This window comes from Simplicispira hankyongi, assembly GCF_003570885.1.
Classification (GTDB): Bacteria; Pseudomonadota; Gammaproteobacteria; order Burkholderiales; family Burkholderiaceae_C; genus Simplicispira; species Simplicispira hankyongi.
This window is the reverse complement of record NZ_QXJC01000010.1, coordinates 56,801-112,599: the sequence shown is the minus strand read 5'-3', so window position 1 is coordinate 112,599 and position 55,799 is coordinate 56,801. Positions and strand designations below refer to the sequence as shown.

Here is a 55,799-nt window from a genome sequence, read left to right as displayed (position 1 = left end):
AGGTTGCGCCGGCGCATGGCGGCGAACCGTTCCTCCAAGGCGGTCACGCACACCAGCTCGTAGCCATGGCGCGCCAGCAGCTAGCACGCCTGCAAGGCCCCCGGCATGGCGGGCATCGCGCCCCAGAACCTCTCGTCGAACTGCGTGCGCAGCGCCTGCAGCTCCTGCCCTGACAGGCGCGGCACGCCCCAGCGCTCCATCGGCCAGTAGGCCTGGGGATCACGCTCCATCGGTTCGATTCCCGTGTGCCGGGCCCAGGCCCGTCCATACGCGGCCCCATAGTCCAGCAGCACGCCATCGGCGTCCAGTGCAATGATTCCTGTCATCGCCCCCTCCCGTCTCACAGCTCCACCACGAAATCCGCCCGGAACGCCTGGTTCTCCATGCCCTGGCCCAGGAGCTTGTACCCCCGGGGGTTGGACAGAACCCGCGTCCCACGCACCCCATAGTCCACGCTCTCATGCACATGGCCATGGATCCACAGCCGGGACCGGCCCATCAGCGCCTCCAGGTCGCTGGCGTAGCACGGTGACAGCCTGTGCCCTTCAAACTTGGGAGGGATCGATCGTGGATGTGGCGCATGGTGGGTCACCACCACGGTCTGCTGCGGATCGCCCTGACCGAGCTGCTCCTGCAGCCACAGGCGGCTGGCTTCGTGCCGGCGCGCCGCCAGCGCAGGAAACAGCCGGTGCTTGATCTGCCAGTACATCTCGGACGAAGGAGAGACCTTGATGCGCTTGTAGTCGTTCATGCTGTGCCGAGCGGCGTGCATGGACTCCAGCTTGGTATCGGCGCCGGCCAAGGCAAAGTCTGTCCAGAGGGTGCACCCCAGGAAGCGAACGCCAGCGATCGTCACGCTGTCGTTCTCCAGGTAGTGGATCTCGCGCTCGGCCGCCAGGGTGCGCATGACATCCTGGTGCCGGTCCCAGTGCTGGCCGTAGAACTCGTGGTTGCCATCGACATAGACGATCGCCGTGTCCGGGAACGCCTCCCGGGCCCAGCGCAGCCCATGCGCCCCTTCCGCCACATCCCCGGCCAGAACCACCACATCGATGCCACGCAGCACCTCGGGAGGCAGCTGGTGCTCGAACGGGTGGAGATCCAGGTGCAGGTCGGAGTACACCAGCATTCTCATGGCGAGACCTCCCCTGGCGCGTCGCCGCGCACCCAGCGCCCATCATGGGTCTGTTCCATCAGCAGCCCGGCATCAAACTCCCGGTTCTCGTATTCCCCATCGATCCACCCCAAGGGGTAGCCCCGGGGGTTGCAGACCACCCGGCAGCGGCCCACCCGGTAGAGGTGCGAGGAATGCGTATGGCCATGGATCCACAGCCCGGCCTGGTCGAGCAGCGCCGCGGGCAGCTGCGAAGCAAACGCCGGGGTGCAGGGATCGTTCCTGTACCGGGCCGCCGTCGACCTCTTGCTCGGGCTGTGGTGGGTCACCACCACCGGGCGCTCTCCCTCATCGGACCGCGCCAATTCACGTTCCAGCCAGGCCCGGCTGGCCTGGTGGCGCTCGATGGTGCGCTGGGGCGTGCAGCCTGCGATCCGCCGGTAGTCGGTCATGAACTGGCGTGCCGCGGCCATCGCAGCCTCGACAGTGTGCTGCCCGAAGTACGCGAAGTCGGTCCAGAGGGAGGTCCCCAGGAACCGCACGCCTTCGAGCGTGACGGCATCGTTCTCCAAAAAGTGCACCTGGTGGGCCAAGGCATCCTTGCGGAGGGCGTCGAGCGTGCGGTCCCATTCCCCCCAGTAGAACTCGTGGTTGCCCGCGACCAGGACCACCGGCTTGTCTTCGAAGGTCCGGCGCGCCCAGGGCACCACCTCCCGTCCCTTGTGGATGTCGCCGGCCAGGACCACCACGTCGGCGGCAGCGGCCGCGACCAGGTTCGGGCTGAAGGGAGAGAACTCCACATGCAGGTCGGAGAGAACAAGCAGCTTCATGGGCGACTCCAGGGTGGACGGCGGAGGGGAGCAGTCCTTGAGCGTGCGTTGGTTCAAAGGCATAGCAATCCTTGGGTGACATCCCAGCCGACATTGACGAAGTGGGTCCGCTGCGTGGCGGGCAGTACTTCCCGGTGCAGGTGCCCGTGGTAGTTCAGCAGACGCTCGGCCTTGTGGTCCACGGTCGCGGGGTAGTGCGAGACAAACACCGCCTGGCCACCCACGCCCTGCCAGTGCAGGAAGGGCACCACGGCCTCGAAGAGCGGCGAGCCGTCCGGGGTCTGCTCATCGAGGTACAGGCACCGGCCATTGCGCTTGAGGTCGTGGTTGCCCAGCACCAGGACCTTGCGGCCCGGGATGCTCCGGATCCAGGCCATGGCCTCATCGTGGTCGCCCATGGCCAGGTCGCCGACGATGACGAGCCACTCCCTCGGCTGCACCTTGGCCAGCTGGGCCTGCAGGTGCCGGTTCATCCCGGTCACTTCCGCAAACGGCCGGTTGCAGTAGTCAATGATGTTCCCGTGCCCCACATGCAGGTCCGAGGTCATCCACACCCGCTCGCCACCATCGAGGGCTTCCTGCAGGGACAGGCTGATCCTGCCGATGAGGGCCGGATTGGCCAGGGCGAGCATCGTGCCGTGCACCTGTGGGCGCGCGCGCTCGGTCGCCAGCAGGCGCTTGAAGAGCTCCAGTGCATCGTCGTACGTCATCACCGGCTCCCTCAGTGCAGCCAGCCACCCGAAGGGGGGCCATGGGGGGCGTTGCCCGTGTCCTCCCGGTCCAGATCGGCCATGAGCATGTCGGTCGGGAGATCGCTCTGGATGATGGCGCGCCGCCGGTGGGCCAGCGCCCGCGCGTAGCCCTGCTCCAGCGCCTGGATCTGCTCGCGCGCGGACAGATGGGCCACCGCGCTGACGATGCGCGGCCCCGGAGGGTCGAACAACTCACTGCCCATACGCTGGTGCACGGAAGCGGCCACCACCTGGGCGGCCCGCAAGGCGGCTTCGCCCGTCGGTGCCTCGATGCTGAATTCCCGAAACCGGGAACGCACGGGCGCCGGAACCCTCCAGGGTTCGTTGGCCGTGGCGATCCACACGACATGGCTCGCGTCGACTTCCATGTCCACGCTGATGTCTCGCACCGCCTTGGCCGTCACCGGTTCGAGCAGCACGTGCAATGGGGCGACAGGATCTGCGCGTCCTTCATGCCGGGCCTTGTCGAGCTCATCGAGCAGGACGACAGGCGAGGCCGAGTCGCCCAGGGCCAGCATGTCGAAGACCAGGCCGAGGGAGGTATTGGCCCAATGCTTGTCGCTGCCCAGCAGCGCCGCGTCGGTGACGCCGCCGTCGAAGCCGTGGCGGCGCACAGGGAGGCGCAAGGCCTTGGCCAGTGCGTGCGTGAAATGCGTCTTGCCGATGCCCGGCGGCCCCAGCAGCAATAGCGGAGGGATCGTCATGGACTTCTGGCGGGCCAAGGCCAGGTTCAGACTCTCGCGCACCAGGTCCAGCACCCCCCTGAAATGCGGCATCTGCTGCCGCAGGTGTTCGAGCGAGGCCAGCACCTGGTCGTGCTCGCGCAGCGGGTAGCCCACGGTGCGCAAATGGCCCTTGGTCGCGAGCTTGAGGTAGAGCTCCTTGTTGCTCTTGTGCACTTCTCTGTCAGGCGTGCTGTGGTTGCGCGCGATGAGCTGGAGCGGCGCGTCCCAGGCATACACCGGGACGCAGGGCACGGCCAACGGGCCGCGTGCCTTGAGGACGCGCTCGAAGGCGCGCTGGGGGCGCTTGGCGACGGCCTGGGCGCGCATGCGCAGGAATTCGTGCTCGACTTCCATGTCCAGTTCGCTCAGAGGGCCCTTGGGACGTGCTGGCTCCACATGGGTCAAGGCCTTCTTGGGGGCCACGGCCCCCCGGTCGGTGGAAGTCGTCGCTACTCGACTGGGCATCGGTGCCAACGTGGTGCCAGGGGGAGGCGCAACAGACTTGCTCAGTGCCTCGCTGGCCCGCTGGTTGCGTTCCTGCTCCTCGCTCTCGTCCATGACATCCCGGGGCAACAGGATGCGCCATTGATGCACATGCGTGCCATCGAAGTGGGTCAACTTGCGCAGGGCATAGCTGGCGGGCTCCGGGGGATCGGCTGGGCTGTTGCTGGCGGGCTTGAGAGACATGGCGGGCTCCTGTGAAACGGGGGGAGCCCGGGGGTCATGTCATTGGCTGGTGCCAGGCTCCGCGTGGTTTAGGACAGCGGGCTGGCGGGGGAAGGTGGACTAGATGATCACCACTCGCGCGCGGCACGCCGGGGTAGCTATGGCTACCCGAATGGCAATGCGAATGGAGCGCGGGGTGGAGAACAACATGCGATTCATGATGCAGCACGAATGGTGAGTCGTCAAACAGCACGACATACCCCGGTGAACTGAAGGTGTACCTCTACAGGGACTGGGTGCGGGAGCGAAGGTCCCGCCGCCATGCGTTGAGGTTTTATGTGGCAAACATCTGATTCGTACCAACATCGCGGCGCGAATCAACCGCAGTTGCTCATTTCAGATCAACACAAAGTAGGGCAGCGCCCAACACTGATAAATCGCCAAGTCGGTCCAAGTCGATGCTTTGAACAACAGCTGCGTTGCACAGCGAGTTGCGTCCCAGATCCCCATGCTCACCCCTAAATCGCCATGAACATTTTGTGCGTCAAACTATGTTTATGCAAACAAAATGTCCATCACAGCATAATTTTTAGCAACTTTTTTGCGTATCGCATAAAATTTATGCACTTCACCTGCCATCAATCAATGTGGCCCCATGACTTCGCACGCTCGCCCCACGACGACTCCCAGCAAGTATCGAAACAATGGCCGTCAGCTTGTTGAGCTCGCTGGCTGCCATGGCCAGCGCTGCCCAAGTCAATATGTCGCCACGGATGCAAAGACCTTTGGCGAACTCCTGTTTGTCCTTCGGAGCAGGCAACGAATGACTTTGCGTTGTCTCGCCGAGAAAGCCAATATGGCAGCGTCTCTAGTCAGCGAATTTGAGAACGCACGGCGCCCGCCGCCTGGTGAGTTGGTTGTATCTCGACTGACTCAGGCCCTCGAACTACCCCCAGACGAAGCATTGCTTCTCGCCACACTCGCCTCGCAAGAGCGCGGTGGAATTGGGCTGCGCGTCGCGCGTGCAACACCACGGCACGTGGCGGATCTTCTCCGAGACATCGCCTGCATGGGCCAACAGTTGTCGCCCGCGCAGGTGCGTTCAATTCGTCAATCCTTGGAGGTCGCTATGCCATAGAAAACGGCAGGACCCCTTTTCAGAAGCCCCGCCGTCCGGGTGCTCAGACCGAAGTCTTCGCGAGTCGCAACGCTAGATTATCAGATCTGACGCACGGTTGGTGGAACTGTTCGCGCCTAACAGGCGAACATGAAAGTCAGATCCATGAAAACCATCACTTTTCGCGGTGAGGTCTTGGCTCGCCCACGCCAAGCTCCGCACATCAAATTGGCCCCCGGTTCTGTGCCGAAACGCTATCCGACCAAGCCGCTGCATGCAGCACAGACACTCCAGTCCGATCGCCTCCTCCACGACGTCGAGGTGCAGCAATGAGGACCGAAAAACGTTTCACTCCGAAGGTCCTCGAACGCTTTCTAAGGGAGGGACGAGGCACCGGCAGCTATGCCGACTACATACCCTGGCACAGGGTATCGCGAGGCGATCCATCCAGCAAAGGGCGTTCCCATTTGATCGTCTGGCGCGACCGGCAGCGCGAACTTCTCTCAGACCAAGAATGGGGGGGCCTGAATTTCGCAGGCCTGATTCCGAACTTGGTCGACCTCGCTGAGCAGTTTCCGCTGAACCAGGAAAGTGCCCCACATGACCTCTCTCGTTGGCATGTGGGTGAGGGGCTAAAGCAATTCCCTGGGACACGAGAGATTGCCGAAATACTTGGCATCAAACACCCAGCGCTGGCTGACGGCGACCAAACCCACATATGGACCAGTACCACCGACTTGCTGTTGATCCTCCGAAATCAACACGAAAGGCTGGAACTTCTCGCAGTTTCCTGCAAACCATCGAGCGTCCTCACCGAACGCGCCAAGGAACTACTGCTCCTGGAGAAGACCTACTGGGCGCACCGGGGCGTGGATTGGCTGCTCATCACTCCAGAGCAATACGAAAAGAGTGTGGCCCTTACCCTTCGCCGAACTTCACCATGGGGATTCGACGATCCAGCGTCCGAGAGGGAAATACGGATCGCGTGCCAGACGGCTCGCTCCATGCCCTCGCACCCGTACTCAGATGTGATTCATCAGCTCACAGATAGCTTCGGCGGTGAGACACAACGACACGCAGCGCAGCGAGCGCTGTGGCAAGCAGTATGGCATGGTTTGCTGCCTGTCGATCTCCGTCGGGGATGGAGGCCTTCCCAACCTTTGACCTTGCTCTCTGTAGAAGCGTTTGCTTCTCTGAACCCCATCTTGGCGCGGAGGTCAGCATGCATCTGATGCCCAACCAGCTGTATAGGTTGATTACGGATGCTCACGGGCTCTCCGCAGGAATCTATCGAATCGTCGTGGATGACACTATCGCTGAGTTCATCTACTGTGTGTTGATCAAGCCTGACACACCGCCCGTCAAAGTTCGAGGCGGCCGACCAAAATTTGAGGTACTCAAGCGGACAAAACGCTTTCCCAAACCACCTCTCGTGGGGGCTTTGCACAAAGTGGGGCGACAAGATTTCTTTGCTCTGATTGAGAGCCATGAATTGATCTCTCTCAGCCTGGACCTCCCAGGGCTGTACTACACAAAGATTGATCAACCGAGCGCGGCCAACGCCTTTGACAAACGTTGCCGAATCATGGAGCAGTTCCTCGATAACGAAAAGCTCAAAGAAAGTGTTCTGATCCACGGCAGCCTTGCTGGCCTGGTGCAGGACGCAGTCCAAAAGCACAAGGTGAGTAGATCTCATGTCTACAGGCTCTGGTCTGTACTGTGCATATGTGGGCTTACACAAACCAGTCTTCGGGCACGATGGGACAAGTGTGGAGCACGTGGCAAGCGACGGGATCTTTCGGCCACCGGTACAAGGAAAAAGGCGGGAAGAAAGTCATTCTCACAGCGGCTCTCCAAACTGATATTCGGATGCTGGGGAGAATCCATTCAACCCGGCATGAGCGAGATGTGGCGCGCAAGTATCACCTCAGCCGACAAGCACATCGCCCTCCCCAAGCCTTCGATGCCAGAGCGCTACAAGCGCATCATTGCAAGCAACTTCACTACCGCAATGCGCCTCGACGAGCGCGGCAATATCGTGGCGGTAGAACTGACGAAGGGTCAGTACCCCAACTATCAGCAGGTCAAGCGGGTACTGACGGAGGATGTCGAGGAGATTGAGCGCATACGGGAAAAAACCAGCAAAGGACACTTTGAACGTGCTCTTCGAGGTTTTGTTGGATGCAGTTGGGAAGGATCCGAAGGCCCCGGGCTGATATACGCCATCGACTCCACCATCGGGGATGTCTACTTGAGGTCATCGATCGATCCCACCTGGATCATTGGCCGACCGATCGTGTATGTCATCGTGGATGTTTTCTCGACAGCCGTTGTGGGTTTCTATGTTTGTCTGACGGGCCCCAGCTGGGATACAGCCCAGGTGAGCATCTTCAACACGGTTGCATCTTCCGAGCTCATGAGCGACCTCTGGGGATACGACATGCGACAGTCGTTATTTCCGGCACCTACCCTTCCTGCAAGGCTGCTATGCGACCGTGGGGAATATCTGTCCAAGCGGGCAAAGGCCACGGGTATGGACTTGCGCACGACGCTCAGCTACACCGCGCCCTTCCGGCCCGACTTGAAGGGCGTGGTGGAAGTTATGCATCGCATCATGAAGAACGTTCAGTATCACTTCATCCCTGGTGCCATGGACGCCCGCCGCAAAGAGTACGACTTGCGCCGTTCAAACCCTGCGGCAGCAACCATGTCGGTACGCCAGTACATGCATTTTCTGCACGAGTGCTTCTATGTCTACAACCTGACAGCGGACCGAAGCAAGCGCCTGGACGCCCACATGATCGCGCTGGGGGTGTACCCCAGCCCTGCGGGGATTTGGCACTGGGGACATGCAATGGGAATTGGCTTCTCGCGCGCGCAGTCGCAGGCGGAGTTAATTGCTCAGCTCCTACCTGAGGCCAACGCGCGTGTTACCAGAAACGGCGTCATGTTCCGAACCAATCGGTACAGCGCGCCCATCGTTGAAACTGAGCAATGGACAACTCGCGCCCGATCCGTCCGGGGTAGCTGGGAAATCCCGGCGCAGTACTACCCTGGCTCGGTTTCGCGCGTCTGGACGCCCTACGAACGCGGAAACGGTTTTATCGATCTCACTCTCTCAGACCACTCCCGCGCAGATCCTGCGCTTACTCATGACGAGCTGGTTGATGCTTTTGCGTTCCAGAAGCTCAAGGCAGCAGACGTACAACACCAACGCGTGCAGGAAGCGGTGCTTGGATATCACCGTATGGAACTCATCCGGAAACAAGCCGTTGAAGAAACTCGTGCTGCCCGCCGACGCGCACGTGGACTCACTCCTACGATCCGTGAGGCTCGTGCAATCGAAAATGAGTTTGCAGGTCAACAGATGGTGGGTGAAGTCCGAGGTACGGCGAAGACACTTTCGGAGTCCACATCCAACTATGACGCGATGATGGGGAATCTTTGCCAAGCCATGGATGCGGAGGCCATGCATGACTAAAAGTGCATCCGAAACCGCAGGAGTGCACGACCCTTACGCCGGAAACACACTCATCGCCCAACTCGGACCGATGCGTTCACGCCCGGAGGCGGCCAAAGCTTTGGTGGAGTTTCCACCTCGTCCCCCCAAAGACATGGCCTCTATTCCGCGCCACGTCCGCCTACACATGTTGATGAGTGTGCGCGATCTGCACGTGCCTAGCATGGAAGAGCTGCAGTTGTACGAGACGATAGACATGATGATCCGGCAGAACTACCACCACCTGCACCCGTCATCCTCCCACACATGGAGCCTGATCAGCGGCGAGGAGGCTCGCTACAGACCACCCGTGACCGCACCGACGTATGGGGCGGCAGTCGTTGGCGTTTCCGGATCCGGAAAAACGCAAGCGATTCGTAGGTGTCTCACCACGTTTCCCCAAATCGTCCAGCACACTTCATTCTTCCGGATGGTCAATGGTCTGCAGCAGGTAGTGTGGCTCTCGTTGGATGTACCGGCGGGCGGCAAAGCTACCGATCTCGCAGCAGCGCTGATGGCGGCATGGAAGAAAGCAACGGGCAGCACTCGCTTTGACAAGACGCTGGCCGGTGAATGGCGCAACGGGCCGCAAATGCTGGACGAGTGGCGTCAGGTCGCTTCCAGTCATTTTCTGGGCCTTCTTCACCTGGATGAGATTCAGAACCTGTTCAAGCTCCCCACACTTAAAACTCGAAGAAGGAGCAAACCGGGAGAGCCTCCGCCAGAACTGCGTGTCATCGATGATCAGTCCCTCAAGTGGATTCTCACCGCACTGAACGAATGGCAGATTCCGTTGCTGGTGTCAGGCACGCCGGATGGCTTCGGCGCCCTGACCAAGCGCCTGAGCAATACCGAACGCATCGTCACATCGGGGTATCACTCATTCAAGCACTTCTGGGGAGACCATGATGCCGCTTTCCGGCAGCATTTTCTTCCAAGGCTCGGGCACTACCAGTTCGTCGCTCGGCCCATGCCTATCACGGGCGAGTTGGGTAATCTGATTCTCGAAAAGACCGCTGGCGTGCAGCGTTTGATCATTGCACTCTGGATTGCAGCGCATCGGGTGGCCTTCGAGCGTAGCGACGACGACCTTCGCCTCGATGATTTCAAGGTCGCCGCGGACACGTATCTCTCGCCCGTGGCCCAAGCGGTAGCAGCGCTGCACAGCAATGATCCCCGACGGCTCGCCATGTTCGAGGATCTTTCTCCCGAGGATCACAGCTTCTGGGCTCAGTTCTGGAGCAGTGTTTCACGCAGTTGATTGACGGAAGGTGCGGCCGCAGTCGCCAGGCGCTGATGAGGCAGTAGCCCTTTCGCTTGCCGTGCCCTTGGCCGGATCCTGGTCTTCGGAGTCATCCGAACAAGGGCCATGGCCAGGTTCGGGCCGCACTGACGCATCAGCGTATCGAAGCGCGCTTCTGTCATACCGGAGATTTTCAGGCATGAGATGTAGGAACGCTTATCCAGGTAGTACGCCCGCAAAGCAGCAACAGCGCCGATCTCCGACGTCGCATCACACTCAGGCAGGCTGGGCAAACCGAGATCGCACAAGGTCTTGCGGACCACGTGAACCGGTAGCTCAAGCAGCCGGGCAACCTCGGCATGCGCGCCCTTCGCAGCAGCATAGTACCCAAGGAGCTCATCCATTTCCGGAACACTGTGCTTCGCTGATCGTGGACGCCTGGCAGGTACCACTTTTCCATTGCAAGCGTCAACCAGTGCATTGATGGCCTGGTCGGCGCTTTCAAACAGCACTGACAGCACCAGTATGTATGCAATCACAGACGAAGCCGACTTGCGCAAGTAGAGCGTCCCATCCACTTGGTGGAGATACGCACCCGGAGCTTTTACGACCAGTTCATGGAACACGGTGCTCAGCCACTGCTCAGGAAACAGCTCTTTCATGCGGTCACTGATCAGCGTCCCTTGCTTTGAAGAAGCGTTGGCCTTGAAACTCTGCTCACTTCCCGCATCCCGGAGCAAGGGGGCGATGAGAGCGACGTCCAACGGCGCTGCACGATCATAGAGCGCAGCAGCCAGCTCCAAGAACCGCTCTACATAAGCGTTGCCGATGGCTGGTTTCACCCACTCTTCTGGGATCTGATCTGCAACCTCCATAGCCATGGAAGGGGATGCAATAAATGGATCCGCTGAAGCAACGAAGTACAAAGGCGTCAAATGCTTGGGACACCATATCTGGCCCGGTGTCTGCAGATCCCGACGCCAGTAGCTCGTCCCATGAAAACGAATATCTGCCTCCACGCATTCCTTGCAGAAGAAGGCTACCTGGCCTTTGCGCAAACTGGCGCTGTTGTAAAGCAGCGACCTTCTTTCTTCACCACCATGGACAAGGCTTGGAAAATAGGACGTGATTCCCCTGCGCAACGGCAGGGTCGTGTGGCGTTGCGCAAACTGTTCTGAGTTCATTCCGGCCATGCGGCCAAGCAGCTCATGCGTCGTCACTTCACGGCGCGTCCGCCCTTCCTCGCCCAAGTGCGCTGCAATCGCCTCGACCATGTCCTTCGGGGAACTGTACCGGTTGATCCGCATGATCCGCCCCAAGTAGCCGCGATCCATCTCCTCTGGCAAGGGTGCTGGCTGCACAAGCATATTCATCGGCCACCTCCTGTTCAAGTCAGACGGGTTTGAGGATCGCCAACGACCGAATCACGGCGGCCAAAGCCTTGGCATGCGACGCGGATCCATCCCACGTAGCCTGAAGCGCCCCAATCAACTCGTGATTGCCTCGCACAGCATCGGCACTGATACCGCCCTCCAAGCGCTCCACAAAAAGACACACCTCTTCAAACAAGCGGGAAGCCCTCACGCCCTCTCCGTTGAGGATGCGGCTGACCTGCGATTGGCTGGCCCCCACATGAGCGGCGATGTCGGCTTGAGCAATGCCATGCGCTGCACAGATGCGACGTGCATTGGCTGCTCGTGCCTTAACTTCCAACTCGATCATGCAATAAGCATAACCCATTGCATATCCGCATATCAACCCGTGAATGCAGATAAGACAGTGCTGGCATCAGCGAAAAAGATCCTGGGGAGAGCGATGCGCTGTCAGCGCCGCCTTGATGGCTTCAAGGGTTCGGGGTAAACGGTGCAGTGATGCCTGCTTTGCGCGTAGGTCAGGTATTTGCTGGCACAACTGCCAGAAATGGATGCGCCTCACGTCATCGTTGTCCATGAGGCGCAGAGCGGCTTTGCGCACCAAGTCGCGCAGATGTTCGTCTCTGGCCTGCCAGTCGACAGAAGAATGCCTTGGACGCTGCGCCACAGCGTCTGGTCTGTGTGCATCCAGCCATGCGCGGTCGTTGCGATAGAGCCAGATATAGGTGCGGGGATCCAGCTGGCGCATCCATTTGATGCCGAGACATCCGGAAGACTCCAGAAGTTGAAGCCACAGGGACCGCGAATGGGCTCTCATCTTTTCGCTTCGCGCCTCGGCCCAGTCCGCATGCAACCTGGTGTCACTCAGCAACAGCCGAGTGATGGTCCCGACGGAGACGCCCGCTCGAGAGGCTACCTGCGCCTTTTCCGCACCTTTGCGCAGCTCCCGGAGCGCCTTGGAACGTACTTCTGCCGAAAGTTTCTGGGGCCTACGTGACACAGCGATTCCAGCCCTTGCCGCCCAGACCAGAGCTGTTTGCGGATCAACGCCCACCAAGCTCGCTGCCTTGCGCACCGAATGTCCTTGATCCCGAATCAGTCTGCATAGGTAGTCCATTCGTAAATCAACGACAGGTGCTACCGGCGGAGAACCGTCTTGCGTGCACACCGCACCATTGCCTCCTTCGGACCTCACGAGATCAAATCGGTGGCCATCGCCAAACAGCCAATGAATTAGCAGGATGTGTCTGAGCGGGTGTGTACCAGTGCGAGGTGGTCGCAGCAGGCGACTCAGCTGCGCCCTCATATCCGCGTCGTTTTCGGCGAGCGCCGCGAATTCTGGGATGTGCCTGAGCGGCTCGCAGTAGTTGAGAAAGGCGGGCACGATCTGTGCCATGCGCAGATTGGCAGCACCAGCGATCCAGCTACGCTGATGCAGCTCCGGGCGGTAGACCTCGTGGAGTTTTCCAAACTGCAGTGGTTGCTTTGATCCTGATTGGATGAGGTGCTCAACGAGTTCAGCGAGACTCAAGAGCACCGAATGAGAACTTGCCTCTTCAGGCGCCGCACATGCAGGATTCAATTCGCTCAAGCGAGGCAAAAGCCATTGAAAGCGATCTACTCCATTGGCTTTGAGAGCGGACTGCAAGAGCGGTTGCTGGTGTGTTGTGCATATCCATACGCCGGGAAACTGGTGCTTCAGATGCCAGTACGCCCATCCAGTCTCGCGTAGGTCCTTTTCCATGCAGTGCGGGCATGCTTTGAGGGGATGGTTCGCACGAAAGCGGCTCGTGAGGATACCCAGGCGCAGCTTCAGATGGGCCACACTGGCGCTGGACATGCACGCGACTGCGTTTTCTGTCTCGGATGCAGGAGTGAAGGCAGCGTAGAACTTGAGCAGTGTCCGCTCTTTCGCTATGGAATCGACTTCGCCAAGGAATCGGTTCGTGCGCTGCGCGAAGGCACCCAGACTGTTAGGTAAATCATGATGGGTGCCAGCGCGTGTACTGCCGAAGATCAGTTGGCAGGTTTGCGCAGATGTGACGTGCCCCCAAAGCTGGTGATGACGGCTTACGAGACTGAAGAATGTCTCGTCAGGCAGCCAGGACAGAAGTTGGTATCCGGGAAAAAGCCTGTCCGTTTCTGGCATTACGGTAGGCTATTCCGAACGAGGCCGCAGCACAAGGTGCCTCGCTTAGGGATATTGCAAGTCGTCGCTGCGATCGACTTGCGCCGGTGGCAGAAATGCAGCGTTTGCTGTCACTCGACACGGAGGCGCGTGTTCACGGTTTCGTAGACGAATAGCGGTCGCTCACCGTAGCAGTTGGACGCGCGCCCCCAGACTGGGCTGCTGTCAAACGGCCGAGATTGCGGGCCGGATGGCGCTCGGACTCCGAGCCGATGATCTCGGGTTAATAGCGTTAACGTCAAGCAAACTGAAAGACCCTGTCTAGGGCTGACCTAACTACAGCGTCGAAAGTTGGGCGCCTTGCCCATGGCAAGTCTTCAGCGTCGACAACGCGATAATGCAACAGTTTGGCAAAAAGGAGCGCTTTTGGGCAAACCATATTCGGACGAGCTGGATGGCTTTGCTCGTACCTTTCAGTGGGTCGGTGAGCAGCCGGTTGATCAACTGCGTCGTTTTCTGAGTCGGTGGAGTGGAGATCATGTGGCCGTGGTCGGCTCTGGTGGCTCGTACTCAGCGGCGTTCGTCGTCGCCCTGTTCCGTGAGCTTGTCCATCATTCCCCCACTTCGGCGGTCACCCCGCTCGAGTTCGAGGCCATGCTGCGTCGGCTCTCGCCGCACGCACTGCTACTGTCGGCTGAGGGCAAGAACCGAGATGTGCTCGCGGCAGCCCACGCTGCGCAGGCCGCCGACCTCAGCAGTGCCGCGCTGGTCCTCACGACATCGAACCCGCTGCTCGAGTTCGCCGCCGCGCATACATCGCTGCGAGCCTTTGCCTTCCAGATGGACTGGGGCAAGGACGGCTACCTAGCGACGAACTCACTGCTGGCCACCAGCATGTTGGCCTACCGCGCGTTTTTCGGCCACAACGATTTCATGGCGCAGCTCGGGCCTCTGTTCCACCCGGGGCGGCTTGCCGCACGCCGCGATCATTTCCGCTCGTGGACAGGGCTCGAGCGCGCGTGCCGGTCTGGCGTGCTGGTCCTGTTCTCGGCCCAGGCCAAGCCGTTCGCGATGGACTTGGAGTCGAAATTTGCCGAGGCTGCGCTCGCCCATGTGCAGCTAGCGGACCTGCGCCAGTTCGCCCACGGCCGGCATCTGCAGCTCGCAGCGCATTCCCCAATGGCGGTGGTCCTGGTGACGTCGGCCGAGGAAGCCCCGCTCGCCGCTGCCACGGCTCAACTGCTGCCGCCCACCGTGCAGCAATGGACGATCGAGCTTGATGGTCTGCGCGAGCAAGACACGGCAATCGCGGGCCTGATCGATGCCATGTTCGTGACCGATGCCTTTGCGCAGGCGGCCGGCTTTGATCCTGGCCAGCCGGAGGTGCCGGAATTCGGGCGTGCCATTCACGCCATCGATTCGGCATCCGTGTTGCAATCCTTGCCCAAGGTGCAGAGCCGGCTGGAGCTCGCGGCGCGCCGCAAGGAGGCTCCACAAGGTCGGCGCGAACGGGCGGCGAAGCCCAGTGTCGTGGCGGCTGCAGCCGACTATGCCGACACCCTGACCCGGGCCGAGGTCAAAGCGATCGTCTGCGACTTCGACGGCACCTTGTGCCGGGCCGAAAACCGTTTTGATCCGATGGCCGTCGAGCATGCAGAACAGGTGTCTTCGCTGCTCCGCCAGGGCATGGTGCTGGCCATCGCGACGGGTCGAGGGAACTCTCTGTATGACGACTTGCGCAATAGATTTGCCCCCGAGCTGCACAGCGCCATCACCGTGGGCTACTACAGCGGGTCGCTGATTGCCCGGCTGGACGAACCTTTCGAGCAGCCGCCGGCCAACGCCGCCTTCCAGGATCTGTGGGATTGGCTCCAGAAGTCGGTATACCACCAGCACTGCAAGCCTTTGTCGGATCTGGCCCGCGGCGGTCAGCTTAGCATCCGCCTGGATAGCGCCCATGAATGCTCCCGCTTGCTCGTGGCCGTCCAGCACTGGCTGGAGCGCAACGGCTTGCGCGGCTGGCGCGCCTTCAGCTCCGGACACTCCATCGATATCCTGGACGCGGACACATCGAAAAGAAAGATCGTTGCCCACGTCGCTTCCCAGTGCCAGATCGACCCGAACACCGAGATCCTGCGCTTGGGCGACGCCGGTCATGAGGGAGGCAACGATTACGAGCTGTTGAGCGAAGGCCTGAGCCTGAGCTGTGAGCGCGTGTCGGTCGACCTGGCCACGTGCTGGAATTTTGGTGCGTCGGGCAGCAACCAGGTCGATGTGACCAGTACCTACCTGCGCGGTCTCTCACGCCACGGTAGCGCGTTCCGGCTACTGCCGGCGGCCCTGTTCGGCACGTAGCCTTCGATCCTGAACACCCCATGAAGCACGAGACGGCCTTTAAATTCATCGGCGAACAGCTCAACTGGACGGATGCAGATTTCGCGAAGGAGTTCCGCGAGCTGCAACTGATGATCGACCACAAGTACGACGGCTACCAGGGCTTCCAGCCGGGCACGCGGTTTCACGTCAACCTGCTGAACTGGCTCAGCCAGTTCTCGACTATGGCGGAAAAGAAGACCGCTTACCAGTTCGTCAAGGACCGGCTGGCCTATGTGAGCCAGCGCGAGATGCACCACCTTGTAAGCTTGATGATGCCCACCATCGAGCGCAACGCGCATCACCGTGTTGCAAAGGAAATGCAGATCCCGCTGTACAAGACGTACATCGACCAGGCCGCCATCGACCGCGTCGCGCAGTTGCTCCGTCGCACGCTCTATGTCGGCTTGAGCGATGGCGCGCGCATCGACGTCTTCCGGCGCTACAACGAAGGCAAGGTCTCCAACGAGCAAGTGGTCGCATTCAGCGAGATCACTACTGCCAAGTGGGAGGATTTGCAGAAGGAACTTCGGAAGAGCCTCAAGGCATTGGGATTGAGCCAAGAGGCCGTGGAGGCTAGCGCGACGTTCGAGGCAATCTGCTTGGTCGATGACTTCTCGGGATCTGGCTCATCACTTCTTCGCAACGATCTAGAGAAGGGGTGGGGCGGCAAGATTAAGAAGTTCTGCGAGTCCAGCGTGGATCGCTTCGGCAAATTTTTGGCCAAGGATTGCATGCTGCATGTCCATCATCACCTTGCATCAGCGAAAGCGCGCGCGCAGATCGTGCAGGATCTGAAGGACTTCGCCCCCGAGTTCACTCTGTTCCAGTACGACACATCGTTCTCATACGTGCTGCCGCCGGAGGTGGTGATCGACGACCAATGCGAGGACGCGGGGCTCACTGCCTTGATCAAGGCGCACTACGACGCTGATATCGAAGACGAGCACACCAAGAAGGACATTTGGTACGGCTACAAGCAGTGTGGCTTGCCCCTCGTTCTTGAGCACAACACGCCTAACAACTCGATCGCGCTCCTTTGGGCCGATTCAAAATCAGAAGCAACGCCGCGCATGAAGCCGCTGTTCGCACGCCGCAAGAGGCACTCAAGTCATGGATAACCCATTCAAGAAGCGCCGGACGGAACTGATCACCGACCGGCGAACGCTGCTCTCGCTCGTCAGCTCCGTCCCCATCGAGGAGTTTTTCGAGCCCGAGAAGAAGCAACTGCTGGAAAAGCTCACGCTGGTGGTGGGCACGCCCGGTTGCGGCAAGACGACGATCGCCCAGGTCGTTGAATTTGAGTCGCTCTACAACCTGTGCTTGGAGACAGCCAGCCCGATCAACCGGGATCTCGTGGATGTGCTCACGGGCCACGAGCTGATCAAGGACGGCTTGCCGGCCATCCTGGGGCACCGCTTGGCGATGTCGACCAATTTCCGCGACATCTGGGAGCTGCCTTATTCGGAGCAGACGCGGCTGGCATTGCTGCGCGCCTTCCTGCAGTCAAAGGCTGTCCTTGGCTGGTTCAATCAGTTGGACGTGATGGGCGTCTCGCTAGAGCATGTTGAGATCGTGATGGGCGCCAACTCGGAGTCGGTGTTCACGACGACAGCGGCCGATCGCGCGGAGAGCTTCCGCGAGTATGCGCGCAGCATTGAGCTGGCCATCTTCAAGATCGTGACCTCGCTGGTGCCGCCAGACGAAAAGGACATGGCCGAGAACTTTCTGAATACGAGCTACGACGTGTTCGAAGTGCTCCGCGGCTTCCGGGTTCGCCGCTGGCCCGGGTCGCCTGACGCACCCGTCGATACCGATGTCGTCCTGCGCCCGATGATCATCGTCGACGACGCGCACGAGTTGCATCCGACGCAATTCACGCAGTTGCGGGACTGGCTGAAGACCAAAGCCATGGGCGTTTCGCGTTGGCTCATGTGCCGCCCCGACATCGTCTCGGCCGACGACTATCGGGAAGCCCTGGCCAAGGACGTCATCGCCGAAGAAGACATGCAGCCGGGGTCGACACGCGATCGCGACTACATCATGAAGCTGATGCAATTGGGGACCGCAAAGCGCTTCAAGCATGTGGCAACGGACATCGCGAGCCGATACATTGCCAGCATCCCCGAGTTTCGCCGCCGCGGCATCTCGGACCTCAAGCCCCTGCTGAACCAGACCGCTGCGGTCGAGCTCGCGCCAGGGGTCTATCGGCAGCTCGAGGAGAAGGTCGACAAGCTCGCCCAAGATGCACGCTTTTCGAAGACACTCGTGGAGTCTCTGCATGCACGCGTGCGAGAAGACGCTCTGGCGGACGAGTCGCTGGCGGCACTGCGGATCCTCATCTATCGGGAGAAGAATAAGACCCCTCAGATCGATCTTCTGGGCGACGATGAGCTGCTGGACGAGCCGGTCTCCGACGACAAGAAAGTCAACTCCACGGTTCTGGAGGGTGCACGCGTGCAACTGATGCACGAGTTCGAGCGGCCGTACTACTTCGGCATGGACAAGCTCATCGCGGCCAGCAACTGGAACATTGAACAATTCGTTCGCCTAGCCGGCACGCTGGTCGATGAGCTGTTGGCGCGCGTGATTCGCAACCGCGAGCCCTACTTGGCACCCAAGGCGCAGCACGTCGCTCTGGTGGGGCAGGCCAAGCAAGCGATGGCCGACTGGGACTTTCCATACAACGCGGTGGTCCGTGCGCTGGTCAAAGAGATTGCCGTGCAGTGCCTGGCCAAGACCCTGCAAGGGAATGCACCGCTCGGCGCGGGTGCCAATGCCATCGGCATCCCGCAGGAGGAGATGGATGCAATCCTGCGGCGCGACGGGCGCCTGGCACGCGTGCTGCACTTTGCGTTTGCCTACAACGCCCTTATGTTCGTGCCTGGCTACCGCTGCAAGAACAAGGTCTGGTGCCTGCTGGAATTGGGCGCGCTGCCGAACCTCGCGTATGGGCTCACGCTCAACCGCGGTGGCTTCATTGAGAGCACACTTCGCAAGCTGCAGGCGATGGTCCCAGGGGAGGGGGCGTAGCCGATGAATCACATCGTCAGCCAGGGCGAGGACTGCGCCCAATTTTTCCGCGACTACATCACGGCGGATCGCAAGGTGCTCTGCATCGCGACGCTTGGCTTCAATGACATCTGTCTACACTTCCCCCTGACGCTGGCCGGATTCGCGCAGGTGGACTTCCTGTTTCTCGTGGAGGACCGGCCCGAGGTTTCCGAAATTTTGCGTGCCGCAGCCGTCCGCAACCAGGATGTGCTGATGAAGGTGCTAGCCCAACGGAAGGTGACTTTCGAAACGATCGAGATCGTGGCGTCTGAAGACACGGCGAATGTGGCTGGACGGCGGGCTGCTCAAACTTGCAGGAAGGCTCTGCAGCAGAGTTACACCGACGTGTTTGTCGATGCCAGTTCGATGTCACGTGGGGTCTGTTTCCCCGTGGTGAAGTACGTCTTCGAGGAGTCGAAGAAGCCGGGTCATGCCTGTGCGCACGTCATGACCGCCGGCCGCAACTGTTCGACGATCAAGGTTCAGTCGACCTCGAGCGACTCACCGCAGTTTGTGCATGGCTTCCAGGGCGTGATGGATACATATCAGATGGATAAGGCCATCAAGCTGTGGATCCCGCAACTGTCAGAAAATGCAGTCACGTCACTAAGCCGTATCCAGAGCAAACTTGCCCCTGACGAGACATGCCCCATTCTTCCTTTCCCGTCCTGGGACCCTCGCCGCGGCGACAGGCTTTTAAAGGAGTTCCAAGGGCCCTTCCTAGACGACTGGAACGTCAACCTGCTGGACGTTATCTACGCCCACGAGTCGAATCCGATGGACGTCTGCATGACGATCATGCGGATTCACCGCAGCCGCACGGATGCGCTTTCCGCTTCCTGCGCGGTGCCCTCGGTCACCGTGCTCTCGCCATCTGGCTCCCGGATTGGCAGCGTGGGAATGTTGCTGGCAGCGATGGAACAGGATTTGCCTATCATGTACGAGGAAAACATCGGTTACTACTCCCCGTTGTCTTCCGTCCCCGACCTTTCGCAAAATCCGCCTGAACACCTTTGGCACATCTGGCTTCGCCCGTAAACACACAGCCGAGATCCCGCACATGAGGACTACAACCCCCTCCATCGCCGGTACGGGTCTGTTTGCGCTCGACGTAATCGTCCGGCTGGACGGTTCCAAGGCCACTCCGAGTCTCGGCGGCTCGGCCGGTAATGTGCTGTCAATCCTGGGCGCTCTGGGCTGGGGTGCCGCGCCGATGGGCTTGCTGGGCGACGACGCCGCAGGCCACACCATACGACGCGACTTCGAGCGCGTGGGTGCCGACACGCGTTTGCTGCGGCGCTCCATAGCCCGTTCCACGCCGGTGATCTTCCAGCACCAACTCGACAGGCAAGCCGCCCAGGACGATGCGACACATCGTTTTACCTTTGCCTGCCCGAACTGTGGCGACCGACGCTGCCCTTACTGGGAAGACGATCCCGAGTTCGCGGATGTCCGAGCCGATTTGCCGCCGGCTAGCGTCTTCTACCTGGACCGACCGACCCGACTCGGCGTGGCGGCCGCTGAGCAGTACGCGTCCTGTGGTGCGACCGTGGTCTTCGAGCCGTCGGCTGTGGGCGACGACGTTGGCCTGTTCGTGAGAGCCGCGCGCGCTGCTCACATCGTCAAGTATGCGGATGAGCGACTCGGAGATCTGGGCGCCTACCACCTGCGGCCCGACGGCATTGAAATCCAGACCCGTGGCTCGCATGGCCTGCGGTTCCGTTGCGGGAAGGTGGATCGCTCGTGGACCTACCTGCCGGCCTTCCGACTGCCTTTCATCCACGACACCGCCGGCGCTGGCGATTGGTGTACCGCTGGCATGCTGTACGAACTGTTCGGCGCCGCCGCTGGTGTTCGGACCATCGATCGCAAGACGATCGAGCATGCGCTGGCATTCGGCCAGGTGCTCTCGACCCTGAACTGCATGACGGAAGGGGCTCGCGGCTTGCTGGCCATCTGGTCTCCCGATCAGATCGTTCGGGCCGCTCGCTCCGCAACGCAAGCGCGTACGGGGTCGGGCCAGTTCGTAGATCAGACCTTCCGCAGCTTTGCGCACGACGTCGGTCTGACGTCGTCGACGACGGCCTTACGCGGCGATGGGTTCGGCTGCTGCTCCCAGCTTTGACCGAGGCGCTTCGTCGACGGCCGCGCTTGGCCGCGCGGCGCGGCGCTTGACCGGTGTCTTGGGCTGGGTCTTTACAGGCGCAGCAGCCGCCGCGAGTTCCGCGCGCACTTCCATGAGCAGTTCGCCCAGCTTGTTCTTGCCGACGCCGTTGACTTCACCCCAAAGGCGGTTCACGGCATTGTTGACGGTGGCTGATTCAACCAGGCGCGCCGTACCGGTGCTCAGGAGCAGTTCCTTCAGATCCTCGTGCTGCGTGAACTTGGCCTGAAGAACGCGCTTCATCCGGTCGAACTTGATCTTCGACCAGTCGGAGTTGATGTCCCAGACGTAGAGACCGTGGGCGGCCATGGCCAACAGTGCGGGAGAGGGGGCTTCCATTAACCACTTCCGCACCTCTGGCTTGCGCGCCTTCCCGGCCTGATAGGCGTGCTCGGAGGTCGCAAATTTTTCGCCCTCAAACTCGATCTCACGCCGGTACAGATTGCTAAGGGCGCCGTACGGCTTCTCGCTGGCACGGTAGAAGCGCACTTCAGTCGGCTCGATCTTGATTTTGGTCATTTCTGGTTCTCCTGGGCCGTTTCGGCACTGATAGGGTCATGTGGTGCCGCATCGCGCCAATGCTCCAGCACCTGTATCGCATCGTCCGCTTTGAGGGCGGACATCAAATTGAGCAGACCGTTCATCGCCATGGGCGAGGTAGCGCCGCGCATCCACTCGGCCATTGTCCGCTCGCTGGTGCCGGCCATTTGCGCCAGGTCGCGATAGGTCAGGCGGCGGCCCTCAGAGACCTGTAGCCGCCGCATGATTTGACCTAATGCTTCCTGTATTTGAGACACAAAAATTTATGGATTAATAACGTCATATTGTCTCATAAATACAGAAAACTGCATAAAAATAGTGAAACTACTGTAGTATGAATTGGTGGCAGCCACGGCATCAGTGGCACGCCCTGGTTCGGTAGGGATTGGGTCGCTCATGATGGAGCCTGCAGGCCAGCGCGCGAATTGGTAGGCGCGACAACCTAGACAGCGGGAGGGCAACCAACGATGAACTAGAACACCTGTGCTGCTTGTGCGCCCCGGGCTCCGCGGGCTCTCGCGAACCTCATTGGCCAAGAAGTTCGCGTTTGTGCGGGGTGTCGCTTGTTTGTCTATGCATCACGAGAGCAGTTGGTCAGCAGTTAGCGCTCGAACGACTGCAACCAGCCTCTTGCAGTCATCGGAGCGTTTAGGAGCTGCTCGGGCCGCAAAAACTTCTCGAAAAACCAAAGAAAAAGAGCGCTCAAGCTGAGTGCTCTTTTTTATATAGCAACAAGCCCAAACAGGGCTGCGGTTTGCTTCGTATTTCTAGGTCGTCTCTGCCTGTCAAGTTCGAGTTTACGACTTTACTGTTACAAATGACCACCCCGCAAACCCGCATAAATGCTGGAGGCTTGTTTACGACTTTATTTGCGTGTTTACGACTTTAATTACCCAGAATAGCCCCTGTATTCCCGGCCCTGCCTCACTCCACCGTAACCGACTTCGCCAGGTTTCTGGGTTTGTCCACATCCGTCCCCTTGGCCAGAGCAGTGTGATACGCCAGCAACTGCAGCGGCACCACGTGCAGGATGGGTGAGAGCGCCCCGTAGTGCTCGGGCATGCGGATGACGTGCACGCCCTCGCCGTTGGCAATGCGCGTATCGGCGTCAGCCAGCACATACAGCACGCCGCCGCGCGCGCGCACCTCCTGCATGTTGCTTTTGAGCTTTTCCAAGAGCGCGTCGTTGGGCGCCACCGTCACCACCGGCATGCTGCTGGTCACCAGCGCCAGCGGGCCGTGCTTGAGTTCGCCAGCCGGGTAGGCCTCGGCGTGGATGTAGCTGATTTCCTTGAGCTTGAGCGCACCTTCCATGGCAATCGGGTAATGCAGGCCCCGGCCAAGGAACAGGGCGTTTTCCATGCGGGCGAAATCCTCGGCCCAGGCGATGAGCTGGGGTTCCAGCGCCAGCACCGCCTGCAAGGCGACGGGCAGGTGGCGCATCGCCTTGAGGTGGGCGGCTTCCTGCTCGGGGGTCAGGCGCCCCTTGGCCAGCGCCAGCGCGAGCGTGAGCAGGAACAGGCCGGCAAGCTGCGTGGTGAAGGCCTTGGTGCTGGCCACGCCTATCTCGACACCGGCGCGCGTCACATAGGCCAGCTTGCATTCGCGCACCATGGCGCTGGTGGCGACGTTGCAGATGGTCAACGTGTGTTCCATCCCCAGACTTTGCGCATGGCGCAGGGCAGCGAGCGTGTCGGCCGTTTCGCCCGACTGGCTGATGACGACCACCAAGGTGCGCGGGTCGGGCACGCTGGTGCGGTAGCGGTATTCGCTCGCCACTTCCACCTGGGTGGGGATGCCGGCAATGTCTTCAAGCCAGTAGCGCGCCGTGCAGCCGCTGTAGTAGCTGGTGCCGCAGGCAAGAATCAGCACGCGGTCGATCTGCTCGAACACGCGCCAGGCAGCCGCGCCCGGCGCGCCGTTGTGCTCGGGGCCGTCGAAAAGTTCGGGGACGATGCCGGCCACGCCTTCGAGCGTGTCGGCAATGGCGCGCGGCTGCTCGAAAATTTCCTTTTGCATGTAGTGGCGGTAAGGCCCGAGATCCACCGCGCCGCTGTGGGCGTGCACGGTGCGCACCGGGCGATCGCCCTGGCTGAGCGGTTTGCCGCTGCTGCCCACAATCCAGTAGCGGCCGCGCTGCAGATCGGCAATGTCGCCTTCTTCGAGGTAGACGATCTGGTCGGTGACGCCGGCCAGCGCCATGGCATCGCTCGCCAGGAAGTGCGCCTCGCCACCCGCTCCCACACCCAGCACCAGCGGCGAGCCGGCGCGTGCCCCCATCACGCGGTGGGGCTCATCCTTGTGCATCACGGCAATGGCATAGGCGCCGCGCAGCTCGGCAATGCTGGCCTGCACGGCGGCAAACAGGTCGCCGCTGTAATGGTGGTCGATCAGGTGGGCAATGACTTCGGTATCGGTTTGGCTGGCAAACACGTACCCCCGCGCCTGCAAGCGCTCGCGCAGCTGCTCGTAGTTTTCAATGATACCGTTGTGCACCACGGCGACACGGCCTGGCTGCTCCGCGGCGCCCGGCGTGCAGCCATGGCTGAAATGCGGATGGGCGTTGTGCACCGCAGGTGCGCCGTGCGTGGCCCAGCGGGTGTGGGCAATGCCGGTGCCGCCGCTCAAGTGCTCGGTGCGCACCTGCTCCAACAACTCGGCCACACGCTGGGTGCTGCGCGCGCGCACCAGGCCTCCGGCGGCGGCGGGATTCAGGCTGGCGGCGTGAATGGCCACACCGCAGGAGTCGTAGCCACGGTATTCGAGGCGCTGCAAGCCCTGGACGAGGGTGGGAACGATGTCATGGAGCGCAACTGCGCCAACGATGCCGCACATGGAAAGCCTTTGCTGTGGAAGGAACAGCCGGCATGCTAGGTGCGGCGACTAGAAATGTGTGGCATTGTTTTCAACAAATTATTTCCATAAAATTCATTCAATCAAATATATGAAATTTATGGAAAATTTATTGCTTGATAAAGTTGATAAAAAACTTCTCGCTGCCTTGCAAGAGGACGCCACGCCCACCAACCAGCAACTCGCTGCACAGCTGGGGATATCCCCTCCCACCTGCCTGCGCCGCGTGCGCCGGCTGCGGGAGGCCGGGCTCATCGCGCGCCAAGTCGCCATCTTGCAGCCCGAGGTGCTGGCAGCGGCATTGGGCCATGGCCTGCACGCGATTGGCGAGGTGCTGCTCGACCGCCAGACCGCCGAGGCGCAGGACGCCTTCGAGGCGCGCGCCGTGGCCGAGCCCTGCGTGGCGCAGTGCTGGCGCATGGCCTCGGGGGCTGACTTCGTGCTGGTGCTGCAGGTGCGCGACATGCCGCACTACCTGGAGCTTGCCGCGCGCCTGTTCACGCAGGATGCCAACGTGCGCAACGTCAAACTGCACTTCGCCACACGCCGAGCAAAATTCGAGACAAAACTGCCTCTTGCGCAGGCGCAGTAAGCGCTTGCTGCTATCAAACTTTTCTCACTTTGAGACAAAGTCCGACGTGTGACGCAAAGCGCCTGGCTTAGAGTTCACACTATGGCCTGAGCCACCCCAACCGGAGTCCTGACGCATGGAATTCAAGGATTACTACCAGACGCTGGGCGTAGAGAAAAGCGCCAGCCAGGACGCGATCAAAAAGGCCTATCGCAAGCTGGCGCGCAAGTACCACCCCGACGTGAGCAAAGAGGCGGACGCCGCCGCCAAGATGGCGCAGTTGAACGAGGCCAACACCGTGCTCTCCGACCCGGAAAAGCGCGCCGCCTACGACAGCGTCAGCGCGCAGGCAGCCGCCCAAGGGGCGCGCGGCGGCGGCGAGTTCCGCCCACCGCCGGGCTGGGATACCGGTTTTGAATTCTCGGGCGGCCCGTCCGATGGCGGTGGCGACTACAGCGACTTCTTCGAGCAGCTTTTCGGCCAGGCTGCGCGCCAGCGCGGCGGTGCAGGCGGGTTTGGCCAAGGCGGCGGCCATGCGGCCCGGCGCGGCAGCGACCACCACGCCAAGATCGAGCTCGATTTGCTCGACGCCTACCAGGGCGGCACGCGCACGCTGTCGCTGCGCGCCGCGCGCCCTGGCCCGGACGGGCGCATGGCGAGTGAGGAACGCAATCTCGAGGTGAAGATTCCCAAGGGCGTGCGCGAAGGCCAGCTCATTCGCCTCGCTGGCCAAGGCGCCCCGGGCATAGGCGACGCACCGGCGGGGGATCTGTTCCTGGAAGTGCACTTCCGGCCCGATGCACGCTGGCGCAGTGTCGAGCGCGACGTGTACCAGCCGCTGCCACTTGCTCCGTGGGAAGCAGCGCTGGGCGCCAGCGTCGAGGTGCAGACGCCCAGCGGCACCGTCGAAGTGACCATCCCGGCGCGCTCGCGCGCGGGGCGCAAGCTGCGCCTCAAGGGCCGCGGCATTCCCGCGGCGACGCCGGGCGACCTGTACCTGGAGATCGACATTGCCCTGCCACCGGCCGACAGCGACGCCGCGCGCGCTGCCTGGACAGCGCTTGGCAAAGCGTTCCCCACGTTCAACCCGCGCGCCCCCTCGCAAACTCAGCAAGGAGCCTGAACCATGCCCCATGCCTTTCACCTCCCTGCCCAGATGGCGGAACTGCTGGGCGACGACAGTTTGAGCCTCGAAGAACTGGCCCGCGCCTGCCGCCGCGCACCCGAATGGGTGAGCGAACATGTCGAAGCCGGGGTCATTGCCCCCCAGCCCGCCGACGCAGTCAGCGGCGGGATGGTCACCTGGCGCTTTGCCAGCACCACGCTGGTCCGCGCGCGCCGCGTGGCCCAGCTTGAGGCCTGCTTTGATGCCGACCCGCATCTGGCGGCGCTCACCGTGGATTTGATGGAGGAAGTGGGCGATCTGCGCCGCCAGTTGCGGCAACTGCGCCCCCCCGTGCCTGGGTCATGACAGCCGCCCCGCAGCCTGCCCCCAAGCACCGCAGCGCCAGCGCGCGCGCAAACACCTACCGCAGCATTTACCCGCTGCGCATCCTGGGCATGGGGCTCGGGCTGTGGGTGATCTGCAGCGTGTTGATTCAGACCGGCGATCTGGCGCGCTTTGGCTGGCTGGCGCTCGTGACCCTGGGGCTGTGGCCGCACCTGGCCTACCTGCACGCGCGCACCAGCCGCAACCCCTACCGCGCTGAAGTCCGCAACCTGCTGATCGACTCGGCCATCGTCGGCCTGTGGATTCCGCTGATGCACTTCAACCTGCTGCCCTCCGTCGTGCTCGCGGTGATCACCACGCACGACAAATTCGGCACCGGCATCAAGCGGCTGTGGCTGTATTCGCTGCCTGGCATGGCAGGCATGGCGCTGCTGGGCACGCTGGTACTGCGCCCCGAGCCGGTACTGGCCAGCTCGCTGTCCGTCATCATCGCCACGCTGCCGGTGATCGTGCTGCACAGCCTGGCGGTGAGTTTCACGAGCTACCGGCTGATTCGCACCGTGGCGCGGCAAAACAAGGAGTTGAAAGCGCTGCGCCAGCGCGATGCGCAGACCGGGCTCTTCGCCCGCGCACACTGGCAGGAGCAAGCCCAGGCCGTGCTGGAAGGCGCGCGCCGCAGCGACCGGCCAGCTTGGCTGCTGATGATCGACATCGACCACTTCAAACCGATCAATGACGTACACGGCCACACCGTGGGCGACGAAGCGATTCGCGTGGTGGGCGAAGTCATCCGCGAATCGGTGCGCGACCGTGATTGCGCCGGGCGCTATGGCGGCGACGAGTTCGCCGTGGTCTGCGCCGATACCGACGAAGCCCATGCCCATGCCATCGCCCAGCGCATCCGTGAGCGCATCGAAGCGCTGCGCCTGGCCGAACTGCCCGAGCTGCGCCTGACCAGCAGCATTGGCATGGCGCGTGCCAGCCACAGCCACATGACACTGCGCGACTGGCTCAATGCGGCCGACGCAGCGCTCTACCGCGCGAAGCACGAAGGCCGCAACCAAGTGGCCAGCGTGTTCGGCGCGCTGGACGGCGGCGAACTTCAGCGCCCCTATTGATAGCATTTTCGGCCTCTAACGCTTATCTGACAAGCGTTTATAGCTACTTAAAAAATAGCAATATTCCGCTAACCCGGCTAACCCGGCTAACCCGGCCATTGCACGGTGACCGTGCAGCCCTGACCCACCGCTGCCTGCGCGCTGACGCTGCCGCCGTGGCGCCCGGCAACGGCCGCCACCAACGCCAAACCCGCGCCCACGCCTTCGAATTCGCGCTCGGGGTGCAAGCGCTGGAACAGATCGAACAGGCCCTTGGACTGCGCCTGATCGAACCCCACACCGTTGTCTTGCACGCTCAAGCGGCACAGGCCCGAGGCATCGCGCGTGCAGGCAACCGCAATGTGCGGTGCCGGACAGGGGCGCGTGAACTTGATGGCGTTGGCCAGCAGCTCCTTCAGCAGCAGGCGCAGCTGCTGCGCGTCGGCTTGCACAGCGGGCAGTGGCGAGGCGATCTGCCAGGCGATGGCCCGGCCCTGGGAAACGCTGGAGAGCTCATTGACCACTTGTGCCAGCAGGTGCTGCAGGTCCACGGTTTCGATCCGCAGCGGCGCCGCCTGGATGCGCGAGAGCGCCAGCAGGGCATCGAGCATGCGGCCCATGCGCTGGCCCGCCTGCTCCATGGTGCCCAGAAACTCCAGCGCTTCTTCGCGCTCGGGGGGCGGCAGGGCAGCGGGCTCCAGAATTTCGCGCAGCAGCGGTGCGAACGCCGTGACGTGGCGCAGCGGCGCGCGCAGGTCGTGCGAAATGGCCCGCAGCAAGTCCTGGTGCGCGGCCCGCAGGCGCGCCAGTTCCTGTGCGGGCGTCTCACCCTGGGGGGAGGTGGACGAAAAACCTTCGGGTGCGGTGCCGGTCATGCTCTCGCTCCTTCGGCGCGCCGCTCTCAGGGCGCGGGTTTCTTGGCCGGCCGTTTCCAGCCGGTGATGTTGGTTTGCCGTCCGCGCGCCACGCTCAGCGCGCCAGCGGGTACGTCCTTGCTGATGGTTGAACCGCCGCCCACCGTGGCGCCCGCGCCAATGGTGACCGGCGCCACCAGCACGCAGTTGCTGCCGATGTGCACATCGGCCCCCATCACCGTGCGGTGCTTGTTGGCTCCATCGTAGTTGGCGGTGATGCTGCCGGCGCCGTAGTTCACGCGCTCGCCCACTGTAGCGTCGCCCAGGTAGGCCAGGTGGTTGGCCTTGGCGCCGTCGGCCAACTGGCTATTTTTCACCTCGACGAAATTGCCAATGTGCACCTCGCGGCCGAGCTGCGCACCGGGGCGCAGCCGGGCAAAGGGGCCGACCAGCGCGCCCTCGCCCACCTGCACGCCAGCGGCTTCGCCGTCGATGTGCGTGAAGGGGTGAATCACCGCGCCCGCTGCGATGCGCGCATTGGCAATGCAGCAGTAGGCGCCGATGCGCGCCCCCTCGCCCAGTTCGACCCGGCCGGTGAAGATGCAGCCGACGTCGATCTCCACATCCTGCGCGCACACCAGTTCGGCGCGTGCGCCGCTGCGGGCGTCGTCGCGCAGGTCAAAGCGTACCGGGTCGGCCAGGCGCACGCCTTGCTCCATCAAGGCGGCGGCGCTGCGGGTCTGGTGGGCACGCTCCAGCTCGGCCAGTTGCGCCGGGCTGTTGACACCCGCCACCTGCACCGCGTCGTCGATGGTGTGCGTGGCCACCGGCACGCCCTGCGCCACGGCCATCGCCACCACCTCGGTCAGGTAGTACTCGCCCTGGGCGTTCTGGTTCGACAGGCGCGGCAGCCACTGCAGCAGCAGGCGCGCGGGCACGGCCAGGATCCCGCTGTAGACCTCGGTAATGGCGCGCTCGGCGTCGCTGGCATCTTTTTCCTCGACGATGCCGCACACGGTGCCGTCGGCGCCGCGCACGATGCGGCCGTAGCCCTTGGGGTCGGGCAGGCGCACGGTCAGCAGCGCCAGCGCCTGGTCGGCGCAGGCCTGCACCAGGGCGCGCACGGTGTCCGGCTGGGTCAGCGGCACGTCGCCCGAGAGCACGACGACGGTGCCGTCGTCCTGCAGCAGCGGCGCCGCCTGCTGCACGGCGTGGCCGGTCCCGAGCTGCGGCTCCTGGCGCACGAATTTCAGGTTGAATTGGCCTCCAGCGCTTACCACACCTGCGCAAGCAGCTTCTACTTCCATAGCGCCATGGCCGGTGACGACAATGGCGCTGCGCGCGCCCAGCGCGCTCGCCTGGCCCAGCACATGCTGCAGCAGCGGACGGCCCGCCAGGCCCTGCAAGACCTTGGGAAGGCGGCTTTTCATGCGCGTGCCCTTGCCGGCAGCCATGATCACGGTGTCAATGGGGTTCATGCTTCGCGTCTGTGCACCGGGCGGCGCCCGGCCTCGCGCCGCATTATCCCCGCCGCCCGTTGGGGCCGATGGGCTGGCTCAGCAGCTTGCCGTCGGGGCGCAAGCAGGCGCGCGGCGCAGCACCTGGCGCTGCACGGCATCGGGCCGCTGCCAGGCAAAGCGCAGCTCCATGCCACGCGCCGCCTCGATCAGCACGCGAGAGCCGGCCGGCACGCGCAGCGTCTGGCCGGCGCACACAAAGACGTCGCCCGCGCGCGAACCACCCGGCTCGAACGGGCCGCGGCCAAACGTGAGCCAGGCACAGCCGGAATCGATGCGCAGCAACTGCGCGCGGGGCGCCGACAGCCGGGCCACCTCGCCCGGCGCCAGGCGCTGTCCGGCAGCGGTGGCGGGCAGGGCAGACGCGGCGTCCGTGCTACGGCTACGGAACAACGATGCGGGGGCGGACATGAGAAGCTCCTGAAAATGCAGTGATGAGGCTTGTCATGGTCGGCGTTCAGACCCCATCCGTCCAATGAAAACGCCTGGCTGCATTGATGCACCAGGCGCATCAATAGAATGGTGCCATGGCAAACGCATCCAACCCGCCTCTTTCGCGCCCACTGCCCCGCAGCCGCCCCGTGGGGCTGGGCCACTGGCGCGCGTTCCTGGCCGTGGCCGAGCACCTCAACTTTCGCGCCGCGGCCGAGTCCCTGTCGCTCACGCAATCGGCCGTCAGCCGCCAGATTCAGGCGCTGGAGGACGAAATCGGCCTGCCGCTGTTCCTGCGCCATACGCGGGCCGTGGAGCTCACCGGCTCCGGCGCCCAATTGCTGCGCAGTTGCACGCCCGCCATCGAGCGCATTGATGCCGCCGTGCGCCTGGCGCGCCAGAGCGCAGGGCGCAAAAGCGTGGCCATCACCACCTGGGCCAGCTTTGCCTCGATGTGGCTGATTCCGCGCATGGAGGATTTCCAGCGTGTGCACCCGGACATCGACATCCGCATCGACGCCAGCGACCTCGCCGTCGACCTGGACACCTCGGATGTCGACCTGGCGCTGCGCTACGGGCTGCCCGGCCACCGCATGCAGGGCGGCCAGCGCCTGTTTGGGGAGCAGCTCGCCGTGGTCGCCAGCCCCTGGCTGCTCAAGGCCAGCGGCACGCCCAAGATGCCGGCCGATCTGGCGCACTTCACGTTGATTGAAGCAGGCGATGCGCACCGCACGGCGAATCTCGAATGGCTGAGCTGGCGGCGCTGGTTCGATACGCAGGGCTGCGGCCAGCTCCAGCCCAAGCGTTGGCTGTATTTCAACTACGCGCACCAGATCGTGCAGGCGGCCCTGGCCGGCCAGGGCCTGGCGCTGGCGCGCATGCCGCTGATTGCCGATGCGCTGGCCTCAGGCGACCTGGTGGAGGTGATGCCGGGCCACCGGCTCGATTCGCCGCTGGCCTACTGGCTGCTGACGGGCCCGCGCAGCAGCCAGCGGCCCGAAATCCAGGCCTTTTGCGCCTGGCTGGCCCTCGAAGCCGAGAGCACCCGCCGCGCCATTGGCGACATGCCCGACCCGGACACCCTGGCCTCGCCCTATTAACGCTATTAATTAAATAGCTTCAAGCGCTTACCAGATAAGCGATAGAGGCTATTTTTAGCCAAAAATTAGGCGCGTTTCAGGCGAGCACCACGCGCGCAAACCTGCGCTTGCCCACCTGCACCACGTAGCTGCCTGCCGCCAACTTGAGGCCCCGGTCGCTCACCACGCCGCCATCCACGCGCACGCCGCCACCGTCGATCAGGCGGTTGGCCTCGCTGGACGAGGGCGCCAGGTTGGCCTGCTTGAGCAAAGCGCCAATCCCCAGCGGCGCGCCCGCGAGCTGCACTTCGGGAATATCGTCCGGCACGCCGCCCTTGCTGCGGTTGGCGAAATCCTGCTCGGCCGCATCGGCCGCCGCAGCGCTGTGAAAGCGCGTGGTGATCTCCTTGGCGAGCATCACCTTGGCATCCTTGGGGTTGCGCCCGCCTTCCACCTCGGCCTTGAGCCGTGCGATCTCGGCCAGCGAGCGGAACGACAGCAGCGTGTACCAGCGCCACATCAGCGTGTCGGAAATGCTCAGCACCTTGGCGAACATGGTGTTCGCCGGCTCGCTGATGCCGATGTAGTTGTTCTTGCTCTTGCTCATCTTCTCGACGCCGTCGAGCCCTTCGAGCAAGGGCATGGTCAGGATGCACTGCGGCTCCTGGCCGTATTCCTGCTGCAGGTGGCGGCCCATGAGCAAGTTGAACTTCTGGTCGGTGCCACCGAGTTCCAGGTCGCTCTTCAAGGCCACGGAGTCGTAGCCCTGCATCAGCGGGTAGAGAAATTCGTGCACGCTGATCGACTGGCCGCTGGTGAAGCGCTTGTGGAAATCGTCGCGCTCCATCATGCGCGCCACCGTGTATTTGGCGGCCAGGGCAATCATGCCGCTGGCGCCCAGGGGCTCGCTCCACTCGCTGTTGTAGCGAATCTCGGTGCGCGCCGGGTCCAGCACCAGGCTGGCCTGGCGGTAGTAGGTTTCGGCGTTCACCTTGATCTGCTCGGGCGTGAGCGGCGGGCGCGTGCTGTTGCGGCCGGATGGGTCGCCGATCAGGCTGGTGAAGTCACCGATCAGGAAGATCACCTGGTGGCCCAGGTCCTGCAACTGGCGCATCTTGTTGAGCACCACGGTGTGACCGATGTGGATGTCGGGCGCCGTCGGGTCCAGGCCGAGTTTGATGCGCAGCGGCTGGCCGGTGGCCTGCGAGCGGGCCAGTTTTTGCACCCACTCCTGCTGCGGCAGCAGTTCGTCGGCACCGCGGAGCGACACTTCCAGCGCTTGTCCTACAGTCTCAGTGAGCGGAAAAGTTGTAACAACTGAATGATTCATAAGGGTTTTCAAGGGTGCCTCTGGCGGCCGGTTGGCTATACTGCGGGCCACCTCGCCGTCGCGGATTCTAGTAGCCACCCCGTTTATGCGGCTTGGTTTGCACTGCCGGACGGCCCTCCTGACAGTATGTGCGCCTTGGTAAGCCCTCGACCGACCCGGTCGCCTGCCGTGCCAGACCCACGCCACCCTGGGGACAGAATTTTGACCAATGGCTTGACCGATGCCAGCCGCGCGCTGCTGCAACCGCTTTCCCGCAGCCTGCGCAACCACCCCAAACGCATTACTGCCGCCCTTGCGGCCCTGCTGCTGACCGCTGGCGGCGGCGCTTTCGCCGTGGCCTCGCTGGGGCCCGACGCCGCCGATCTGCCGCAGCAGCGCATCGCGCAACCCGTGCAGTCGCTCGCCAGCGACGCGACGCTGGCCCAACTCACCGACCGTCCCGCCTTCACGCTGTACCGCAGCGAGCAGCTGCGCAGCAGCGACACGGCCGAATCGCTGCTGCAGCGCCTGGGCGTGGCCGATCCGGCCGCTGCCGCCTGGCTGCGCCGCGACCCCAACGTGCACCAGAACCTGCTCGGCCGCACGGGCCGCTCGGTAACGGCCGAGACCACCGACGACCACCGCCTTACGCGTCTGACGGCACGCTGGGCACCGGACGATAGCGGCAATTTCAAACGCCTCGTCATTGAGCGTTCGGGCGACGGCTTTGCCTCCCGCGTCGAGTCGGCACCGCTCACGGCGTCGAGCCGCTTGTCGGGCGGCGTGATCCGCAGCTCGCTGTTTGCCGCGACCGACGAATCCAATATCCCCGACCCGGTGGCGGTCCAGCTCGCTGAAATATTCTCGGGCGATATCGATTTCCGCCGCTCGCTGCGCAAGGGCGATCGCTTCTCGGTGGTCTATGAAACCCTGGAAGCCGACGGCGAACCGCTGCGCACGGGCCGCGTGCTGAGCGCCGAGTTCGTGAACAACGGCAAGAAGCACGAAGCCATGTGGTTCGAAGAACCCGGCAGCAAGGGGGCTTACTACACCTTGGCGGGCGAAAGCCTGCGGCGCGCCTTCCTGAGCGCCCCAGTGGCATTCACGCGCATCTCCAGCACATTCTCCATGCGCTTTCACCCCATTCTGCAGAAGTGGAAAGCCCACCTGGGCACCGATTTCGCCGCCCCCACCGGCACGGCCGTGCGCACCGTCGGCGATGGCGTGGTCGAGTTTGCCGGCGTGCAAAATGGCTATGGCAACGTGATCTTCGTCAAGCACCGCAGCGAACACGAGACGGTCTATGCCCACCTGAGCCGCATCGACGTGAAGAAGGGCGAGTCGGTCACGCAGGGTGAAACCATAGGCGCAGTGGGCCAGACCGGCTGGGCCACTGGGCCCCACCTGCACTTCGAGTTCCGCGTGAACGGCAAGCAGCAGGACCCGATGGGCATCGCCCGCTCCAGCGAGGCAGCGGCCCCCATCTCCGCGGCTTCGCGGCCAGCCTTTGACCGCGTGGCCGCGCTGATGCGCACCCAGCTCAATTCGGCCGAGCTGATCCAGCAGGCCAGCGCCGAATAATGCTCCCCCCTGAGCCGCCTGCGGCGTCTTCCCCCCAGGGGGACGCCGCCTGCGCGGCGGGACGGCCCTTGCGCGGCGGCCGCTGGCCTGGCGCGCAGTGCCTCTTGTGCGATCTTGGTGGCTGCGGACCGGCGTGAGCACCTCCTGCGCTCCCGGGCTGTACATCGGCCTGATGTCGGGCACCTCGCTCGATGGGGTGGACGGGGTGCTGGCCGAGATTTCAGAGCAAAAATGCACGGTAGCGCTCTACCAGTCCACCCCGATAGCTCCTGAATTAAGAGCAGAATTGCTGGCGCTCAACAGCCCCGGCCCGAACGAACTGCACCGCGCCGCGTTGGCCGGCAACGCGCTGGCCCTGGCCTATGCCGGCGTCGTGCAGGCGCTGCTGGCCGAAAGCGGCCTGGCGCCCGGCGCCGTGCGCGCCATCGGCGCCCACGGCCAGACGGTGCGCCACCGGCCGCAGGAATTCGGCGGCACCGGCTATACCCTGCAACTCAACAACCCCGCGCTGCTCGCCGAGCGCACCGGCATCACAGTGGTGGCGGACTTCCGCAGCCGCGACCTGGCCGCCGGCGGCCAGGGCGCGCCCCTGGTGCCCGCCTTCCACCAACGCGTCTTCGGCCTGCCGGGGCGAACGCGCGCCGTGCTCAACATCGGCGGCATCGCCAACCTCAGCGTGCTGCAGGCGGGCGGCGGGGTGCTGGGCTTCGACTGCGGCCCCGGCAACGCGCTCATGGACGCCTGGTGCCAGCGCCACACCGGCCAGGCCTACGACGACGGCGGCGCCTTCGCTGCCAGCGGCCGGGTGGCGGCCCCGCTGCTGTCGGCGCTGCGCGCCGAGCCCTACTTCGCCCAGCCGCCGCCCAAGAGCACCGGGCGCGACCTGTTCCATAGGGAATGGCTGGAAGCGCACCTGGCGCGCCACGCCGCGCTGGCGCCGCGGGACGTGCAGGCCACCTTGACGGAATTGACCGCCAGCGCTTGTGCAGACTGTGTTAACAGCTATGGAAGTGATAGCGATTTGTTGGCCGTATGCGGCGGCGGCGCGCGCAACACCTTCCTCATGGCGCGGTTGCAGGCGCTGCTGCCCGCGACGCGGGTGACGACCACCGATGCGCTCGGCCTGCCCGCGCAGCAGGTGGAGGCGGCGGCCTTCGCCTGGCTGGCGCACCAGGCCATCGCCGGCCTGCCGGGCAATCTGCCCAAAGCAACGGGCGCCCAAGGCGCCCGTGTACTCGGGGGAATCTACCCCGCCTGAAGCGTTTCAGGAGAAGCTGGAGCCGCAGCCGCAGGTGGAGGTGGCTCCGGGGTTCTTGATGACGAACTGCGCGCCCTGGAGGTCTTCCTTGTAGTCGATCTCGGCGCCCACCAGGTACTGAAAGCTCATGGCGTCGATCAGCAGCGAGACACCGTTCTTGGTCATCACGGTATCGTCCTCATTGGTAATTTCGTCGAAGGTAAAGCCATACTGGAAGCCTGAGCACCCGCCGCCCTGCACAAAGACGCGCAGTTTGAGCTCGGGGTTGCCTTCCTCCGCGATCAGATCGGCCACCTTGGCAGCGGCGCTCTCGGTGAAGAGAATGGGATCGGGCATTTCAGTAGGGGCAGCTTGGATGGCGGCAGTCATGGCGAGGCTCCAGAATTGGGTCTTGGGGGAATACTAATGAAGTCCTTGGGGGATTTCTTTTCACTGGGCGTTAGACGCTAATTTCAGTGGGGGCTTTGCTTCAAGCACAGCGTCGGTAGGCACCATGCTGCCGCAGATGGTGGCGCCCTGGTGCATTTCCAAGGCCTTGTAGTGCACATCGCCCGTGATGCGCGCCTTGGGCTGCAATTCAAGCAGCACCGTCGCATGCACAGGCCCCACGACCTCGCCGTTGACGATGACGTGCGCAGCATGGACGGCACCCTCCACCTTGGCCAGCGCTGAAATCACCAGCAAACCGTTCTGCCCCTCTTCGGCACGCACATCACCACGCACCTGGCCATCAATGCGCAGGCCATCCGTAAAATGCACATCGCCCTCGATGCGGCTGCCCTGGGCGATCAGGCTTTTGATAGCGGGTTGCTTGTTGCGGGAAAACATGGGCGAGGCTCCTCTGGGGACGAATCAAGCGAGCAGTGGGCGCCACCGCTCACGGACTGAGGTCCGTGGTTTGCGAGGCACGAACACGCCCCTCGTGCAGGATTCTGACAGTCAAGGTTTTTACCACGGTATGGGGCGGCAACGGCGCAATGCCTTCGAGCCGCTGGTACTGGCGCAGCTTGAAGGCCTGCGCGTCGCCAGCGAAGCGCTGGCTCCAGGGTTTGCCATCGCGTGTTCCCGCGGCCACCAGCTCCAGCTGACCTGAAAATTCCGTAGCGTTTTTCACGGGCCGCATCAGGAGCACCTGCCAATGCAGTTTGGCATCGGCCTGCTGGTCGGCCTGCAGGCCGCGAATCGCCAGGTCATCGCCCGAGGTGCTGCTGGGAATAAGCTTTTCAAAGAACCCCAGATCCTCCCGCAGCGAGCGGTTTTCGCTCTCAAGTTGCTTGAGCTGGAGCTTTAGTTGCTCAAGGGCCGAGCGCTCGGCCAGCAGCAGGCTGCCCGAGGTGTTGGCAATCGTCTGCGCCTGCTGGGAGTCGGCCCGCAAGCGCGCCAGATCGCTGCGCAGGCGCACCAGTTCTTCGCGGCTACCCGCGTCCAAGCCGGCAATCGAGCGGCCAAAATCGAACGCCCACAGCGACACCGCAGCACAAAACCCGAGGAACACCGCCAGCACCAGCCAGCGCAGCGGCCACGGCAGCGCGCTGCGCACGGCGACGCGTGGGGCACTGATCGTCAGGCGGCGTCTGAGCAGTCGAAAACGCATGCGTCTCCTGTGGCGAGCCGGGTGAAGGACATGGGCACTCTGTGGTGGGCAAAAGGGGCGATTGTGGGCCAAACCGCGTCCACCATGAAAAAAGCCGCCCCGGCGAACCGGTGCGGCTTTTGTGCGAGATCCGCCGCTGCGGATCAGCGCTTGGAGAACTGCTTGGCGCGGCGTGCAGAGCGCAGGCCGACCTTCTTGCGTTCCACTTCGCGCGCATCGCGCGTGACGAAACCGGCCTGGCTCAATACCGGCTTGAGGGTTTCGTCGTAGTCGATCAGCGCACGGGTGATGCCGTGGCGGGCTGCGCCAGCTTGGCCGGATTCACCGCCACCGTGCACGTTGATCATGATGTCAAACGTTTCGGCGTGGCTGGTCAGCATCAGCGGCTGCTTGGCAATCATGATCGAGGTCTCACGGCCGAAGTAGGACTGAATGTCCTTGCCGTTGATCGTGATCTTGCCGCTGCCTTTTTTCAGAAACACGCGGGCGACGCTGGATTTGCGACGGCCGGTGCCATTGTTCCATTCACCAATCATCTCAAGGCTCCTTACAGTTCCAGCACTTTGGGCTGTTGGGCGGTGTGGGGATGCTCAGCACCACCGTACACCTTGAGTTTCTTGATCATGGCGTAACCCAGCGGCCCCTTGGGCAGCATGCCCTTGACGGCCTTCTCCAGCGCGCGGCCGGGGTGCTTGGCTTGCATGTCACGGAAATTCGTGGCCGAGATACCGCCGGGATAGCCCGAATGGCGGTAGTAGATCTTGTCCGTCGACTTGGCGCCGGTCACTCGAAGCTGAGCGGCGTTGATGATGACGATGAAGTCACCGGTATCGATGTGAGGCGTATAAATGGCTTTGTGTTTGCCGCGCAGACGGTGGGCAACTTCGCTGGCTACCCGGCCGAGCACCTTATCGGTGGCGTCAATCACAAACCACTCGTGCGTCACATCAGCGGGTTTGGCGCTGAAGGTTTTCATGAGTTTCTTTGGTTTGGCCGGCCTGAAAAGGGGCCGGCGTCCTTGGGCTCTTTTCCACGGTCGGTGTTTCTCTTGAAATGGAAACCTCTTAGGTGGTACTTGCAAAACCGGATTGAACCCGTTTTTACACTTCGCCGCGGAGCACGCAAGCGCTGCGAAGCCCGCCATTATAACGGGGCCACATCAAAACAGTCCACTGGCTTTCATGCAGGCGCCGCCTCAATTGGCAAAGTGGTTGCTCTCCAGCGGCTCCATGGCCTTGCGGAACTCGACGCAGGCCGAGCGCCCAGCATTGCCCGGCTTGCCGCATTCCTCGCGCAGACACATGCTGCGGGTCAGCACGTTGGTATTGGCACACAGCGGCGCTGGCGGTGGTGCCTTGCGCGGCGCGGGGGCTGGCAGCGGCGCAGGCGGCGGAGCTGGCGCCGGCTCTTGCACCGGGCTTGTCGCTGGCACGGGCGGTTCTTTGGTGGCTTTGGTTGGTCGTGCCGATCGGGGCGGCGTCTTGGACACCGCGCGCGGGTCGCCGGAAGACACAAACGCCGGTGCCGGTCCGTCGTTGGGCGGGGGCATGCTCGCGGCCGCCTGCGCAGCCGTGAGGTCTGTGGCAGCTTGCTCAGCGGGAGCCGCTTCGGGCGCCGACACCGGCGGTTTCAATTCCGTGATGATGGCGTCGGCCGGCGCTGTCGTCGGCTTCGGCAGCGGCGCCTGAGCCGGTCCGCGCAGGGCCCATGCCACGGCAACCGCCGCCAACCCGACCGCGCCCGCGCCAAGCCAGGGCCAGAGCAAACGCCGCGCAGGCGGCGCGGCAGCTCTCTCGCGGGTCCACTCGGATTCGAGCAAAGCCTTCTTGGGAGGAGCCTGCCGTGCCGGCGCCAGGGGCTCGGCCGGCTGGACCGTGTCTGGGTCACGAAACACCGTGTCAGGGCCTAGAAAGACCGTATCGGCGGCATCGGTCTGTGCCGCGTCCTGCGCCCCCGGGGCGGTGGAAGCGATTACCTGGGGAGCTACGGGCTTGGCATGCAGGGGAGCGGACGCAGGGCCCGCCGGTAGCTGCACTGCAGCACCCCCCGCAGGCGCCTGGCCCGTGAGGTCCACGGTACTCGCCGTCATGGTGGCGTCAGGCTGGTCGGTGGGCTCGACCCAGAGGTCCCCCAAACCCGCGCGGAAGTCGAAATGGTCCAGTCCCGCTGGCGCCGATGGCATCGCCATCAACGCCAGAAACGCATCGATGCTCTGGGGTCGGTCTTCAGGCTGCAGCTTGAGCGCCTGGGAGATGGCCTCGATAAAAGGCGGGGAATATTCCTGGCCAAACTGCTTGTGCACCGTCCTGGCCACGCGCGAAAACGGCACCATGCGATCGCGCAGGGCCCGCAGCGTGGCCGGCAGTGGCGCGTCGTTGCACAAACAACCGTGCACCACAGCCGCCAGGGAGTACAGGTCGCTCCAAGGCCCTTGGGCCATCTCGGCGTGGCCCTCACCTTCGCCATCCGAATACTGCTCTATGGGCGCGTAGTTCACCTTCAGCACCGCCGTGTGCTTGCGGTCGCGGTCGTTGATGGCGTGGCGCGAGGCACCCAGGTCCAGCAGCACGGGAGGCCCCATATCCTGCAAGAAGATGTTGTCGGGGGAAATATCGCGGTGCAAGGTGTTGGCGCCGTGCAGCACACGCAGTGCGTCGAGCACGGCCCACAGCACCTGGCGCAGCCAGGCTTCCGGGGGCGGTGCGCGCATCTGGGTACGTGCCTGCTTGAAGGTCATGCCCCGGTACAGCGGCATCACCATGTAGGCGGTGTTGTGCGACTCCCAGAAGCGAAACACCTTCACCAACGAGGGGTGGTCGAACTGCGCCAGCATGCGCGCCTCGTCCACGAACGAGTGCAGGCCCGCCTGGAATGCTGGCTCGTCGGTAGACGAACGCGCCCAGAGTGTCCCATCGCCCGCGCGGGCGGCGAGCGCCGCCGGCATGTATTCCTTGATGGCCACCGTGCGGTGCAGCGAATGGTCAAACGCCTTGTAGACCATGCCAAAGCCGCCCACGCCCAATAGCGACAGGATTTCAAATTCGGCCAGGCGCGTGCCCGCCGGCAGCGCATCAAGGTGGCGCACCTGGGAGCGGTGTTCTGAACGGGAGCTTTCGGTCATGCGGGCGAAGGAGACGTGGCGGGACACAGGCCGGCCAAGGCGCTGGCCGGCTCCATCATCATAGGTTTCCAGGGTCGGTGAGAGCAAAAATGACTTTCTGAGACAAAAATTGCACGTTTTGCGTAGCGCATGGCCGGCGCGCAGGTGCATCTCCTGATTTTCAGCAACAAACATGCCAAACCGACCCGCAGTGCCCAAGGTCCGGGCAGGCATGGTTACCATCGCCCCATGTTCAGTTACCGCCACGCCTTCCATGCAGGCAACCACGCCGATGTGCTCAAGCACACGGTGCTGATTGCCGTCCTGCAGCACCTCACCGAGAAAGATGCCGCGCTGACCGTCGTGGACACCCACGCCGGTGCCGGCCTCTACCGGCTCGACGGCGACTACGCACGCACCAGCGGCGAGGCAGGCGGGGGCCTGCTGCGCCTGGCAGCGCCTGCGCCAGATGCCGAGCCCCTGGCACCTGCCTTGCAGGCCTACCTGGACCTGGTGCGCTCGTTCAACCATGGCAGCAACCTGAAGGTGTATCCGGGCTCGCCCTTCATCGTCCAGCACCTGCTGCGCGCGCACGACCGGCTCAAACTGTTCGAGCTGCACCCCACCGACGCCCGTGCACTGGCCGGCAACGTGGCGCAGCTCAATGCAGGCCGCCAGGTGGCCGTCCTGAGTGAAGACGGCTTTGAGGGCTGGCGCAAGTTTTTACCTCCACCAGCCCGCCGCGCCCTGTTGCTGTGCGATCCCAGCTACGAAATCAAGAGCGACTACGCCAAGGTGCTGGACCTTGCCACCGAGGGCATGAAGCGCTTCCCCACCGGCACCTACGCCGTGTGGTACCCCTTGATTGCCCGGCCCGAAGCGCATGATCTGCCACGCCGCCTGAAAACGCTGGCGACAAAGAGTGGCAAAAGCTGGCTGCACGCCACGCTGACCGTGAAGGCGGGCAAGGTCAAGGAGCTCGCCGACGGCAAGGTGGTGCGCCCTGGCCTGCCGGCCAGCGGCATGTTCCTCATCAACCCGCCGCACACGCTCAAGGCCGCGCTAGCGCCGGCCATGCCACAGCTCGTCGCACGGCTGGGGCAGGACCAGCACGCGGCGTTCACACTGGAATCAGGCGGCTGATACAGGCGCTGTACGTCCCAGGCGCCGGCACAGTTCCAGCACCGCCTGGCTCTGGTTCATGGTGTAGAAGTGCAGCGCCGGGGCGCCGCCGGCGCGCAACTGCTCGCACAAGCGCGTCACCACATCCAGGCCAAACGCCTTGATACTGGCCACATCGTCGCCATAGGACTGCAGGCGCAGGCGGATCCAGCGCGGTACCTCGGCGCCGCAGGCATCAGAAAAACGCAGCAACTGGCTGGAGCTGCCAATGGGCATGACGCCGGGCACCACCGGCACGCGCGCACCTTGGCGCGTGGCGTCGTCCACAAAGCGGAAGTAGGCGTCGGCGTTGTAGAAATACTGGGTGATGGCGGAATCAGCGCCCGCCTGCACCTTGGCGACGTAGGCGCGCAGATCGGCTTCAGGCGACCGTGCCTGCGGGTGCACCTCGGGGTAGGCCGCGACCTCGATGTGGAACGCATCGCCCGTTTCGGCGCGAATGAAGGCCACCAGGTCGCTGGCGTAATGGAACTCGCCGCCCAACCCATAGCCACTGGGCAAGTCGCCGCGCAGCGCCACCAGGCGCCTGACGCCCATGGCGCCCAACATGGCGAGCTGCTCGCGCACCGACTGGCGCGTGGCGCCGATGCAGGAGAAATGCGAAGCGGCGGCAACGCCTTCCTGGAGGATTTCGCGCACCGTGTCGAAAGTGCCCTGCTGGGTCGAGCCCCCCGCACCGTAGGTCACCGAGCAGAACTCGGGCGCCAGCGCCTGCAATTGCTGGCGCACGCCGCGCAGTTTGGCGGCGCCCTCGGGCGTCTTGGGCGGAAAATATTCAAAGCTCACCGGGCAGGCGGCGTTAGAGGCATCAGGGATATTGGCAGCGCTCATGCGGCCCTCCTCGCAAAAACAAAAAATTCGCGGTTGCCGTCGCCACCCTCAATAGGGCTTGGGAACCAGCTTTGGACCGTGAGCCCCAGCTCGGCACAGCAGGCGCGGATGCGCTGCTCGACCACCGCGTACAGCGCCGCGTCGCGCACGATGCCGCCCTTGCCCACCTGGCCTGGCTGCAGCTCGAATTGAGGTTTGACCAGCATCAGCAGCGCCCCGCCGTCCGCGAGCAACGGCACCAGCGCGGGCAGCACCAAGGTTAGCGAGATGAACGAGAGGTCGCCCACAATGACCGAGAATTTAGGGTCAAATTGGCCTTCAGCGCTTATTCCATATGCGCAAGCAGCTATTAAATCAGAAGCATCCAGGGCACGTGCGTTGACCTGCTCGATGCAGGTGACGCGCGCATCGCCCCGCAGGCGCGGGTGCAACTGCCCCTGGCCCACGTCCACGCCCACCACATGGGCAGCGCCTTGCTGCAACAGGCAATCGGTAAAACCGCCGGTGGACTGGCCCACGTCCAGGCACAGGCACCTCGACACGTCCAGGCCGGTAGCAGCCAGCGCCCCTTCGAGCTTGAGCCCGCCGCGCGAGACGTAGCGCGCCTCCGAGTTGTCCTGCAGTTGCAACTCGGCATCGTCCGGTACGTTGTCGCCATTCTTGGCCACCGGCTTCCAGGCGCCCTGCCCCACGCGCCACTGCGCGCCGCCCGCCAGCAGCCGCTGCGCCTGCGCGCGCGAAGCGGCGAGGCCGCGTTCGACAAGAAGTTGGTCAATTCGCATGGAGTTCCGATGGTTTTTTTGTTTCTCTGCCCTGTCAGCGCATAGCGAGCGGCCCGCAGGCTAGGCGCGGGAGGCCCCGGAAACCGGAACGTAGCGGCGCTACGTGAGGATTCACGGGAGGCCCCGCAACGACGCCTGCGGGCCGCGCAGTAGCGCCCGTTAATAGCGGTAGGTGTCGGGTTTGTAGGGGCCTTGCTTGGGCACGCCAATATAGGCCGCCTGCTCGTCCGTCAGCTCGCTCAGCATCGCGCCCACCTTCTTCAGGTGCAGGCGCGCGACCTTTTCGTCCAGGTGCTTGGGCAGCACGTAGACCTTGCCGTTTTCGTAGTAGTCGCTGTGCGTGAACAGCTCGATCTGGGCAATGGTCTGGTTGGCAAAGCTCGACGACATGACGAAGCTCGGGTGGCCCGTGCCGCAGCCCAGGTTCACCAGGCGGCCCTTGGCCAGCAGGATGATGCGCTTGCCATCCGGGAAGATCACATGGTCCACCTGCGGCTTGATCTCTTCCCATTCGTACTGTTCCAGCGTGGCGACCTGGATTTCATTGTCGAAGTGGCCGATGTTGCAGACGATGGCCTGGTCTTTCATGGCCAGCAGGTGCTCGTGCCGGATCACGTCGCGGTTGCCCGTGGTGGTCACGAAAATGTCGGCCTTGTCGGCGGCGTATTCCATGGTGACGACCTTGTAGCCTTCCATCGCCGCCTGCAGGGCGTTGATGGGGTCGATCTCGGTCACCCACACCTGGGCCGAGAGCGCGCGCAGCGCCTGTGCACTGCCCTTGCCCACGTCGCCGTAGCCGGCCACACAGGCCACCTTGCCGGCAATCATCACGTCGGTGGCGCGCTTGATGCCGTCGACCAACGATTCGCGGCAGCCGTACAGGTTGTCGAACTTGCTCTTGGTGACCGAGTCGTTCACGTTGATGGCGCGGAACAACAGGGTGCCCTTGGCCGACATTTCCTTCAAGCGGTGCACGCCGGTGGTGGTTTCTTCGGTCACGCCGATGATCTCGGCACCCTTGCGGCTGTACCAGGTGGGGTCCACGGCCAGCTTGGCCTTGATGGCGGCGAACAGGCAGGTTTCCTCTTCGCTGGTCGGGTTGGCGATCAGCGAGGCGTCCTTTTCGGCGCGCTTGCCCAGGTGCATGAGCAGCGTGGCGTCACCGCCGTCGTCCAGGATCAGGTTCGGGCCTTCGCCGGGGGTGTTGGCCGCACCGAAGTCGAAGATGCGGTGCGTGTAGTCCCAGTAGTCGGCCAGCGACTCGCCCTTGATGGCGAACACCGGCGTGCCGCCCGCAGCAATCGCGGCGGCCGCGTGGTCCTGCGTCGAGAAGATGTTGCACGAGGCCCAGCGCACCTGGGCGCCCAGGGCCTGCAGCGTCTCGATCAACACGGCGGTCTGGATGGTCATGTGCAGGCTGCCGGTGATGCGCGCACCCTTGAGCGGCTGCTTGGCAGCGAATTCCTCGCGGATGGCCATCAGGCCAGGCATCTCGGTCTCGGCGATGCGGATTTCCTTGCGGCCCCAGGCGGCCAGGCCGATGTCGGTAATGGCGCAGTCAATGGAATCAAGTGGGGGGGTACGGGCGTTCATGGGTGGCTCCAAAAGCTGTTTTGAAACACCACCTGCCGCGAGGGGGGATTGAGAGCCCATCGCACGCAAGGTGGATGAGCGTCGTTGCACAGCGGATCTGTGAGCCTGTCGAACTGACAGACCGTTCGGCCCGGCCTCCCGAGCCTCACGCCTGCTGAAATAGCGGGACGCTGCAACGCTCCTCGGGAGAAGAATGCGGATTATATCGGCGTGCGTTCCCGCAGGCGCAGTGCCATCGCCAGCGCACCCGCCAGCAGCACCAGCGAGAACCCCACCAAGGCCGGCCAGCGCCCATGCTCCCAGAACCAGCCACCCGCCGAACCCAGCACGCTGGAGCCCAGGTAGTACGCCAGCAAATACAGCGAGGACGCATGCCCCTTGGATTGGCGTGCCAGTTGCCCCACCCAGCCACTGGCGACCGAATGCGCCACGAAGAAACCAAAAGTGAGCACGGCAATGCCCACAATCACCCAAAGCAGCGGCGCCACCAAGGTCAGCACCACGCCAGCGACCATCAGCGCCACACCGCCCACCAGCACCGGCGCGCGCCCCAGCCGGTCCGCCAGCGCGCCAGCCGTGGGCGAAGCAAGGATGCCAAACAGGTAGACGCAAAAGATGAGGCCAATCTGCGTCTGGCTCAAGCCATAGGGCGGCAGCGCCAGGCGAAAGCCCGCGTAATTGAAGAGCGAGACAAACACCCCCATCAGCGCAAAGCCCGACAGAAACAGCAATGGCAAGCCGGGCGTGTGCAAGTGCGCGCGCCAGGCGTCCAGATGAAACTGCAAGCTCTGCGACTGCCGCGTGCCAGACGGCACTGCCCCGCTGGTTTTGGGCAGCAACCGCACAAACCCGATCGCTGACAGCAGCCCCAGCGCACCGATGGTGGCCATTGCTGCGCGCCAGCCAAATTGGTCGGCCAGCGCACTCGTCCCCACCCGCCCGGCCATGCCGCCAAATGCCGTTCCGCCAATGTAGAGGCCCATGGAGAACCCCAGCCCGCGCGGGTGGATCTCATCGGCCAGATAGGCCATGGCCACGGCGGGCACACCGCCGAGCAAAATGCCCTCCAGCGCCCGCGCCACCAGCAACGCACCCCAGGTGGGCGCCACGGCTGCCAGCACATTGCATACCGCCGCCAGCGCCATGGAGGCAAACATCAGCCGCCGTTTGTCCCGCCCTTCCGACAAGGCGCCGGCAACAAAAATGGCCACCGCCAGGCACCCGGTGCTGACCGACAGCGCCAGCGAACTGCCCGCAGCCCCCAGGCCAAAGTGCGCCGCCAGCTCCGGCAGCACCGGCTGCACGCAGTACAGCAACGAGAAGGTTGCGAAACCTGCCATAAACAAGGCCAGGCTGATGCGCCGGTAGGCGGGCGAACCCGCTTGCACCCAGGTACGGGTGGCGGGCGATGGGTCGGATTCCTGCATGGGCGCAACTGTGACACGGGCGCGCGAACCCTGCTCTGCCTATCGGCCCCGTAAAATCAACGGGCTTTAAGCACGCATGCCCTGCCGTGCGCCTGCTCACCCCTGAATTCTGGATCTCCCTTGTCCTACGCCTCTGAAACCCGGCGCCGCCGCACCTTTGCCATCATTTCCCACCCCGACGCCGGCAAGACCACGCTGACGGAGAAGCTCCTGCTGTTCTCGGGCGCGATCCAGATCGCCGGCGCCGTCAAAGGCCGCAAGGCCAGCCGCCATGCCACCTCCGACTGGATGGAGATCGAGAAACAGCGCGGCATTTCAGTAGCGTCAAGCGTGATGCAGATGCTCTACCGCGAGCACGTCATCAACCTGCTCGACACCCCCGGCCACAAGGACTTCTCGGAAGACACCTACCGCGTGCTGACCGCCGTCGATTCGGCCTTGATGGTGATCGACGCCGCCAACGGCGTGGAAGCCCAGACGCGCCGCCTGATCGAGGTCTGCCGCCAGCGCGACACCCCCATCATCACCTTCGTCAACAAGATGGACCGCGAAGTGCGCGACCCGCTGGACATCATGGACGAGGTCGAGCGCGAGCTGGGCATGCCCTGCTGCCCCATGACCTGGCCGGTGGGCCAGGGCAAGCGCTTTGGCGGCATCATCAACCTGCGCACCCAGGCGATGACGGTGTTCGAGTCGGGCAGCGAGCGCCGGCCCCAGGATTTCGAAACCATTCCCCTCACCGAAACTGCCCGGCTGCGGGCACGCTTTGGCAGCGAGTTCGACACCGCCATGGAAAGCATGGAACTGGCGGTGGGCGCGTCGCCCACCTGGGACCATGCGCAGTTTCTGGCGGGCAAGCTCACACCCGTGTTCTTCGGCTCGGGGGTGAACAACTTCGGCGTAATGGAAGTGCTCGACGCCCTGGTGGACATGGCCCCGCCGCCCGGCCCGCGCATCAGCACGCTGGAAGTCAACAAGCAACCGGTGGTCAAGACCGTCCAGCCCGAGGACGAAGGTTTTTCTGGCGTGGTCTTCAAGGTGCAGGCCAACATGGACGCCAACCACCGCGACCGCATCGCCTTCGTGCGCGTGGCCTCGGGCAAATACCAGCCCGGCATGAAGCTCAAGGTGCAGCGCACCGGCAAGGAGCTGCGCCCCACCAGCGTGGTCACCTTCATGAGCCAGCGCCGCGAAGCTGTCGAAGAAGCCTACGCCGGCGACATCATCGGTTTCACCACGCACGGCGGCGTGCAGCTGGGCGACACCATCACCGATGGCGCCAACCTGCAGTTCACCGGCCTGCCGTTTTTTGCCCCCGAGCTGTTCATGACCGTGGTGCTCAAGAACCCCTTGCGCACCAAACAACTGCAGCAAGGCCTGGCCCAGCTGGGCGAGGAAGGCGCCATCCAGGTCTTCAAACCCGACACCGGCGGCAACATGCTGCTGGGCGCCGTGGGCCAGCTGCAATTTGAAGTGGTGCAGCACCGCCTGAAAGGCGAATACGACGCCGACGTGCGGCTGGAGGGCTGCCAGTACACGGGTGCGCGCTGGATCACCGCCGACACCCCGGCCGAGCTGCGCGAATTTGAAAATGCCTACCCGCTGCGCATGGCGCACGACGCGGCCAACACCCTGGCCTACCTGTGCACCAGCCCCTACGACGTGCGCCTGGCACAGGAACGCTTTCCCAAGATCCACTTCCACCCGCTGCGCGAGCATGCGGGGCTGGCGCTGCAATCGGGCGGTTGATACCATCCACCGGAAACACCACTATGACACCCGCTCTTACGTTGATGACGCTCGTCTGCGTTGTAGGAATATCACTCGGTCAGCTTTTGTTCAAGAAGGCAGCTTTGTTGATTCCGGCGCATGCCGGCTGGCGGGACTGGGCCTTCAACGGATGGCTAATCACCGCCCTGGCGCTTTACGGTGCAACAACGCTGCTGTGGATTTGGGTGCTGCGCACAGCGCCGCTGCACCTTGCTTACCCCTTCATGGGGTTGGCATTTGTGCTGGTCCCTGTGATGGGCTGGATGCTGCTGCGTGAGCCACTGCACCTGCAGACCTTGCTGGGTGGCGCCCTGATTCTGGCCGGCATCACTCTGGCAGCCAGGGCGCAATGACGCAGGGCATCAGCATGCTCGAGAGGCATCGCCAGCCCTCTATCGCCGTCGCGATTCCGAGCTACAAGGTGACAGGACACGTGCTGGAGGTAATAGCCGCCATTCCGCCCAGCGTACAGCGCATTTATGCAGTCGACGATGCCTGCCCTGATGCCAGCGGGGACCATATCGAGCGTTACTGCACCGATCCACGCGTGCGGGTGCTGCGCCACACGAGCAATCAGGGGGTGGGCGGAGCCCTGATCACAGCATATCGCGCGGCATTGAAAGACGGCATGGACATCGTGGTCAAGATTGATGGTGACGGTCAAATGGACCCGCGTCTGCTACCACTTTTTGTGCGCCCCATTCTTGCCGGCCGTGCCGATTACACCAAGGGCAACCGCTTCTATCGACCCGAGTCGGTACGAACGATGCCGCCCATGCGACTGATCGGCAACGCCTTGCTGTCGTTTCTCACAAAGCTCAGCTGTGGCTACTGGCAACTCATGGATCCGACCAACGGCTACACCGCCATTCACACGACCGTACTTCGGGAATTGCCCCTGGACAAACTCGAGCGCCGCTACTTTTTTGAGACCGACATGCTTTTTCGCCTCAATACCCTGCGCGCCGTGGTACGCGACATTCCCATGGACGCGGTCTATGCCGACGAAGAATCCAACTTGAACATCAAAAGGGTACTCCCGGAATTCCTCGGCAAACACCTTTCTCGGTTGTTTCGTCGCTATGTGTACAGCTATTTGGTTCGCGATTTCAATATCGGCACTATTTACAGCTTGGCGGGTAGCTTTCTTCTCATCACAGGCGGGGTATTCGGTGTCCTCCACTGGATCGGGAGCAACACAAGCAACCATCCTGCTTCCAGCGGGACGGTGATGCTGGCCGCTATGCCGGTGCTCATAGGTATTCAGCTGCTTATTGCCTTTGTGCAATACGACGTCAGCAGCGTTCCGACGGAACCGCGCAGCCCTGAACTTCAGGAAGCCGACCGCGCACTGCCACGGGCCACGCCTTGAGCTCGGCAACACCAAGCGGCGCGCCGCACGCGACGATTTCGTGTCGCTTATTGCCCGCCCAGTGGTGGTGGTTGGGCGTGGTTCTGCCCACGCTGGTCTATGCCACACGTGCTGTTTACATTCTTGCCGATCCTCGGATCCCCTACGACACGCTGCACACCTATCTACCGCTTGCAAGGGCATTTCTTGAAGATCCTTCCTCCTATTTCACACTCCCGAACAGTGTGACCGTAGCACCGGGCGCGGTGCTTTACATGGCCATATGGGGAGCAGACCCTGTCGCTATCAAGGCGGCCAACTTGTTCATCGGTCTCGCCTCCTTGTTGCTTGCATCCGACGCCGTGAGGCGACTGGCCGGCCCAGCGGCTGGTGCCGCTGCAGCGTGGGGATTTGCCACGTCTCAGATGCTCGTCACAACGGGCGTCACACTGATGGGTGAGGCACCGTTCGTTTTTTTGGTGGTCTTGTGGTTATGGGCCTGCTCTTGGGCATGTGACGGCGCTCAGCTCCCGCGCAAAAATCGCGTTGCCGCCGTGGTTCTAGGTGGGGTCGCGCTCACCGCAGCCACGCTGACACGCGCCACTTGGCTTTATTGGCTACCCGCAGCAAGTCTGGCCGGCTTGGTAATGGCACTCCTGTGCAAGGGAGACACACGTCGTGTATTTTTGCGCCTGGCCACCATTCACCTGATAGCGTTGGCTTTGGTTGGCAGCTTCATGCTGCACCAGCGCGAAGCATTTGGCCGCCCACTAGTTGCAACGGGAAGCGGCGCAGCTTTGTACTTCGGCAGCAATGCAGTTCTGCATGGCTATGAGCCTCCCTTTTTCGGCCTCGCGCACGACGAATTCACGGTCACCGACAACTTAGGACACCTATCGCTGGAAGGAGACCGACGGCTGCTCGCCGTCACGCGCGCAGCACTGCTTGATACGGCGCCAGCCCAGCTCTTTCACCTGTATTTTCAGAAGCTGGGCGCATTTTTGTTCTTCAGCCGCGCTCAGTTATCTCGTCACGTCTTCAATGATCGGGCTATGCGTATAGGTCTGCTGGTGCTGGCGCTGGGGGGGTTGATTGCGGGGCGAAAAAAGCCGCTCGTTTGGTTGCTGGCAGGCGCAGCAGCTTACCAGTGCGCTGTGCATATTCCCGTGATGTACAACCCTCGGTACAGTGCCAGCGCACTGGATCCACCCCTGACTTTGCTGGCTGCCGCAGGCCTCGGGCTAATGATCACAGCGGGAAAAAAGCGGCGCTTCGTCGCGCTGGCGGGCACGCTGTTTGTGGTCATGACGGGAGTTGCAATAGGCGCATGGAACCAGCGCCACGGCGAGACCTTGATGCCGGACATTGCGTCGGGCCCGAACCGTCTGATACAGCAGGCGAACAAGAGTGAGTTGAGCGTGAAAGGGAACAGCGGTAATCCGTTTGAGAAGCCGGTGCCCATAACCCACACCCGGCTGGTCGTCGAATGGGCTCCGCCTTCATTGCAGCTATCCAACTTGGCTGTACTGAACCTTCCGCTTCGGCATTTTGAAGGCCAGTGCCGTGAGCTGTGGATCGTGTACACCACGCCAACGGGTGCGGCGCGTTCAGCTAGGGTCCTCCTTGACGGTCTGCGCCCAAATCAAAACATTGCCTGGGGGATGGATGCAGTGAGTTTGCCCAACCACAAGGGCATTTTGAGGCTGGAGTTTGCCTGCTCTCCCGGCACAGTCGTAGAGTTTGGTGCACCGGCTCTTTATGACGTCGCCTTGGGTCATTTTTACCGTGCACAGGCACTCGGCCCTGAGCTTGCTCGCTCTTTTCCAGGGAAGGACGCCCAATGAACAGGTTCCCCGTCGACCGCGCTGTGAGCCGTAACTTGGGGGCCGCACTTGCTCTGTGTCTGGTCGGGCTGCCTGCCACGGCCCAAAAAGCCAATTTGGGTCATATCGAAACACCAGCGAGCCGCCCCCCTCTGATCCTCGCTCCGTCTATCGAAGGTGCTCAGTTATGCGACCAGGCACTCAAAGATGCCACCATTACGCAACTTGACGATGCCTACGCCCTGTGCCGAAGACGCAAGCAAAACGGCGCTCCCGCAGTGCGCCGCCTGCTCGATACGCTAGAGCCTGGCGGCCCTCGCGGTCAGGTGCAGGTGGGCTACACGCTGACGCTGCAGTTGCTGGCGCTCTATCAGCGCAAGGGCAACCAGTGGGCGATTGACACCCACCGCATTGATGAGCAGCTGTCGCTGATCCGGGATATTGACCGGCCTGTGGTGCTGTACCTCGCCGCGGACCATTTCGACAGCGTAGGCCCTCTGACGGATGATTTGCTGGCCAATCCGCAAAACATCATGGCACTCTCCGACGGCAAGCCGCTCACGCTGGGATACTTTGGCTACCGCATCGCGCCGTACACCTTGCGTACCGATGAATCCATTCCGGTCAACCATTACCGGTATGAGGCTCTGCGCACAGTGGCCAAGCGCGTAGAGGCATTGCCAGCCAAGGTGCAAAAACGCATCTTCGCGATCACGCTGGCCGGGGAATTGCACCAAATGTTTCCCGATTTCGAAAATGGCATGGGCACTTACCAGGACATCCACGTCACGGATTACAGCCCCGGCTCGGTCAACGATTTCCGTGCCTGGCTATCCCGTAAATACGGCACCATCGCTGTATTCCGCGAGAAAACCGGTCTTGATTACGCTGACTTTGGCACCATCCCCGCGCCCGGACGCGATATACGGCGCGAACACCTGGCGAACTTTGGCGAGCATTACGACGCGTTTGCCGACGGCATGCTGCCGTTTTCTGGCTGGTTGTCGGATCCGCAGCACCAGGTTCAAAAGCTAACGCTATACGTTGACGGCCAGGCAGCAGGTGCTGTGCCACGGGGCTTGAACCGGCTGGATGTGTACCGTGCGGTCGAAGCGGTGCAGGACCCCAATGTCGGCTACCGCGTGGACTACGACTACCGCGCACTCACCCCAGGCCGGCACGTCGCGCAGATCGTGGCCGAATCCGCCAGTAGCCAGTATGCCGTAGCAGAACGCGAATTCGTGGTCATGGGGCGCGATCAGAAGTCCATCAGCGGACGCGGCAAGCCCCTGCTCTCACTCAAGAACGTCAAAGCTCTGGCAGGCGTGCAGACTTGGCTGGACCTGCCAAAACCCCTGCAGGACGTGTACTACAACCCACTTGCACGCGACTGGAACCAATTCCGCGCCGAGCAGGTGCGCGGCTTCATGGCGCACTTCTACCAAGTAGCGCTGGATGCGGGCCTGCCCGCCTCCAAACTCTATTCCCATCAGATTTTGCCGCGCGTAAATTCCAGCTGGAACCCGCAACTGTTCGCCGCCGATTTGACGCTGCAAGGCGATTTACCGTGGAAGCAGGGCATCAACCTCTACGGCGGGGCAACCGATAGCGACTGGGTGCGCCAGTTCATCGCCGCACACCACATCACCGACTACGGGGTGCCAGAATTCAATCCTCAGCAATGGAAGCGCAAAGGTGCGCACCTGGCGGCAATGCAGTCGCAGTATGCAAACGGTGCACGCTTCATCAGTCCGTATTATTTTTCCGTGGTACCCGATCGCTTCAAGGGCGGCGCCTCGCATGGCGTCAATCGCATGGAACTGGGACCCAAAAATCCGCAGGACGGATCGGACCAGTTCTACCAAGCCTTGATTACATTCGCTGCGCGCTGAACATGGTGCAACAGAGGCAACTCTTCAAAGCCAGCCTCTTCGCCTGACACCCCACCAACGTCTCACGCTCCGCATGCAAGCGCTCACCACCTGGCAACCGCCTGCCAATCTGCTCGGCATCTTCACCGACATCGACGACACCCTGACCACGGACGGCGCCATCACCCCCGACGCGCTGGCTGCCTTGCACGATTTGAAGGCGGCCGGGCTGCACGTGATTCCCATCACCGGGCGGCCCGTGGGCTGGAGCGAGCGCTTTGCCGCGGCCTGGCCGGTGGACGCCGTGGTGGCCGAGAACGGCGCGGTCGCCCTGCGCCTCGAATCGTCAGAAAATATAAGCGAAAATGGCCTCCAGCGCTTATCGGACAAGCGCTTGCAGCTATCAAAAATATACCAACAAGATGCCGCTACACGGGCCGTCAACTTTGCTGCCATGCGCGCAGTGCTGGAGGCTATCGAGCGCCAGGTGCCCGGTGCCCGGCGGGCGCAGGATTCGGCCGGCCGCGAAACCGACATCGCCATCGACCACAGCGAATTCACGCACCTTCCGCAAGCCACGATCGATCGGTGTGTCGGCCTGATGCGGGAGGCGGGCATGGTGGCCACGGTGAGCAGCATCCACATCAACGGCTGGTTTGGGGCGCACAACAAATGGGCAGGTGCGCGCTGGATCGTGCGCGAGCTGTTCGGGCGCGAACTGTCGCAGGAGACGGCCCGCTGGGTCTATGTGGGCGATTCAAGCAACGACCAGATCATGTTCGAGCATTTCGGGCACAGCGTGGGCGTCGCCAACATTGCGCGCTTCGTCCCCCAGCTCACCCATTTGCCGCGCTTCGTAACACGGGGCGAGCGCGGCGCGGGATTTGCCGAATTGGCGCGGCACCTGCTGGCAACACATCCGGCTTGACGCTTCCCACCTGGGGTGGGGAGCCAGCATCAACTTGGCGCGGGCGCAGCGTCCGCTGGCACCAGCACCACGCGGTTGCGCCCGGCCTGCTTGCCGGCGTACATGGCCGCATCGGCCCGCGCCATCAGCGCATTCAGATCTTCCCCCGGCTGGTGCTGGGCCACGCCAGCGGTGGCTGTCACTGCAACCGCCTGATCGCCGACCATCGCAGGCGTTGCGGCCAGCAAGTCGTTGAACCGCTGCAGTACCGTGCCAGCCCGTTGCAGATCGACGTCTGGCAACAGCACCGCGAATTCTTCACCCCCCACCCGCGCCGCCATGTCGGCACCACGAAAGCTGCGAGCGCACACCTCGCCCACCCCGCGTAGCACCGCATCGCCGCCGGCATGGCCGTGGGTGTCGTTCACCCGTTTGAAATGGTCGAGGTCAAACATGGCCAGTGACAGCGGCTCGCTGCGGCGCTGCGCGCGTGCCGATTCCGTAGCGAAGCGTTCAGCAAGCGCACGTCGGTTGGGCAGCCCCGTGAGCAAATCCGTGAAGGCCTGGCGCTCAAGTTCGCCCTGCAGGGCCACGCGCCGGACGACTTCATCTTTCAGTTCCCGGTTGGCGTCCAGCAACTGGCGGCGCAGCAGGAATTCCAGCCGTTCCGTCTTTTGCTGGCGCAGCGCTGCCGCGTAGCCCAGCACGGCCGGCAGGGCCACCAGGAAAGCCGTTCCGACCTTCACCGACGCGTCCGCTGTCGTGGCCCAGACACTGAGCGTGGCGCCGATGGCACCAAACAGCGCCACAGGAGCAGCCATGGCCACACGCACCGGTACAAACAGGAACAGCATGACCTGGATGACCATGATCGCCCCGGTATTGAACGCCCGGATATCTGGTCGCAGCCCGTAGAGCAGAAAAAAGAACGAATACCCCAGTAAGGCCAGGCCAACAAGCACGTACCCTTGCAAGGCCAGGTTCGGTCTGCGCTTGAATGCCTCTGCGGCCCCCAGAAGGAGCAATGCGAACACGCCCCGGTAGGCCGCCAGAATCCAGAAATTCGGCACGGCACCCAGGGCGAGGTAATCGGGCACCGCAAACACAACCATCAGTGCTGCCCAAAGCACCAGGCCCGCGCGCTGCTGCGGCAGCACCCGGGACAGCGTGCTCGCGCGAAAATCCTGCTCCAGCGCGGGCTCGACAAACTCCCCACGCAAGGGCCAGATACGGTCCGGCGACTGGTCGACGGCAAAAGCGGGGGTCGATTCGGACATGGCGCCTGCATGGTAAGGCGACTGGCGTAACCCTGCCGGCACGGTCAGGCTTTGTAGGTCGACAGCAACAAGCTGGTTTCCGTGGCCGCAATGCCCGGCGTGAGGCGGATACGCCCCAGCGCCGCATCAAACGCCTCCAGGCTCTCGGCGCGCACCTCGGCGACGATGTCCCAGCGGCCATTGGTGCTGTGCAGCGTGCCCACTGCGGCCTCGCCGCGCAGGGCGCGTATGACGGCGGGTGCGCCGTTGCCTTCGACCGCGATGCTCATCCACGCCCGGATGCGCTGGGGTTCGGAATCGGGCCGCAGGCGCACGGTGTAGCCCGTGATGACGCCCGCGTCTTCGAGCTTGCGCAAGCGGTTCTGCACCGTGCCGCGCGAGACACGGACCTTTTGCGCCAGTGTGGCCAGGGGCGTGCGGGCGTTGTCGCGCAGCAGGCTAAGCAACTGCCTGTCAGTGTCATCAATTTTTACCATAGCGATAATTATTACTGCCATATCGCTAGAAGTGCTACCAAATCAGCACATTTTTGCCGCTATTCGTTGGTTGAGGCGGCACAGCACAATCTTCTGAAGCCATCTCATTCGGCTTCTCAATCCATCGAATACGCGAAGGCGAAGCGAAGCCGACAAAGCAATCGTTTGATTGAGCAATGGCATCAGGAGACAAAAATGACCCGCCTTATCGACCTTCCCGCCCTCGCGCAGCTGAC

53 protein-coding genes and 1 riboswitch (2 of these 54 running past the window's edge) are annotated in these 55,799 nt (G+C 63.1%); of the genes, 25 read left to right on the top strand and 28 right to left on the bottom strand.

The window, feature by feature from the left end:
• The 6 genes in view from D3F03_RS17535 to D3F03_RS15735 are tightly spaced (at most 53 nt apart) and all read right to left on the bottom strand, a layout consistent with a single transcriptional unit that may run on beyond the window.
• Positions 1 to 38, bottom strand: partial view of a hypothetical protein gene (locus D3F03_RS17535; protein WP_342769331.1) — the 5' end (the start) only. The gene continues 274 nt to the left of window position 1, outside the view; the window shows 38 of its 312 coding nt (coding positions 1-38); its start codon is at positions 36 to 38; the stop codon falls past the left edge of the window.
• Positions 39 to 80: 42 nt separating this feature from the next.
• Entirely contained in the window at positions 81 to 326 is a 246-nt protein-coding gene (locus tag D3F03_RS17530; protein ID WP_342769330.1) for a hypothetical protein, read from the bottom strand.
• A gap of 14 nt (positions 327 to 340) precedes the next feature.
• Positions 341 to 1,135 carry a metallophosphoesterase gene (locus D3F03_RS15750; RefSeq protein ID WP_119110387.1) on the bottom strand — a complete coding sequence of 265 codons (795 nt, stop codon included), beginning with the start codon at positions 1,133 to 1,135 and terminating at the stop codon, positions 341 to 343.
• Complete coding sequence (locus D3F03_RS15745) at positions 1,132 to 1,944, bottom strand: metallophosphoesterase (protein ID WP_158606174.1); 813 nt, start codon at positions 1,942 to 1,944, stop codon at positions 1,132 to 1,134. Before D3F03_RS15745 ends, D3F03_RS15750 begins: the two co-directional genes overlap by 4 nt.
• Positions 1,945 to 1,997: 53 nt before the next feature.
• Positions 1,998 to 2,654 (bottom strand): metallophosphoesterase, encoded by a 657-nt coding sequence (locus D3F03_RS15740; protein WP_119110385.1) that lies wholly within the window; start codon positions 2,652 to 2,654, stop codon positions 1,998 to 2,000.
• Positions 2,655 to 2,665: 11 nt separating this feature from the next.
• Positions 2,666 to 4,108 (bottom strand): AAA family ATPase, encoded by a 1,443-nt coding sequence (locus D3F03_RS15735; RefSeq protein WP_119110384.1) that lies wholly within the window; start codon positions 4,106 to 4,108, stop codon positions 2,666 to 2,668.
• A gap of 634 nt (positions 4,109 to 4,742) precedes the next feature.
• On the opposite strand from D3F03_RS15735, the gene D3F03_RS17570 reads away from it, so the two are divergent.
• The 5 genes from D3F03_RS17570 to D3F03_RS15710 all read left to right on the top strand — a co-directional run bounded on the left by D3F03_RS17570 (position 4,743) and on the right by D3F03_RS15710 (position 9,964).
• Positions 4,743 to 5,225 carry a helix-turn-helix domain-containing protein gene (locus D3F03_RS17570; protein ID WP_119110383.1) on the top strand — a complete coding sequence of 161 codons (483 nt, stop codon included), beginning with the start codon at positions 4,743 to 4,745 and terminating at the stop codon, positions 5,223 to 5,225.
• A 144-nt stretch (positions 5,226 to 5,369) separates the two neighbouring features.
• The gene (locus D3F03_RS17245) at positions 5,370 to 5,537 is read left to right on the top strand and encodes a hypothetical protein (protein ID WP_158606173.1); all 168 of its coding nucleotides are present in this window, start codon (positions 5,370 to 5,372) and stop codon (positions 5,535 to 5,537) included.
• On the top strand, positions 5,534 to 6,436 hold the full coding sequence (locus D3F03_RS15720) for a TnsA endonuclease N-terminal domain-containing protein (protein ID WP_119110381.1): 903 nt from the start codon (positions 5,534 to 5,536) through the stop codon (positions 6,434 to 6,436). Before D3F03_RS17245 ends, D3F03_RS15720 begins: the two co-directional genes overlap by 4 nt.
• Entirely contained in the window at positions 6,427 to 8,685 is a 2,259-nt protein-coding gene (locus tag D3F03_RS15715) for a DDE-type integrase/transposase/recombinase (protein WP_119110380.1), read from the top strand. Before D3F03_RS15720 ends, D3F03_RS15715 begins: the two co-directional genes overlap by 10 nt.
• Positions 8,678 to 9,964, top strand: a complete 1,287-nt coding sequence (locus tag D3F03_RS15710) for an AAA family ATPase (RefSeq protein ID WP_245960657.1) — start codon at positions 8,678 to 8,680, stop codon at positions 9,962 to 9,964. The genes D3F03_RS15715 and D3F03_RS15710 overlap by 8 nt, the downstream gene beginning before the upstream one ends.
• Here the strand turns inward: D3F03_RS15710 and D3F03_RS15705 are convergent.
• The 3 genes from D3F03_RS15705 to D3F03_RS15695 all read right to left on the bottom strand — a co-directional run bounded on the left by D3F03_RS15705 (position 9,934) and on the right by D3F03_RS15695 (position 13,468).
• On the bottom strand, positions 9,934 to 11,319 hold the full coding sequence (locus tag D3F03_RS15705; RefSeq protein ID WP_119110379.1) for a TniQ family protein: 1,386 nt from the start codon (positions 11,317 to 11,319) through the stop codon (positions 9,934 to 9,936). The genes D3F03_RS15710 and D3F03_RS15705 overlap by 31 nt on opposite strands.
• A gap of 19 nt (positions 11,320 to 11,338) precedes the next feature.
• Positions 11,339 to 11,668 (bottom strand): helix-turn-helix domain-containing protein, encoded by a 330-nt coding sequence (locus D3F03_RS15700; RefSeq protein ID WP_119110410.1) that lies wholly within the window; start codon positions 11,666 to 11,668, stop codon positions 11,339 to 11,341.
• A 66-nt stretch (positions 11,669 to 11,734) separates the two neighbouring features.
• Positions 11,735 to 13,468, bottom strand: coding sequence for a TnsD family Tn7-like transposition protein (locus tag D3F03_RS15695; RefSeq protein ID WP_119110378.1), 1,734 nt, complete (start codon positions 13,466 to 13,468; stop codon positions 11,735 to 11,737).
• Between the two features lie 345 nt (positions 13,469 to 13,813).
• Between D3F03_RS15695 and D3F03_RS15690 the strand changes: the two genes are divergently transcribed.
• Genes D3F03_RS15690 through D3F03_RS15670 form a run of 5 tightly spaced genes read left to right on the top strand, consistent with a single transcriptional unit; the run spans position 13,814 to position 20,999 of the window.
• The gene (locus D3F03_RS15690; RefSeq protein ID WP_119110377.1) at positions 13,814 to 15,802 is read left to right on the top strand and encodes an HAD family hydrolase; all 1,989 of its coding nucleotides are present in this window, start codon (positions 13,814 to 13,816) and stop codon (positions 15,800 to 15,802) included.
• Positions 15,803 to 15,822: 20 nt separating this feature from the next.
• Positions 15,823 to 16,941, top strand: a complete 1,119-nt coding sequence (locus D3F03_RS15685; RefSeq protein ID WP_119110376.1) for a phosphoribosyltransferase-like protein — start codon at positions 15,823 to 15,825, stop codon at positions 16,939 to 16,941.
• The gene (locus D3F03_RS15680) at positions 16,934 to 18,853 is read left to right on the top strand and encodes a hypothetical protein (protein WP_119110375.1); all 1,920 of its coding nucleotides are present in this window, start codon (positions 16,934 to 16,936) and stop codon (positions 18,851 to 18,853) included. Before D3F03_RS15685 ends, D3F03_RS15680 begins: the two co-directional genes overlap by 8 nt.
• A 3-nt stretch (positions 18,854 to 18,856) precedes the next feature.
• A complete protein-coding gene (locus tag D3F03_RS15675) occupies positions 18,857 to 19,912 on the top strand; it encodes a hypothetical protein (RefSeq protein ID WP_119110374.1) in 1,056 nt (351 codons plus the stop codon).
• Between the two features lie 22 nt (positions 19,913 to 19,934).
• Complete coding sequence (locus D3F03_RS15670; RefSeq protein WP_119110373.1) at positions 19,935 to 20,999, top strand: carbohydrate kinase family protein; 1,065 nt, start codon at positions 19,935 to 19,937, stop codon at positions 20,997 to 20,999.
• Here the strand turns inward: D3F03_RS15670 and D3F03_RS15665 are convergent.
• The 3 genes from D3F03_RS15665 to glmS form a co-directional block, all read right to left on the bottom strand.
• Complete coding sequence (locus tag D3F03_RS15665; RefSeq protein ID WP_119110372.1) at positions 20,961 to 21,557, bottom strand: riboflavin biosynthesis intermediates N-glycosidase; 597 nt, start codon at positions 21,555 to 21,557, stop codon at positions 20,961 to 20,963. The two genes, D3F03_RS15670 and D3F03_RS15665, sit on opposite strands and share 39 nt — an antisense overlap.
• A complete protein-coding gene (locus D3F03_RS15660; protein WP_158606172.1) occupies positions 21,554 to 21,835 on the bottom strand; it encodes a hypothetical protein in 282 nt (93 codons plus the stop codon). Before D3F03_RS15660 ends, D3F03_RS15665 begins: the two co-directional genes overlap by 4 nt.
• A 667-nt stretch (positions 21,836 to 22,502) precedes the next feature.
• Complete coding sequence (gene glmS, locus D3F03_RS15655) at positions 22,503 to 24,413, bottom strand: glutamine--fructose-6-phosphate transaminase (isomerizing) (RefSeq protein WP_119110370.1); 1,911 nt, start codon at positions 24,411 to 24,413, stop codon at positions 22,503 to 22,505.
• 118 nt (positions 24,414 to 24,531) lie between these two features.
• Here glmS and D3F03_RS15650 point away from each other — a divergent pair, with 118 nt between their 5' ends.
• The 4 genes from D3F03_RS15650 to D3F03_RS15635 all read left to right on the top strand — a co-directional run bounded on the left by D3F03_RS15650 (position 24,532) and on the right by D3F03_RS15635 (position 27,570).
• Complete coding sequence (locus D3F03_RS15650) at positions 24,532 to 25,023, top strand: Lrp/AsnC family transcriptional regulator (protein ID WP_119110409.1); 492 nt, start codon at positions 24,532 to 24,534, stop codon at positions 25,021 to 25,023.
• A 115-nt stretch (positions 25,024 to 25,138) separates the two neighbouring features.
• Entirely contained in the window at positions 25,139 to 26,125 is a 987-nt protein-coding gene (locus D3F03_RS15645) for a DnaJ C-terminal domain-containing protein (protein ID WP_119110369.1), read from the top strand.
• Positions 26,126 to 26,128: 3 nt separating this feature from the next.
• Positions 26,129 to 26,473, top strand: coding sequence for a chaperone modulator CbpM (locus tag D3F03_RS15640; RefSeq protein WP_119110368.1), 345 nt, complete (start codon positions 26,129 to 26,131; stop codon positions 26,471 to 26,473).
• Complete coding sequence (locus tag D3F03_RS15635; protein ID WP_119110367.1) at positions 26,470 to 27,570, top strand: diguanylate cyclase; 1,101 nt, start codon at positions 26,470 to 26,472, stop codon at positions 27,568 to 27,570. Before D3F03_RS15640 ends, D3F03_RS15635 begins: the two co-directional genes overlap by 4 nt.
• 86 nt (positions 27,571 to 27,656) lie before the next feature.
• Here D3F03_RS15635 and D3F03_RS15630 read toward each other — a convergent pair whose 3' ends face one another.
• From D3F03_RS15630 to D3F03_RS15620, 3 genes are all read right to left on the bottom strand, one after another.
• Complete coding sequence (locus tag D3F03_RS15630; RefSeq protein ID WP_119110366.1) at positions 27,657 to 28,424, bottom strand: sensor histidine kinase; 768 nt, start codon at positions 28,422 to 28,424, stop codon at positions 27,657 to 27,659.
• Between the two features lie 26 nt (positions 28,425 to 28,450).
• Complete coding sequence (gene glmU, locus D3F03_RS15625) at positions 28,451 to 29,881, bottom strand: bifunctional UDP-N-acetylglucosamine diphosphorylase/glucosamine-1-phosphate N-acetyltransferase GlmU (RefSeq protein ID WP_119110365.1); 1,431 nt, start codon at positions 29,879 to 29,881, stop codon at positions 28,451 to 28,453.
• Between the two features lie 78 nt (positions 29,882 to 29,959).
• On the bottom strand, positions 29,960 to 30,331 hold the full coding sequence (locus tag D3F03_RS15620) for a DUF2917 domain-containing protein (RefSeq protein WP_119110364.1): 372 nt from the start codon (positions 30,329 to 30,331) through the stop codon (positions 29,960 to 29,962).
• 116 nt (positions 30,332 to 30,447) lie between these two features.
• On the opposite strand from D3F03_RS15620, the gene D3F03_RS15615 reads away from it, so the two are divergent.
• The gene (locus tag D3F03_RS15615) at positions 30,448 to 31,452 is read left to right on the top strand and encodes a LysR substrate-binding domain-containing protein (RefSeq protein WP_119110363.1); all 1,005 of its coding nucleotides are present in this window, start codon (positions 30,448 to 30,450) and stop codon (positions 31,450 to 31,452) included.
• Positions 31,453 to 31,528: 76 nt separating this feature from the next.
• Here the strand turns inward: D3F03_RS15615 and tyrS are convergent, their stop codons facing one another.
• Entirely contained in the window at positions 31,529 to 32,761 is a 1,233-nt protein-coding gene (gene tyrS, locus D3F03_RS15610) for a tyrosine--tRNA ligase (protein WP_119110362.1), read from the bottom strand.
• A gap of 201 nt (positions 32,762 to 32,962) precedes the next feature.
• Here tyrS and D3F03_RS15605 point away from each other — a divergent pair, with 201 nt between their 5' ends.
• Both D3F03_RS15605 and D3F03_RS15600 read left to right on the top strand, forming a co-directional pair.
• Complete coding sequence (locus D3F03_RS15605; protein ID WP_119110361.1) at positions 32,963 to 34,321, top strand: M23 family metallopeptidase; 1,359 nt, start codon at positions 32,963 to 32,965, stop codon at positions 34,319 to 34,321.
• Between the two features lie 133 nt (positions 34,322 to 34,454).
• Positions 34,455 to 35,579, top strand: coding sequence for an anhydro-N-acetylmuramic acid kinase (locus D3F03_RS15600; protein ID WP_281271437.1), 1,125 nt, complete (start codon positions 34,455 to 34,457; stop codon positions 35,577 to 35,579).
• A 6-nt stretch (positions 35,580 to 35,585) separates the two neighbouring features.
• Here the strand turns inward: D3F03_RS15600 and erpA are convergent, their stop codons facing one another.
• From erpA to D3F03_RS15570, 6 genes are all read right to left on the bottom strand, one after another.
• Positions 35,586 to 35,948, bottom strand: a complete 363-nt coding sequence (gene erpA / locus D3F03_RS15595) for an iron-sulfur cluster insertion protein ErpA (protein ID WP_119110360.1) — start codon at positions 35,946 to 35,948, stop codon at positions 35,586 to 35,588.
• Between the two features lie 60 nt (positions 35,949 to 36,008).
• On the bottom strand, positions 36,009 to 36,407 hold the full coding sequence (locus tag D3F03_RS15590; RefSeq protein WP_119110359.1) for a bactofilin family protein: 399 nt from the start codon (positions 36,405 to 36,407) through the stop codon (positions 36,009 to 36,011).
• Positions 36,408 to 36,456: 49 nt separating this feature from the next.
• The gene (locus D3F03_RS15585; RefSeq protein ID WP_119110358.1) at positions 36,457 to 37,173 is read right to left on the bottom strand and encodes a DUF6776 family protein; all 717 of its coding nucleotides are present in this window, start codon (positions 37,171 to 37,173) and stop codon (positions 36,457 to 36,459) included.
• 143 nt (positions 37,174 to 37,316) lie between these two features.
• Positions 37,317 to 37,709, bottom strand: coding sequence for a 30S ribosomal protein S9 (gene rpsI / locus D3F03_RS15580; protein WP_119110357.1), 393 nt, complete (start codon positions 37,707 to 37,709; stop codon positions 37,317 to 37,319).
• Between the two features lie 11 nt (positions 37,710 to 37,720).
• A complete protein-coding gene (gene rplM / locus D3F03_RS15575) occupies positions 37,721 to 38,149 on the bottom strand; it encodes a 50S ribosomal protein L13 (protein ID WP_119110356.1) in 429 nt (142 codons plus the stop codon).
• Positions 38,150 to 38,368: 219 nt separating this feature from the next.
• The gene (locus tag D3F03_RS15570) at positions 38,369 to 40,294 is read right to left on the bottom strand and encodes a serine/threonine protein kinase (RefSeq protein ID WP_119110407.1); all 1,926 of its coding nucleotides are present in this window, start codon (positions 40,292 to 40,294) and stop codon (positions 38,369 to 38,371) included.
• Between the two features lie 228 nt (positions 40,295 to 40,522).
• Here D3F03_RS15570 and D3F03_RS15565 point away from each other — a divergent pair, with 228 nt between their 5' ends.
• Positions 40,523 to 41,416 (top strand): 23S rRNA (adenine(2030)-N(6))-methyltransferase RlmJ, encoded by an 894-nt coding sequence (locus tag D3F03_RS15565; RefSeq protein ID WP_119110406.1) that lies wholly within the window; start codon positions 40,523 to 40,525, stop codon positions 41,414 to 41,416.
• Here the strand turns inward: D3F03_RS15565 and metF are convergent.
• From metF to D3F03_RS15545, 4 genes are all read right to left on the bottom strand, one after another.
• Positions 41,405 to 42,286: a methylenetetrahydrofolate reductase [NAD(P)H] gene (gene metF, locus D3F03_RS15560; protein WP_119110355.1), complete on the bottom strand. Its 882-nt coding sequence runs from the start codon at positions 42,284 to 42,286 to the stop codon at positions 41,405 to 41,407. The two genes, D3F03_RS15565 and metF, sit on opposite strands and share 12 nt — an antisense overlap.
• Positions 42,283 to 43,068 carry a TlyA family RNA methyltransferase gene (locus tag D3F03_RS15555; RefSeq protein ID WP_119110354.1) on the bottom strand — a complete coding sequence of 262 codons (786 nt, stop codon included), beginning with the start codon at positions 43,066 to 43,068 and terminating at the stop codon, positions 42,283 to 42,285. The genes metF and D3F03_RS15555 overlap by 4 nt, the downstream gene beginning before the upstream one ends.
• Before the next feature lie 159 nt (positions 43,069 to 43,227).
• Positions 43,228 to 44,661: an adenosylhomocysteinase gene (ahcY, locus tag D3F03_RS15550; protein ID WP_119110353.1), complete on the bottom strand. Its 1,434-nt coding sequence runs from the start codon at positions 44,659 to 44,661 to the stop codon at positions 43,228 to 43,230.
• A 69-nt stretch (positions 44,662 to 44,730) separates the two neighbouring features.
• Positions 44,731 to 44,851: riboswitch (S-adenosyl-L-homocysteine riboswitch) on the bottom strand.
• 10 nt (positions 44,852 to 44,861) lie between these two features.
• Entirely contained in the window at positions 44,862 to 46,088 is a 1,227-nt protein-coding gene (locus D3F03_RS15545) for an MFS transporter (RefSeq protein WP_119110352.1), read from the bottom strand.
• Positions 46,089 to 46,208: 120 nt separating this feature from the next.
• On the opposite strand from D3F03_RS15545, the gene D3F03_RS15540 reads away from it, so the two are divergent.
• From D3F03_RS15540 to D3F03_RS15515, 6 genes are all read left to right on the top strand, one after another.
• Positions 46,209 to 47,837: a peptide chain release factor 3 gene (locus D3F03_RS15540; RefSeq protein ID WP_119110351.1), complete on the top strand. Its 1,629-nt coding sequence runs from the start codon at positions 46,209 to 46,211 to the stop codon at positions 47,835 to 47,837.
• Positions 47,838 to 47,860: 23 nt separating this feature from the next.
• Positions 47,861 to 48,211 (top strand): EamA family transporter, encoded by a 351-nt coding sequence (locus D3F03_RS15535; protein ID WP_119110350.1) that lies wholly within the window; start codon positions 47,861 to 47,863, stop codon positions 48,209 to 48,211.
• Complete coding sequence (locus D3F03_RS15530; protein WP_119110349.1) at positions 48,208 to 49,230, top strand: glycosyltransferase family 2 protein; 1,023 nt, start codon at positions 48,208 to 48,210, stop codon at positions 49,228 to 49,230. Before D3F03_RS15535 ends, D3F03_RS15530 begins: the two co-directional genes overlap by 4 nt.
• Entirely contained in the window at positions 49,227 to 51,053 is a 1,827-nt protein-coding gene (locus tag D3F03_RS15525) for a hypothetical protein (RefSeq protein ID WP_158606171.1), read from the top strand. The genes D3F03_RS15530 and D3F03_RS15525 overlap by 4 nt, the downstream gene beginning before the upstream one ends.
• Positions 51,050 to 52,924, top strand: a complete 1,875-nt coding sequence (locus tag D3F03_RS15520) for a hypothetical protein (RefSeq protein WP_245960656.1) — start codon at positions 51,050 to 51,052, stop codon at positions 52,922 to 52,924. The genes D3F03_RS15525 and D3F03_RS15520 overlap by 4 nt, the downstream gene beginning before the upstream one ends.
• A 73-nt stretch (positions 52,925 to 52,997) precedes the next feature.
• Positions 52,998 to 53,831 carry an HAD-IIB family hydrolase gene (locus tag D3F03_RS15515; protein ID WP_119110347.1) on the top strand — a complete coding sequence of 278 codons (834 nt, stop codon included), beginning with the start codon at positions 52,998 to 53,000 and terminating at the stop codon, positions 53,829 to 53,831.
• A gap of 29 nt (positions 53,832 to 53,860) precedes the next feature.
• Here the strand turns inward: D3F03_RS15515 and D3F03_RS15510 are convergent, their stop codons facing one another.
• The gene (locus tag D3F03_RS15510; protein WP_119110346.1) at positions 53,861 to 55,087 is read right to left on the bottom strand and encodes a GGDEF domain-containing protein; all 1,227 of its coding nucleotides are present in this window, start codon (positions 55,085 to 55,087) and stop codon (positions 53,861 to 53,863) included.
• Between the two features lie 44 nt (positions 55,088 to 55,131).
• Complete coding sequence (locus D3F03_RS15505) at positions 55,132 to 55,563, bottom strand: Lrp/AsnC family transcriptional regulator (RefSeq protein WP_119110345.1); 432 nt, start codon at positions 55,561 to 55,563, stop codon at positions 55,132 to 55,134.
• A 195-nt stretch (positions 55,564 to 55,758) separates the two neighbouring features.
• Between D3F03_RS15505 and D3F03_RS15500 the strand changes: the two genes are divergently transcribed.
• Positions 55,759 to 55,799: the start of an ornithine cyclodeaminase gene (locus D3F03_RS15500; RefSeq protein WP_119110344.1), read on the top strand. It continues 1,009 nt past the right edge of the window; only the first 41 of its 1,050 coding nucleotides appear in the window; the start codon lies at positions 55,759 to 55,761; its stop codon lies beyond the right edge, outside the window.

What these genes read in the sequence shown, in the direction of transcription:
- D3F03_RS15645 (WP_119110369.1), top strand. Translation starts at nt 25,139, where the DNA reads ATGGAATTCAAGGATTACTACCAGACGCTGGGCGTAGAGAAAAGCGCC.
- D3F03_RS17570 (WP_119110383.1), top strand. Translation starts at nt 4,743, where the DNA reads ATGACTTCGCACGCTCGCCCCACGACGACTCCCAGCAAGTATCGAAAC.
- D3F03_RS15685 (WP_119110376.1), top strand. Translation starts at nt 15,823, where the DNA reads ATGAAGCACGAGACGGCCTTTAAATTCATCGGCGAACAGCTCAACTGG.
- D3F03_RS15700 (WP_119110410.1), bottom strand. Translation starts at nt 11,668, where the DNA reads ATGATCGAGTTGGAAGTTAAGGCACGAGCAGCCAATGCACGTCGCATC.
- D3F03_RS15530 (WP_119110349.1), top strand. Translation starts at nt 48,208, where the DNA reads ATGACGCAGGGCATCAGCATGCTCGAGAGGCATCGCCAGCCCTCTATC.
- D3F03_RS17530 (WP_342769330.1), bottom strand. Translation starts at nt 326, where the DNA reads ATGACAGGAATCATTGCACTGGACGCCGATGGCGTGCTGCTGGACTAT.
- D3F03_RS15570 (WP_119110407.1), bottom strand. Translation starts at nt 40,294, where the DNA reads ATGACCGAAAGCTCCCGTTCAGAACACCGCTCCCAGGTGCGCCACCTT.
- erpA (WP_119110360.1), bottom strand. Translation starts at nt 35,948, where the DNA reads ATGACTGCCGCCATCCAAGCTGCCCCTACTGAAATGCCCGATCCCATT.
- D3F03_RS15615 (WP_119110363.1), top strand. Translation starts at nt 30,448, where the DNA reads ATGGCAAACGCATCCAACCCGCCTCTTTCGCGCCCACTGCCCCGCAGC.
- D3F03_RS15675 (WP_119110374.1), top strand. Translation starts at nt 18,857, where the DNA reads ATGAATCACATCGTCAGCCAGGGCGAGGACTGCGCCCAATTTTTCCGC.
- D3F03_RS17245 (WP_158606173.1), top strand. Translation starts at nt 5,370, where the DNA reads ATGAAAACCATCACTTTTCGCGGTGAGGTCTTGGCTCGCCCACGCCAA.
- D3F03_RS15590 (WP_119110359.1), bottom strand. Translation starts at nt 36,407, where the DNA reads ATGTTTTCCCGCAACAAGCAACCCGCTATCAAAAGCCTGATCGCCCAG.
- D3F03_RS15695 (WP_119110378.1), bottom strand. Translation starts at nt 13,468, where the DNA reads ATGCCAGAAACGGACAGGCTTTTTCCCGGATACCAACTTCTGTCCTGG.
- D3F03_RS15520 (WP_245960656.1), top strand. Translation starts at nt 51,050, where the DNA reads ATGAACAGGTTCCCCGTCGACCGCGCTGTGAGCCGTAACTTGGGGGCC.
- rpsI (WP_119110357.1), bottom strand. Translation starts at nt 37,709, where the DNA reads ATGATTGGTGAATGGAACAATGGCACCGGCCGTCGCAAATCCAGCGTC.
- D3F03_RS15620 (WP_119110364.1), bottom strand. Translation starts at nt 30,331, where the DNA reads ATGTCCGCCCCCGCATCGTTGTTCCGTAGCCGTAGCACGGACGCCGCG.
- D3F03_RS15720 (WP_119110381.1), top strand. Translation starts at nt 5,534, where the DNA reads ATGAGGACCGAAAAACGTTTCACTCCGAAGGTCCTCGAACGCTTTCTA.
- rplM (WP_119110356.1), bottom strand. Translation starts at nt 38,149, where the DNA reads ATGAAAACCTTCAGCGCCAAACCCGCTGATGTGACGCACGAGTGGTTT.
- D3F03_RS15515 (WP_119110347.1), top strand. Translation starts at nt 52,998, where the DNA reads ATGCAAGCGCTCACCACCTGGCAACCGCCTGCCAATCTGCTCGGCATC.
- D3F03_RS15690 (WP_119110377.1), top strand. Translation starts at nt 13,814, where the DNA reads ATGGCAAGTCTTCAGCGTCGACAACGCGATAATGCAACAGTTTGGCAA.
- D3F03_RS15740 (WP_119110385.1), bottom strand. Translation starts at nt 2,654, where the DNA reads ATGACGTACGACGATGCACTGGAGCTCTTCAAGCGCCTGCTGGCGACC.
- D3F03_RS15710 (WP_245960657.1), top strand. Translation starts at nt 8,678, where the DNA reads ATGACTAAAAGTGCATCCGAAACCGCAGGAGTGCACGACCCTTACGCC.
- D3F03_RS15715 (WP_119110380.1), top strand. Translation starts at nt 6,427, where the DNA reads ATGCATCTGATGCCCAACCAGCTGTATAGGTTGATTACGGATGCTCAC.
- ahcY (WP_119110353.1), bottom strand. Translation starts at nt 44,661, where the DNA reads ATGAACGCCCGTACCCCCCCACTTGATTCCATTGACTGCGCCATTACC.
- glmU (WP_119110365.1), bottom strand. Translation starts at nt 29,881, where the DNA reads ATGAACCCCATTGACACCGTGATCATGGCTGCCGGCAAGGGCACGCGC.
- D3F03_RS15665 (WP_119110372.1), bottom strand. Translation starts at nt 21,557, where the DNA reads ATGACCAAAATCAAGATCGAGCCGACTGAAGTGCGCTTCTACCGTGCC.
- D3F03_RS15630 (WP_119110366.1), bottom strand. Translation starts at nt 28,424, where the DNA reads ATGACCGGCACCGCACCCGAAGGTTTTTCGTCCACCTCCCCCCAGGGT.
- D3F03_RS15735 (WP_119110384.1), bottom strand. Translation starts at nt 4,108, where the DNA reads ATGTCTCTCAAGCCCGCCAGCAACAGCCCAGCCGATCCCCCGGAGCCC.
- D3F03_RS15745 (WP_158606174.1), bottom strand. Translation starts at nt 1,944, where the DNA reads ATGAAGCTGCTTGTTCTCTCCGACCTGCATGTGGAGTTCTCTCCCTTC.
- tyrS (WP_119110362.1), bottom strand. Translation starts at nt 32,761, where the DNA reads ATGAATCATTCAGTTGTTACAACTTTTCCGCTCACTGAGACTGTAGGA.
- D3F03_RS15505 (WP_119110345.1), bottom strand. Translation starts at nt 55,563, where the DNA reads ATGGTAAAAATTGATGACACTGACAGGCAGTTGCTTAGCCTGCTGCGC.
- D3F03_RS15545 (WP_119110352.1), bottom strand. Translation starts at nt 46,088, where the DNA reads ATGCAGGAATCCGACCCATCGCCCGCCACCCGTACCTGGGTGCAAGCG.
- D3F03_RS15585 (WP_119110358.1), bottom strand. Translation starts at nt 37,173, where the DNA reads ATGCGTTTTCGACTGCTCAGACGCCGCCTGACGATCAGTGCCCCACGC.
- D3F03_RS15555 (WP_119110354.1), bottom strand. Translation starts at nt 43,068, where the DNA reads ATGCGAATTGACCAACTTCTTGTCGAACGCGGCCTCGCCGCTTCGCGC.
- D3F03_RS15535 (WP_119110350.1), top strand. Translation starts at nt 47,861, where the DNA reads ATGACACCCGCTCTTACGTTGATGACGCTCGTCTGCGTTGTAGGAATA.
- D3F03_RS15650 (WP_119110409.1), top strand. Translation starts at nt 24,532, where the DNA reads ATGGAAAATTTATTGCTTGATAAAGTTGATAAAAAACTTCTCGCTGCC.
- D3F03_RS15705 (WP_119110379.1), bottom strand. Translation starts at nt 11,319, where the DNA reads ATGAATATGCTTGTGCAGCCAGCACCCTTGCCAGAGGAGATGGATCGC.
- D3F03_RS15640 (WP_119110368.1), top strand. Translation starts at nt 26,129, where the DNA reads ATGCCCCATGCCTTTCACCTCCCTGCCCAGATGGCGGAACTGCTGGGC.
- glmS (WP_119110370.1), bottom strand. Translation starts at nt 24,413, where the DNA reads ATGTGCGGCATCGTTGGCGCAGTTGCGCTCCATGACATCGTTCCCACC.
- D3F03_RS15635 (WP_119110367.1), top strand. Translation starts at nt 26,470, where the DNA reads ATGACAGCCGCCCCGCAGCCTGCCCCCAAGCACCGCAGCGCCAGCGCG.
- D3F03_RS15565 (WP_119110406.1), top strand. Translation starts at nt 40,523, where the DNA reads ATGTTCAGTTACCGCCACGCCTTCCATGCAGGCAACCACGCCGATGTG.
- D3F03_RS15510 (WP_119110346.1), bottom strand. Translation starts at nt 55,087, where the DNA reads ATGTCCGAATCGACCCCCGCTTTTGCCGTCGACCAGTCGCCGGACCGT.
- D3F03_RS15680 (WP_119110375.1), top strand. Translation starts at nt 16,934, where the DNA reads ATGGATAACCCATTCAAGAAGCGCCGGACGGAACTGATCACCGACCGG.
- D3F03_RS15750 (WP_119110387.1), bottom strand. Translation starts at nt 1,135, where the DNA reads ATGAGAATGCTGGTGTACTCCGACCTGCACCTGGATCTCCACCCGTTC.
- D3F03_RS15670 (WP_119110373.1), top strand. Translation starts at nt 19,935, where the DNA reads ATGAGGACTACAACCCCCTCCATCGCCGGTACGGGTCTGTTTGCGCTC.
- metF (WP_119110355.1), bottom strand. Translation starts at nt 42,286, where the DNA reads ATGAGCGCTGCCAATATCCCTGATGCCTCTAACGCCGCCTGCCCGGTG.